The organism is Butyrivibrio sp. INlla16, from assembly GCF_900104155.1.
Classification (GTDB): domain Bacteria; phylum Bacillota; class Clostridia; order Lachnospirales; family Lachnospiraceae; genus Butyrivibrio.
Genome location: NZ_FMYB01000042.1, coordinates 1 through 40,379, shown reverse-complemented (window position 1 = coordinate 40,379; position 40,379 = coordinate 1). Strand labels below are relative to the sequence as shown.

Sequence of the window (40,379 nt, the reverse complement as noted above, 5' to 3'; positions counted from 1 at the left end):
AAATCACGGTAATCCCATGGCTCTACTTTTATGATGACGGGAAGCTTATCAACTTTGAACTTTTGATATTTGGGAGAATGGGAATCGTCGAAAGCCCACTGTTTTAGCGGTATATATCTGCATATGAAGTTTACCAGCCAGCAATTCTGCTGATAGAGTTGGTGGATGATTTCAAGTAAATAAAGTATAATGTTCACGAGCATTGTCTCCTGGTTTTTTGTGAGTTTGGTCGCTGACATTATACCAAAAAGGGAGGTCAATGCTCATTTTATTTTGAACTCCCGATAAATCAAGGCTTTAGAACAAAAAAGAGGTAGTAAATTTGACACTACCAAATTTTATGAGGAGGTTTTAACCATGGAAAATCTTACAGACGGATTGAAAAAATTACTGCTTGCAGGTGTTGGAGCGGTTGCTCTTACGACCGAGAAAGCCGGAGAGCTTTTAAACGAGATGGTTGAAAAGGGTGAGATTACCGTTGAACAGGGCAAGGCTCTCAATCAGGAGTTGAAGCGCACGGTAAAGGACAGCACCAAGAAGGATGAGAAGAAGGATCTTTCCAAGGTTGTTGATGGTCTTTCGGCAGACGAGCTCGCTAAGTTAAAGGAGCTTATTGCAGCAGCAGAAAATAAAGAGTGACTTAGATGGCTGATTTGACAGATCTGGTCAGTAAAATGAGGCAGGTTGCCGACGCCCAGGCTGATAAGGCGGAGGCTGAAAAGAACGGCAGCGCTTCAAAGGAGACCTATAAAGAAAGAAGTGCCGAGGACAGTGCAAGATTCAAGGAAATCAAGGCTGTCCTCGCAAGAAATAAAATCACAAGGGGAATATCACCCGAGAAGCTCCGTGTAATCTTAGAGGAGCTTGGTCCCACATACATCAAGCTTGGTCAGATAATGTCGATGCATTCCGACATTCTGCCGAAGCGTTATTGTGATGAACTCGCAAAGCTCAATTTTGACGTTCCGCCCATGCCATTTAATGAGGTGATCGAGGTCATAGAGGACTCCTATGGAAGTCCCTGCACGGACATCTACGAGTGGATTGATGAAAAGACCCTCGGCTCGGCTTCGATTGCGCAGGTGCACAGGGCCAGGCTTAAGAATGTATCATCAGAGGACGGTATCGGTGATGTCATCATAAAGGTCCAGAGAAAGGGCGTTTATGAGATCATGAGCCGCGACATCAGCCTTTTACACAGGCTTGTAAAGCTCATGCCGCCGGTTGGAGATCTTAAAAATATTGTGGACCTTGATATGGTTCTCGATGAGATGTGGGCCGTAGCCAAAGAGGAGATGGACTTTTTCACGGAAGCCTGCAATATGGCCGAGTTTGCCCGTAACAACAAGGATGTCAGATATGTCGGATGTCCCAAGATGTTCCCGGAGTACTCGACGGACAAGGTTCTTGTCATGGAGTATATTGATGGCTGCTCAATCGATGATGTTGAGTACCTTACCGCACATGGGTATGATCTCGATGAGATTGGTGAAAAATTCGTCAACAACTTTATCAAACAGGTTATGAATGACGGCTTCTTTCACGCGGATCCTCATCCCGGTAATGTCAAAGTCAGAGATGGCAAGATCATCTGGATTGACATGGGAATGATGGGCAGACTATCAGAAAGAGACAGACGGCTGATGGTTCGCGGCGTACGCGGCATTGCTCTCCATGATATACAGGCTGTGGAAAATGCGGTTCTCGATCTTGGACAGGTGAGCGGAACTCCCGACAGGGATAAGCTTTATATTGATTTGAAAGGCTTTATTGAGCAGTACGGCTCAGTGTCTTTCGGAAGCCTGGATATTGCGGCAGCGCTCCAGTGTCTCATGGATATTATGAAGGAAAACGGAATCGCCCTTCCTCATGGAATGACGCTTCTATGCAGAGGACTTGCGCACATGCAGGGCGTTCTTGCAACCATAAGTCCAGAGATAAATATGTTACAGATTGCGACTGCCAGAATTACCGATGAGTTTATTGAGAACCTTGATATCAAAGAAGAACTCATGAAATATGGCAGAGCACTTTATCGTGCAGCGGATAAAGGGATTGAACTTCCTTCGCTGACAGCACAGGCGATGAAGGAATACCTCGCCGGACAGAGCAAAGTGAATATCACGATAAGCTCATCCAAGGAAGTGGATGAACTCATCTATTCATCTATCAGAAATGTGGTCATAGGTCTTGGCGTTGCAGCGCTTCTGATCTCATCCAGTATCATGTGCCTTACAGAGATGAAACCTCAGGTTTTCGGAATCCCTGTTCTCGGCGCGCTTGGATTTGTCTTTGCAATGGTGGTCAGCGGCTTTTTGGTAATAAGAAATATCGCGCTTAAAATTGCCTACAGAAGGCGGCGCAGAAGAAAGAATAAACATTTATGATTGCTTTACAGATAAAAAACACAAGACAGTTTATGTCTGCATTACTTGCATCTGAGGTTTTTGATGAGTTTTTGCTTGAGAGTGCCGAGCTGCAGATTGCGAATACATACACAATTGACGGACATGTGAATAGGGAGTTTTTCGGGGATGACAGCGAAAAGCCTGAATATGAGCTTTCCAAATGGAGCGAGCTTAAACCTGTCTGCTATGAACTGATAAAGGGGAAAAACACCCCGGTTTCCTTCAAATTCATCATGTGCGTCGCACCACCCAGGAAGGATGAACTTTTGCCTGATGACCTGCGGCAGATTGTGTCGTCTTTAGTTTTTATCTTGAAATTCAAGGAGGGGCATATCACCATCACTACAGGAGCAGCCCTCTCGGGCTTCACTCTGGACAAATCCTACAAAAAGATTTGGGACGACTATATGAAGCGCTTTCTTGACAGCGTCGGCATCAGTTATGAAGAACTTTAAGATGCCTTCCCCCTGAGGAAAGAGGATGAATAATATATGCCTTCCCCTTGAGGGGGAAGGTGGCGCGAAGCGCCGGATGAGGGGAAATACCAGGAGGAACAGACATGATCAAACGACCAGACTATATCAAACCCGGTGACACAATAGGAATTACGGCGCCTTCTTTTGGCCCATCGAGCGAGCCATATCACTCGATGTATTTTTTCGCAAAGAAAAATCTGGAAAACAAAGGCTATAAGATAGTAGAGGGCGATACACTTTTCAAAAACGACGGCATAGGGATAAACACCGATCCGAAGGTGGCAGCAGCTGAGCTTGTGGATTTTTATAAAAGAGATGATATTGATGCAATCATTTCCGCAGGCGGTGGAGAGCTCATGAATGAGACCATAACAAACGTGGATTTTGAGGCTCTTGCAGGAGCTAAACCCAAGTGGTACATCGGATATTCCGACAATACCAATTTTATTTTTCCGCTTGTTACGATCTCGGGTGTGCAGGGAATCTACGGACCTTGCATTTCCGGTTTTTCCAAGAAATGGGAGCTCCCCGAAGAGGATGCTATGGCACTTCTTGAGGGGACAAAGACGGAGTTTTCGGGGTATGAGAAATTTGTAGATCCGGCAAAGGAAGAGAATCCGCTTCCCCGTGATCTGGATCCTTCGGAATATTCGAAAATTGATTTTGATATACCCTATGAATATAATTCGGAAAAAGTGCTCACAAGCTTTTTGTGTAAAAACGGAAAGGCAGAAAAGGCAGGTACCGATACCGAGATAAAAATGAGTGGAATATTGCTTGGAGGCTGCGTTGACGTTCTTGCCAATATGGTGGGTACAAGGTTTGATAAGGTAAAGGAGTTTAACCGGGACCACAAGAATGTAATCTGGGTGCTTGAAGCCTGCGACCTTACTCCGATGAGTTATCGAAGGGCGATATGGAACATGAGAGAAGCGGGATGGTTCGACAGCGCAGCAGGGTTTGTGATCGGAAGACCGCTTACAGCATTCGGACAGGAGATGATGGGAGCAGATCAGTACAATGCAGTGACGGATGTGGTTTCGTGTTTCAATGTTCCTATTATCATGGATGCCGATATAGGCCATATAGATCCGATGCTTCCGGTTGTAATGGGAGCGGAAGTTCTGGTTTACGCTAATGGGAATGACTTGAGATTTAAATATGAATAAAAAATCGTTTCGTAAAGAACGGATTGTTTGCTTACGATAGGATTGAAAGGGCTGACTTATATGAACAGAAAAGAATCCGAAAACTTTTTTGACTTCATTCGTTATTTTGCCGCATTTTGTGTGATGTACCTCCACTATACCGGGCATGTGGGCTATTATTATACGTCGCAGGCCGCAGATCAGGTGGCTACTTTGCGCGGAATATCAACTTTCTTCCAACCGACTGTTGTTTTGCTTACCATAGCCGGATTTCTTGCTTCAGCTACTTTTGAAAGATATGGAGAAAGGGTCGGTGCATTTTTAAAAAAGAGGATTGCCAGAATATACATTGATATGTGGCTCAGCATGGCTGTATATGTTGCGGTGTTATATTTTGTTGTAGGAAAACGCTGCGACAGCTCGATGATAAAGTGGGCTATTATCCAAGGCCTCGGATTTGCCAATACGCCTGATTGCCTGAAAAACTTTGCAACCGGCAGCATGAATGGCACTATGTGGTTCTTTACCGTAATTATCCAGCTCTATATAGTACTGCCTTTTGTAAAAAAGGCTCTGAAGCGATATGGGAAAAACCTGACAGTTTGGCTTGTTGTTGTGGCGGTTTTGGGAGTACTTAATATAGCATCCGGTTTTTTGGCACCGCAGCTTTCCGAGACCTGGCAAAAACTGCTCGAGCGCACCTTTATTCCGTATGCATTCTGGTTCTTCGTAGGAGTTATGTTTCACACCTGCGAATTATATAAGAAAGATCATATCGGAAAAGCGGCAATTGCTCTTTTGGCAGTGCAGATCGGGCTAAACTGCCTGCCTGCAAGTGGAATCGGATACTACACCGATTTCCTTCGCGGCACAGTTACATGCCTTTTGACTATAGCTGCGGCATATTCGCTACCTGCAAAAAGAGCCAGAATAGATGTCACCTATGGGATGTACTTGTATCACTGGCTTTTTATAAATCTGATAATTCACTTTAAGTATTATGAGAGATTCGGATTTGTCATGAACGTTCTGACATTTACGGCAGGAACATTGGTTTGTGCCAATGTATTCAGGCTATATGCAAGACTAAAAGATAAAATCAGATGAAAAACATGGACCTTCAGTGAGATTACTTTCACTGAAGGCTCTTTTGTTTATTGCACCGCCGCTTTTTATGCATTAAAATATCATTCATGGACTCACTAAAATTTTTATTATCTTATATAGGAATCATAAATATCATCAGTTTTATCTCGATGGGGAATGATAAAAGGAAGGCCAAGAGAAATTCCTTCAGGACACCCGAATCCGTACTGTTTATCTTGGCGCTTATGGGCGGAAGTATCGGAAGCATTCTTGGTATGTATATTTTCAGACACAAGACCAAGCACTGGTACTTTGTGGTAGGAATGCCGCTTATTCTCATCGCTCAGATTGGAATTGTGGTGGCGATAAAAATGTCTCCGCTTGAGATACTTTTCAGATAAGTTTTTTGAGGTTTTGTAATGCATATAGCAGTTTTTGATGACAATATAGCTGACAGAAAGCAGATGGAGCGCCTCTTGCGCCGCCAGTCAGATCGCTATCAGAAGGAAGGAAAAGAGCATTTTTACATCGATCTGTATGGTAATATTCCCGCACTTTTAAGGTTCCCGCAGGTATACGATATCATTTTCATAGATATGGCCAATCCCGATGAAGATGATGAGCGGTTCAAGACAGGCATGGATGTTGCCAAGCTTCTGTTTGAGATAGGTGGGATGAAGAATGTGGTTATGTGTTCTTCCTGCCATGATTACAAAGCTCTTGCAAAGGAAGCAGGCATCTATGATGAGCTTCTTTTTATTGATAAGCAGATCCGCGTAAAGGATCTTGAGGAGATTCTGACAGAGTGTGAAAAAAGACTCGGCGATCCGATTCCAACTCTTGAGATGCGCGGCGAGAGACAGACAATCTATGCCAGAGAAAATGACATAATCTGCGCTGAGATGATAGGAGAGAACCAGCTTACTGTTTATCTGACAGACAACAGAAGCATCAACCTTATCACCGATATTTACAACCTTTTTGAGCAGTGTGCGATATTCACAGCCATCTGTCCTATTTCACAGGATGCGATGATAAACGTAAATCACATAAAGGACGAAGGCTTTGGCTGGGTTATCATGGATACCGATAAAAAACTCAAAGTTGCCTTTGCCTACAGAGGCAACATAAAAGAAATCAGAAGACGCCTCGCGGCTAAACAGAAAACTGAAAAAGAATAATGTTGGATTATGAAGGAATCCCCCATATATATGTATAGAGACTCGTTCGATTATGCGTTTTTCGCAACGAGAACGAGAATCTATACATATATATGGGGGATGGTGTTTATTATTCAATATTATTTATTTTTCTCAACTTCCTGCATCTTCATGGCGCGAACCTTGCATGAGAGACCGAAGAGATTGATGAAGCCCTCGGCGTCGTGGTGATCGTAGAGGTCACCTGTTTTGAAGGAAGCGATTGACTCATTGTAGAGTGAGTAGGGTGATGAAGTGCCGGCCTTGATGATGTTACCCTTGTAGAGACGGAAGGTAACTTCGCCTGTTACGTACTTCTGGGTTGACTCGATGAAAGCCTGTTCTGCCTCACGAAGAGGAGTGAACCATTTTCCTTCATATACTAGATCTGCGAACTTATTGCCCATATCCTTCTTCATGGTGTAGGTGTCGCGGTCAAGAATCAGCTCCTCAAGCTGCTGATGAGCCTCGTACAGGATTGTTCCGCCGGGTGTCTCATATACGCCGCGGGATTTCATACCTACAACACGGTTCTCAACAATATCTACGATGCCGATTCCGTTTTCACCGCCAAGCTTATTGAGAGTGCGGATGATATCTGAAACCTTCATCTCTTTTCCGTTAACTGACTTGGGAACACCGCCTTCAAATGTCATGGTTACGGTTGTGGGCTCATCGGGAGCATCCTCGGGTGTGCAGCCGAGAACCAGAAGGTGCTTATAATTGGGAGCCTGTCCGGGATCCTCGAGCTCAAGTCCCTCGTGTGAGATGTGCCAGAGGTTACGGTCACGGCTGTAGCTGCTGTCAGCTGAGAAGGGAAGATTTATGCCGTGCTGTTTGCAGTATTCAATCTCTGATTCACGGGAATCCATGTTCCACTTATCACTTCTCCATGCAGCGATAATCTTGATGTCGGGTGCAAGAGCCTTGATTCCGAGCTCGAAACGGATCTGGTCGTTACCCTTACCTGTAGCGCCGTGGCAAATAGCAACTGCGCCTTCTTTTCTTGCGATTTCAACAAGCTTCTTAGCAATAAGAGGACGAGCCATGGATGTTCCGAGAAGGTACTTATTCTCATATACAGCGTGAGCCTGAACACAGGGAACAACGTATTCATCGCAGAACTCATCGATAACATCCAATATGTATAACTTGGAAGCTCCGCAGCTCTTAGCTCTCTCATCAAGTCCGTCAAGTTCTTCTTCCTGTCCGCAATCTATGCAGACACAGATTACTTCATAATCATAATTTTCCTTAAGCCACGGGATGATCGCTGTTGTATCAAGTCCTCCCGAGTATGCAAGTATAACCTTATCCTTAGCCATGTTTTCCTCCTTAATAAATGCGTGATGTATAAAAATCTGAACGATTTATAAGGAATATACACCACCTTGTGATTAAATGCAAGTGTTTTATGCATAAAAATTTATAAAATGCAGGTTTAAGTGCATAAATATAAATAATGCTTGCATAAAACAGTTTTGTTGATTATACTAAAGTGCAAAGCATATAATAAATGATACGGGGGGAAACGAGATCTTTTAAGAAAATCCTGTATGCATAATAATATGCATAAGATTCAGAAACGCTGAATGAATAATACATTATAAGGAAGGCGCAGAAATGATTAAGGTAGGAATTATCGGAGCTACAGGTTATGCAGGAGCGGAGATCGCAAGACTGATTTACAGCCATCCGCAGGCGGAGATCGTGTGGTACGGCTCCAGAAGTTATATAGATGAGAGATTCAGTTCCGTTTACGGAAACTTCTTTAATATAGTAGATGAGAAATGCCTCGACGATAACATGGACGAGCTTGCAGAGAAAGTGGATGTTATTTTTACGGCAACTCCCCAGGGCCTTTGCGCAGGACTTGTTAATGATGAAATTTTGAGCAAGGTTAAGATAATCGATCTGTCGGCTGACTTCAGAATTAAGGATGTTTCCGTATATGAAAAGTGGTACGGCATCGAGCACAAGTCGCCCCAGTATATAGAGGAAGCGGTTTACGGACTCTGTGAGATCAACAGGGATAAGATAAAGGGAGCGAGACTGATCGCTAATCCCGGATGCTACACAACCTGCTCGATTTTAACAGCTTATCCTCTTATTAAAGAGAAGCTCATTGATCCTAAGACACTCATAGTCGATGCGCTTAGCGGTACTTCCGGAGCAGGCAGAGGGGCGAAAACACCGAACCTTTTCTGTGAGGTTAATGAGAGCGTAAAGCCCTACGGCGTGACCAATCACAGACACACACCCGAGATTGAGGAGCAGCTTGGATATGCGGCAGGTGAGGAATTTACAATCAACTTCACACCTCATCTGATTCCCATGAACCGAGGCATCCTTGCGACAGAGTACGCATCACTTATGAAAAAAGCGGACGGATCGCTTCCCACTGCAGGTGACATAAGGGCTGCTTATGAGAAATATTATAAGGATGAGAAGTTTATCAGACTTTTACCTGATGGTGTATATCCGGAGACAAAATGGGTTGAGACAAGCAATTTCGTTGATATAGGCTTCAAGATAGATGAGCGCACAGGTCGAGTCATCATGATGGGAGCAATAGATAACCTGGTAAAAGGTGCTGCCGGTCAGGCTGTTCAGAACATGAACATTATGTTTGGCTTTGAGGAAAGCATGGGACTTGATTTCGTTCCGGCATTCCCGTGATGAGAGAACCTGGCGAGGACCTTATATATTAAGTGTTTTTGGAGGAAACGTCATGGTACGGGTAATGACTATAGATGATTATGAAGAAGTTTACGCTCTTTGGAATTCGATAGAGGGTTTCGGAATAAGAACTCTTGATGATTCACTGGAAGGAATAACAAGATTTATCAATCGAAATCCAAATACATGTGCGGTGGACATTGAAGACGACAAGATAGTCGGAGCCATTCTTTGCGGACATGATGGGAGACGAGCATGTTTCTATCATGTTTGTGTTAATAAAAATTACAGGCGTCATGGAATCGGCAAAAAGATGGTTGAGTTCTGTATTGAGAGATTAAAGGAAGAGAAGATCAACAAAGTCTGCCTTAATGCGTTTGTTACCAACAAGGTCGGGAATGCTTTCTGGCAGCGAATGAACTGGACGCTTCGCTCGGACATGAACTATTACGACTTTACATTAAATGAAAATAACCTCACTGAATTTGTTGGAATTTAAGACCTAATGCCTTCCCCTGGGGGTGAGAAATATTAAAGCCTTCCCCCTAAGGGGGAAGGTGTCAGCGAAGCTGACGGATGAGGGTAGATAAGGAGAAAAACATGAAAATAATAACAGGTGGTGTTACAGCTGCTAAAGGTTTCAAGGCAGCAGGCGCAGAAGCAAATATAAAATATAAAGATCGCAAGGACATGATGCTTATTTACAGCGAGTCACCTTGCACGGCAGCAGGCGTTTTCACAAGCAACGTGGTAAAAGCGGCTCCTGTTCTTTGGGACAAGGAAATATGCAGTGGTATTCATCCCGTACATGCAATAGTAGGTAATTCGGGAATTGCCAATGCCTGTACCGGTGAGGAGGGTAAAAAAGTTTGTGCAGATACAGCTGCCGAGGTGGAACTGCTCCTGAACCTTCCGGAGAATTCTGTTCTGGTTGCATCCACAGGTGTAATCGGTATGCAGATGAACATGGACGCAATAAAGCGCGGCATTGCGCAGATGGTTCCGCAGCTTTCGGATTCAGAAGAAGCCGGGACAGATGCAGCGAAGGCAATAATGACAACAGATACTTATCCCAAACAGATGGCTGTTACATTTGAAGTGGGTGGTAAGCAGTGCACCATGGGAGCCCTGGCAAAAGGATCCGGGATGATTCATCCTAACATGTGCACAATGCTTTCATTTATAACAACAGATGTTTCGATATCACATGAACTTCTTCAGAAGGCCTTGAAGACAGTGGTTGTGGATACCTTTAACATGATTTCCGTTGACGGAGACATGTCCACGAATGACTCTCTCATGGTTCTTGCAAACGGAGAAGCAGGAAATCTGGAGATCACGGAAGAAAATCAGGATTACGAAGCCTTTAAGGAAGCTCTTTTTACTATCTGTAAGGAGATGGCGAGAAAGCTTGCGGGTGACGGAGAAGGTGCAACCGCACTTTTCACAGCACATGTTATGAATGCGGATACAAAAGAAAATGCCAGGACACTGGCAAAGTCTGTTATCTGCTCATCTCTTACAAAGGCTATGATATACGGACACGATGCTAATTTCGGACGCATTTTATGTGCACTTGGCTACTCGGGTGTACTGTTTGATCCGGATAAAATCGAGCTTTCGGTTGAGAGCTGCGATGGCAGCCTATTGTTATTTAAAAACGGAGAGCCGCAGGCTTTTGATGAGGAATATGCATCTAAAGTACTTTCGACAAAAGAGGTTATCGCGAAGGTGGATATGCATTCGGGAAGTGAGGAGGCCTGTGCCTGGGGCTGCGATCTCACCTATGACTATGTAAAAATCAATGCTGATTACAGAAGCTGACACCCGGTATTTAAAGAAAAAGGAGAGGAACCATGGATACAGATATGCAGGAAGTAATGAAAAAAGCTGAGGTGCTGATCGAGGCACTTCCTTATATTCAGAAGTTTAACCGTAAGATCATCGTCGTAAAGTATGGCGGAAGTGCTATGGAGAGTGAAGAATTCCAGAAGAATGTCATCAAGGATGTGACACTTTTAAAGCTCGTCGGCTTCAAGCCCATAATCGTCCACGGCGGCGGAAAAGCAATCAGCAAGTGGGTAGGCAAAGTCGGAAAGGAAGCGGAGTTTGTAAACGGCCTTCGTGTTACAGATGAAGAGACCATGGAAATCGCGGAGATGGTTCTTAATAAGGTAAACAAGTGCCTTGTAAGAATGGTCCAAGAGCTGGGGGTTAAGGCTATCGGAATAAGCGGCAAGGATTCCGGACTTTTAAAGGCTAAGAAGAAGCTTTCCGGCGGTCAGGATATCGGCTTTGTCGGAGATGTCGAGAAGGTGGATCCCAAAATCCTTTACGATCTCATGGACAACGACTACCTGCCTATCATTGCACCTGTAGGAATGAATGAGAACTTTGAGACATTCAATATAAATGCTGATGATGCGGCCTGTGCCATAGCAAAAGCCGTAAATGCCGACAAGCTTGCCTTCCTTACGGATATTGAGGGAGTTTACAGGGACATCAATGATCCGTCCTCATTTATTTCAAGACTTACATGTTCTGAGGCTGATGCACTCATCGCAAGCGGCAATATAGGCGGAGGAATGCTCCCGAAGCTTGAAAATTGTTCAAATGCAGTAAAAGAGGGAGTTCACAGAGTGCATATTCTTGACGGAAGAATACCGCATTGTCTGCTGCTTGAGTTCTTTACCAATAAGGGTGTCGGAACCATGTTCATGCCCGACGGAGAGGAGATTTGAAAATGGCAACCATGAAAGAATATATTGATGAAGCCGAGCGCGATCTGCTTCACACCTACAATAGATATCAGGTGGTACTTGATAAAGGCGAAGGTGTTCATCTCTATGATATAGAGGGAAAAGAGTATCTGGACTTTGTATCGGGTATAGGCGTTTTTGCTTTGGGATATGGTAATAAAGAGTACAACGATGCTCTTAAGAATCAGATCGATAAGGTTATTCATACCTCAAATTATTATTACAACGTTCCTGCTATAGAAGCGGCCAAAAAGCTTAAAGAAGTTTCCGGTATGGACCGCGTATTTTTTACAAACAGCGGTGCGGAGGCTGTTGAGGGTGCGCTCAAGGCAGCAAGAAAATACGGATTTTTAAAAGACGGAAGGACTGATCATGAAATAATCGCGATGAACCATTCCTTCCACGGAAGAACATTCGGGGCACTTTCTGTTACCGGAAATGCCCACTATAGGGACGCTTTTCAGCCCATGATAGGCAACATCCGTTTTGCGACTTACAATGATTTTGAGAGTGTTAAAAAGCAGGTTACAGATAAAACAGTTGCCATAATAATGGAAACCGTTCAGGGTGAGGGAGGAATTTACCCTGCAACTGAGGACTTCTTAAAGAATGTAAGAGCACTTTGCGATGAAAAGGATATCCTTCTTATTCTTGACGAGATACAGTGCGGCATGGGAAGAACAGGCTATATGTATGCATGGCAGAAGTTCGGTGTTAAGCCCGACATCATGACAACAGCCAAGGCTCTCGGATGCGGAGTGCCGGTAGGTGCTTTTATGATGACTGAAAAAGTTGGACAGAATTCACTCGTAGCAGGTGATCATGGTACTACTTACGGTGGTAATCCCCTTGCCTGTGCGGCAATCGACAAAGTCCTTGATTTATTCGAGACTAACCATATAATAGATAACGTGAGACAGGTTTCGGAATATCTCGAAGAGTGTTTGGACGATTTGAAAAATCGCTATGATTTCATCGTAGATCGCAGAGGCAGCGGACTTTTACAGGGACTTGAATTTGATCGCCCCGTAGGAGAGATTATTGGTAAAGCGCTCGATAAAGGACTTATTCTTATAAATGCGGGAACAAATGTTATCAGATTCATTCCTCCGCTTGTAATAACAAAGAAGGATGTTGATGATATGCTGAATATTTTGGAAGCTTGTCTTTTAAGTAATCACTAATATTTTTATGTGAGGTTATCTATGAAGATAAGATTCAGGCTGCTTGGAGCGGTTCTGGTTATAGCACTGCTCGGAGCAGCTTTTTATTATTCCAGATCAGGAATAAATCTCCATGAGGAGCGTTCGATTTTCGGCGCAAATGACAAAACAACCATAAGACTTTGGTACACGGATGATTCCATGACGGATTATCTTACCGGAAAGGCTGTTGAATACAATAAGAAGAGCAAGACCACCAGAGCTGAGATACAGCTGGTTTCCGGTCTTGAGTATCTTGAGGAGATAAGTAAGGCATCTGTTCAGGGTGACAATTATCCCGATGTTTTCATCATGACACACGACAGCCTTGAGAAGGCTTATCTTGCAGGTCTTGCTGAGGAAATAAAAAAGCCGGAGCTTCTTGAAGATGAGACTCTTGGCTTTAGTGATGCTGCGAAGAATTCGATCACCTATAAGGGAAAATACATAGCATATCCCTACTACTTTGAGACAAGCTCACTTTTATATAACAGAACTTATCTGGAAGACGAGGTACGCGCGCGCAGACAGGCTGAGCTTGATGCTGCGGAGGGCGAACTTGCGCAGGCAGCTGCGGATGCCGGAGAGATAGAGGGCGAGGATATCACACAGGCCGAGGATGCACCTGTGCCTGAAATCAGTGAAGATGCAGAAAATGCAGATGGCGCAGAGTATGTGGAAGAATCCACGATTTCCGCTGAAGAGGTAGAGGCGGGTGTTAATGAGATGCTTCCTTCCACAATCGAAGACATCCTTCTTTTCGCAGATAATTATAATGCCCCTGATACTGTTGAATCGGTATTCAGATGGGATGTTACCGATATTTTCTACAATTATTTCTTTGTGGGTAACTATCTGAATCTTGGTGGACAATCAGGAGACGATACCAGTCAGATCAATGTCTACAATGAAGATACTATCAACTGTATGAGCTTTTATCAGCAGCTCAATCAGTTCTTTGCCATAGATGAGAGTGTGGTTACTTATGAGAATGTTTTGCAGGACTTTATTGACGGCAAAACAGTATTTACCGTTGCGACAACCGATGCTGTAGCTAAAATAGAAGAGGCTAAGGCTGCCGGCAACTGCAGCTTTGAGTATGGTGTGACCACAATGCCGGCTCTTAATGATACTTATGGAACAAGAACCATGTCCGTTACTGAGTGTCTGGTGGTTAACGGATACTCGGAGCATCAGGAAAAAGCGAATGATTTTGCGGCTTTCCTTTGCAGTGAGAACACAGATACTTGCTATACAATGAGTGGCAAGCTTATCGCGCACGAGGGAATCCCTTACGGAAATGATTCGCTGGATTCTTTTGTCAGCGTTTATGCCAAATCGGTTCCTATGCCCAAGCTTATGGCTACCAGTAATTTCTGGGTACAGCTTGAGATTGCCTTTTCCAATATATGGGAAGGTGCAAATGTTAACGATACCTTAAAAACATTGTCTGAAAATGTTAAGCTTCAGATAGGCGGAACAGAGGTTACTGAGGAGCGGCTTCCGGATGCTTCTATCGTTATTACCGAGGGGCAGGAAGAATAAATGTTTACAAATTAAACAAAAGAATACTCTTTATGGCTGTCTTTTTTGTAATTGTTACGAAAATATTACAGCCATCTTGTTTTTAAAAATTTTTTCCGTTATTATGTTTATTGGACTTAACCAAGTCTATGCGTGGTGGGGCCTCCACATTGTGGAGGAAACATGCATAAAAATATTACGAAAAGCTTTATAATTTCAATTTTGACCGGGATGCTTATATTATCCGGATGCAGCAGGAAAAATGCTGAACTGGTGCTCACAGAGCCGGATAGAACCTATGAGACTGTTTCAGTACAGGATGATAGGGCGGTGTCTGATGCTTCAGGGAGCGAATCTGCCGAAACTCAAAATTCTTCATCAGCAGATTCAGTTAGCTCTGCGGAGGCGGATACAGCCTCAGATACGACAGTAAAAGAGGAAAAAAGCAATCTTCCCGAGACAATCATGGTTCATGTGTGCGGAGCAGTTCTCTGCGAGGGAGTGTATGAACTTCCGGGTGGCAGCAGAGTTGTAGATGCTGTTAAGGCAGCAGGTGGCTTTTCAGAGGAAGCGGACAGCGATTATATAAATCAGGCGTTGGTGCTTTCCGATGGTGTTAAAGTCAAAATTCCGACTCTGGAAGAAACTGCGATTTCTGCGCAAAACGGGAATGTTCAAACAGATATTTCCGTTGAACCGGGGAGTGATGCAGCGGGTGTGACCGGGATGAATGAGGACAGTTCTTCTTCCTCTGAATCCGAGGGCGGCAAGGTCAATATCAATACAGCTGATGAGACCCAGCTGTGCACAATTCCGGGCATAGGACCGGGCAGGGCAAAAAATATTCTTGCCTATCGTGAAGAAAACGGTAAATTCGGAACAATCGATGATATCAAAAAAGTTTCAGGTATCAAAGATAAGTTCTTTGCAAAAATAAAAGATTATATAACAGTTTAAAGAATTTAATGGAGTGGAAGAAATGGCGAAGAAGGTACTGGTTGTTGATGATGAAAAGACAATTGTAAAAGGAATACGTTACAGTCTTGAGCAGGATGGTATGAAGGTTGATAGCGCTTTTGATGGTGAGGAAGCCTTGCAGCTTGCACATGCCAATACCTATGACATTATTCTACTCGATGTTATGCTTCCGAGAATGGATGGTTTTGAGGTTTGTCAGCAGATAAGAGATTTTTCATCCGTGCCGATTGTTATGCTTACAGCTAAGGGCGATGATATGGACAAGATCCTTGGACTTGAGTACGGAGCTGATGATTATATTACAAAGCCCTTCAATATTCTTGAGGTTAAGGCCAGAATAAAGGCAATCATGAGAAGAACCACTAAACCTGAGACACAGGCTAAAGTGCTTACATTTGGAGATCTTACGATCAATGAAGAGTATAGAAGAGTATATGTTGGCGACAGAGAGATAAATCTTACCAGCAGGGAATTTGATGTTCTTGAGTTCCTGGTATCTACTCCGGGCAAGGTTTACAACAGAAGTGAACTTCTGCACGCTATATGGGGAGAGGATTTCCCCGGAGATGAGAGAACGGTTGACGTTCATGTTAGGAGACTCAGGGAAAAGCTTGAGGTTAATCCCAGCGAGCCAAGGTATGTAAGAACAAAGTGGGGATCAGGCTATTACTTCCAGGCATAAATGAGATTTAGGCAAAAATTTTGGAGCCAAGATGATATACAACCCATTTAAAAGTCTTAGATTTAGAATATTTTTGATTGTTTTTCTCACGGGGCTTGTTTCATGCCTCGTGATTCATTCTGCAATTCTTGAAAGCTACGAGGATCGTGCTGTCAATGTCAGAGAATCGGAAGTGTCTACGCAACTGATGATTCTGGCTAATCACCTGATAAATTACAATTATTTTTCGGATACGACTTCTGATGTCATAAACGCAGAGCTTGACCTTATTGCGAACCTTTATGACGGAAGAGTTATTGTCATTGACAGTGATCTGAAAATTCGCAAGGATACATACGGCATAAGTGAGGGAAAAACCATAATCTCCGACGAGGTAGTCAAGTGTCTGAAGAATGGTAGCTCAGGATCAACTGCCGTTTATGACAAGAATAACGGCTATATTGAGATGACGGCGCCGATCATGGAGACGCTGACCTATGAGACAGGAGATGTGGCCCGGAAGGAAGAAAAACAGGATGTTGTCAGAGGCGTTCTGCTGATAAGTGTTTCGACCGATTATATCAGTGCTACCATGGATATCCTGACAAGAAGAGCAATGACGATAGAGGTTATTGCCATAATTGTAATCCTTGTTATGGCCTTGTATATGTCAGGAAGACTTCTTAAGCCTTTTGACAGAATTACATCTGCTATCAATGACGTTAAGGCAGGATTTACAAACGAACCTATAGCAGGATCTGATTATTATGAGACAGAACACATTATTAATGCGTTTAATCAGCTTCTCCTCCGAATGAATGCACTTGACGCCTCAAGACAGGAATTTGTTTCTAACGTTTCTCATGAGCTTAAGACGCCCATTACATCCATGAAAGTGCTGGCAGATTCTCTAATTATGCAGGAGGATGTTCCGAATGAGGTCTACAGGGATTTTATGGAGGATATAGCAGCTGAAGTAGACAGAGAGAATCAGATAATAAATGACCTTCTTGAGCTTGTCAGAATGGATAAGAAGGCTACAGCACTGAATATCACTTCAGTTGACGTGGTTCAGATGATGGAGATAATCCTTAAGCGAATCAGGCCTATTGCTCAGAAGCGTAACATAGAATTGACACTGGAAACTACAAGAGAGATAACAGCTGAAATTGATGAGGTTAAGCTGTCACTGGCACTTATGAACCTTGTCGAAAATGCGGTTAAATATAATAAAGACGACGGATTCGTCAAGGTTAAACTGGATGCAGACCATCAGTATTTTACCTGTGAAGTGAGCGATTCGGGAATAGGTATTCCTGAGGACAGTCTCGACAGGATTTATGAGAGATTCTACAGAGTCGATAAATCAAGATCCAGAGAGATCGGTGGCACAGGACTCGGTCTCGCAATTACTCACAGTGCGATACTGATGCACAGAGGAACTATAGAGGTTAAGAGCGAAGAAAATGTGGGAACTACCTTTACGGTTAGAATCCCTCTGATTTACATGCAGTCACTGGAATAACAGGAGATATGAATACTACATTAAAAAGATTAGTAAACTTAATATTGTGTCTTATGCTTGTTGTTCTGTGCATGACCAGCTGCGCGAATCAGGCTAAGGAAGATGATCCGAACAGGGTACAGGTATACTACCTCAAATCTGATGAGAACGGTATGGTATGCGAAGACTATCATGTTCTCTCTGATATGACAAACACAAAGGCAGTAATAGAAGAGCTTCTCGCAAAGATGAGAACAATGCCGGAAAAGCTCGAATATGAGGCACCTATTTACGGCCCGGTTAATCTTCTGTCGTATAAAATAAATGGTGATGTACTTACGCTTAATTTTTCAAGTACCTACACCACTACCGAGAAGACTACGGAGATTTTGGACAGAGCGGCAATGGTTCGTACACTGACACAGGTTCCCGGCATTCAATATGTGACTTTTACTGTTGAAAATACACCGCTTTTGGATAGTAATGGGAATATCATAGGCAACATGTCTGCAGATAACTTTGTTTATAACGCAGGTAATGAGATAAATACCTATGAGAAGGTTGAACTCATTCTCTATTTCGCTACGGATGATGGGGAGGAACTCATACCGGTTTACAGAAGTGTCGTGTATAACAGTAATATTCTTATGCAGAGACTTGCTATAGAACAGCTGTTGAAAGGACCAAATACAGATTTGGCACTTCCGACGCTCAATCCTCAGACAAAGATAAATTCCGTTTCTGTAAGAGACGGCGTATGCTATGTTGATTTTGATGAAGGAATCCTTACGCAGGTGGGCAATATCAGCCCTAAGGCGGCGTTATACTCTCTTGTTAACACTATTTGTGAAACCGCAGATGTTAACAAGGTTCAGATATCTGTGAATGGGCAGACTTCTGCCACTTTCATGGAAAATGTATCTCTCGATACAATATTCGAGAGAAACCTTGATATAGTCAGGGAATAATCTGCTTTTTGCGGTTTATATTTGTTGGGAATATATAAATGAAGCGACCGCTATGCGCTGTTGGGGGATTATTCGCGGCGGCTGTCTTTTTTCTGCTACTTGTAATACAGATGCAGGAAGGCTCAGAACTGCCTGATCGGGCAGTTGTTACAATTACCGGAACCATATGTGGTAAAGAAGAAAAAATCAGTTCCTATACAGGAGAAAAACAGATTGTTTTGTACCTGAAAAAGGAAGACGGAAGGAAGATTATGCTCTATCTGGATGATGCAGGGTATAAGCTTCCTATGGGATGTATCCTCAAGGTCTCAGGGAAAGTGAGAAACTTTCCGGAGAGTAGGAATCCCGGAGAGTTTGACAGTCAAAGCTATTACAGAATTTTGAAAATTGAATACAGTCTTACGGATGTGAAAATTCTTGGAATCGGTGGAAGAGAAAATGTGCCGGAGGAATTGCTGTACAGAGTTAAGCTGAGTTTCGAAGGAATTCTGGACAGAACAATGAATTCGGAAGATTCCGGAGTAATGAAAGCCATCCTTCTGGGAGATAAGAATTGGCTATCAGATGATATTAAAGATGCATTCAAGAAAAACGGCATTATCCATATTATTGCGGTGTCCGGCGTGCACATATCAATTATTGGAATGTCTCTTTACAAGCTACTTAGGAGAGCAAGCATGAAAATTCCGGCAGCAGCTGCTATTTCGGTTATAGTAATGCTTATGTACGGAGTTATGTGCGGAATGAGTGCATCAGCATTCAGAGCAATTGTTATGTTTGCTGTCCATCTGGGAGCGGATATTATAGGCAGAACCTACGATATGTTGTCGGCTATGTCTCTTTCCGGAATAATGCTTCTTGTCTCATGTCCGTTATATTTGAAACACAGTGGTTTTTTAATGTCCTTTGGCGCTGTTATAGCGATAGGCTATGTGCTTCCTGTTATGCCTGACACTATCAGAACAGGTAAGCTTAAGTTTATGGCAGCAAGCCTTTCAATAATGCTTGTTACCTTGCCGGTGAATATGTGCTTTTATTACACATATCCGGTTTATTCCATAGTCCTCAATCTGTTTGTGCTTCCACTTATGTCTGCGCTAATCCTTTTTGGAATAGCGGCTATTATTTTGGGCTATGTATTTCTTCCCGCAGGGATAGTGAGCGGAATAGGATGTCACCTGATATTGAAATGGTTTCTGCTTTGTTGTAATACCGGAAGTTCAATACCCGGCAATACATGGTATGCGGGACATCCTGAGATTTGGCAGGTTTTGATCTACATAATCCTTTTGGCAGCATTTGTTATTATTAAGCTCAAAACCCATAAACCGGTTCCGAGTACAGCTTCTGCCCAAAGACGATTAGATGAAATCAGGGAGCGGAAGTTTGACATAATAAGGCATGTTCTATTGTTTGCAGGTTTATGCGTTTTATGCCTGAGAATAAGGCCGGAACTGCGGATAACTGCTTTAGATGTCGGTCAGGGTGATGGAATAGTTATAGAGACTAAAACCGCCAATTATCTTATAGATGGCGGTAGTACATCCAAGAAGCAGGTTGCGAAATATCAACTGATACCTTTTTTGTCATATCAGGGAATCGGCAGGCTTGATGCAGTGATCATGACACATGAGGATGAAGATCATGTGAGCGGAATCCTCGAACTTTTTGATGAGGTGGAAAAATACAAGGGAGCCATAAAAATCGATAATTTGATTCTCCCTAAGGTTGGTGACAGCTCAAAGGGTGAAAAATATAGAACTCTTGAAGAAAAAGCAAGAGAGCTGGGGATAAATGTTTCATACATCGGCAGAGAAGATAAGATCAGAAACAGAGATGTTGAGATAGAATGTCTTGGCCCCGTTAAAAATATGATAACAGATGAACCTAATGCATATTCAACCGTTCTGTATATAAAAAAAGGCAGTTTTAAAGGGCTTTTTACCGGTGATGTGGATGGCGTGGGCCAGGATAACCTACGTGCCTATGTGGGAGCTCACAGAGATGAATTTGCGGACATAACACTGCTTAAAGTGGCTCATCATGGCAGCAGATATACTACGGATGAGGCTTTTCTTGATATAGTTCATCCCAAAGTAGCATTTATAAGCTGTGCACAGAATTCACAATATCATCATCCGCATAAAGAATTACTTGAAAGACTTGACAATATAGGTGCAAAGACCTATATAACCGCGCAAAATGGGGCAATTACAGCATTAGTGAATGATAAAAATGTGAAAATAAAAACATACTTGGATTAATCTTATAATCGTGAGAATTATGATTTGGGCATAAAACGGCATTATTGTCAAGTACGAGTTATGAACAAAACTGTTCATTTTCCGTAAACTATAGACTAATTCATTCCTTTATAATGTATGTTAGAGAAGGAAGAGATGAGGTGAGTAATGAAGAAATTTGTTGCGAGCGCCATGTTAGTATTTTTGGTGCTGCTGGGAGCTTTTAGTTTCTCAGGAATAGTTCATGCTTCATCAGCTGAGAATTCAGCTGTTATGTATGAGACAACAGAAAATTCTGAAAATGCAGACTCAGACGATAGCGAGGGGGAGGAAGAGGCTGAGGTTCTCGGTGAGAAGCGAGATCAGTCTGATAAGTTTGTCCTCGGTATCGAAATTGCTATATCTCTGACCTTCGCAATTGGACTCATCGCTGCCAGTCATGGCGCAGATGTCAAGTGAGTCGGGTATGAAATTATATATATATATACTTGAAGACCGCAGGCTGGGGAGCCTGCGGTCTTATTCGTGTATAGCATTTTATATGTTATTAAATGGATTTGTATCCCTTGTTTACCAGGATATTCTCAACAGCGTAAATATCATCTGTATGCATAACCATGATGGGAAGACCTGATTCACGATTGAAGGACAGATAGATATAGTTAACATTGATATTGCTCTCGTAAAGTGACTTCAAAATGTTGTCCAGAGCTCCAACAGCATCTGGACACTCTATTCCAAGAACATGAGTGGTCTTGCAAATATAACCTTCATCACCGAGAACCTTGATACATTTTTCCGGATCTGAAACGACCATTCTGATTATTCCGTATTCGGCAGAGTCATTCGTAACCGATCCGAGAATATTTATGTCATTTTTCCTGAGAATTCCTGTGATATTCTGAAAACACCCCTTTTTGTTTTCAGCGTAAATAGATACCTGCTTTAACATTATGACTCCTCCCATAAAAGATTAAGCCGAAACCTCGCTTATTATGTTATAATATACAACATATTGTGATTGTGGGGCAAGGAAATAATATGGCTGCAAAGAAGACGACAGATTATCCTGTCAAGCAAAAGCAGATAAATGAGGATATTCAGACAGGTAAATTCAGGCCATGCTATCTCGTATACGGCGAAGAGGCCTATTTGCGCAACCAGAACAGGGATAAACTTCGTGAGGCCCTTCTTGGCGGTGGAGATAAGATGAATCTCCAGCACTATGAGGGCGCAGGGATTAATCCCGCTGAGGTAATTGACATGGCCGAGACGCTGCCATTTTTTGCAGAGAGACGTGTCATAGTCATTGAGGACAGCGGATTTTTTAAAAACGGATGCCCCGAACTTGCTGATTATTTAAAGAACCCTGCCGAAACAACTGTTTTTTTATTCGTGGAATCGGCAGTTGACAAGCGAAAGGACATGTATAAGGCAGTAAGTAAGGCCGGCCTTGACATAGACTGCGAGACACCGGATGAACAGATGCTATATAGATGGATTACCGGGAAAATGAAGGCTGAAGGTAAAACGATTAGCGCCAGGGCTATAGCGTATTTTATCAGCCGTGTCGGAACCGATATGTCCAATATGGTCCACGAGATGGAGAAACTCATCAGTTACACTCTCGGAAGAAATGAGGTGACTGAAAAGGATATAGATGCTGTTTGCGCCAACTGGCTTACAAGCAGGATTTTTGAGATGACAGATGCTATTGTTATGAAAAATCAGGCGAAGGCGATGAACATCTACTATGAACTGCTTGCGTTAAAAACCGCACCGGAACAGATTCTTGCGCTCATTATGAGACAGTTCAACCAGCTCCTTCAGGTTAAGGAGATGACCGAGTATTCTGCCAATAAGGGCGATATAGCCAAGAAGCTGGGAATACATCCGTTTGTTGCGGAAAAGCTTATGGGATGGTCCAGAAGCTACCAAATGAAGGATTTAAAGGATTCGCTTGATATGTGCCTTTCCAGCGACGAGGCTGTAAAATCAGGCAAGCTTGACAGAATCATAAGTGTTGAAATGATTATAGTTAAAGCGTCATCAAGATGAATGTAAGGAGGAAAATCATTTTGCATAGACCTAAACCACAGGAATTTTACAGACATTTTAAAGGAGGAAGATATCAGGTTATCACCATTGCAAGGGATGCGGATACAGGTGAAGAACAGGTAGTGTATCAGGCACTTTACGGTGATTACACTGTTTACTGCAGACCTCTTAGTGAATTTGTCTCGGAGGTTGACAGAGATAAATATCCTAATGCGGATCAGAAGATGAGATTCGAACTTTTTGCGCCCTATGAGAACAAGGCGGATGAGGAAATATCAGCTGCTCCCGTAAAAACGAAAGAAGTAACACCTGTTACTCCTGTAGAAACAAAAGAAGTAACATCTGCTTTTGAAAAAGAGGAAAAAGATAATGTTATAAGGCCTCAGACGGATGTGATAAAAAAACGGGCAATAGATATGCTTAAAAATGCCGATACTCCGATGAAAAAGGAGGAGAAGGAAGACAATACGTCTGATAAGGTGATTAAGCCGGACCCTGATAATGAGATTAACAGCAATTATATGAATCGCACTATTGAGGAGGAAGCCGAGGACTTTGGAATGAATCCTCTCGTGGTAAGATTCCTTGATGCAAGGAATTCCGCTGAGAGAATTGAGGTTCTCAATCTTATAAGACCGGTTGTTACCAATGATATGATTGATGTGATGGCAATGTCCATAGATACAGAGATTCCCGGGGATGATCCGGATGTAAGATGCGCAGAGCTTAGAGAGTGCCTTGTGACAAAGCAGCGATTTGAGGTTACCAGACTTCGCTGACAGGCTAGAATGCCGTTACGAAAAGATAAAAATGTAAATCCATATGATTTTTAAGGAGATATGAAAAGAGATGAAGTTATTAAGTATTGCAGTTCCATGTTACAATTCGCAGGATTATATGAGAAAGTGTATCGATTCACTTCTTGTTGGAGGTGAAGAGGTAGAGATTCTTATTGTGGATGACGGATCAAAAGACGATACGGCAGCAATAGCTGATGAGTATGCTAAGAAGTATCCCACAATCTGCAAGGCAATCCACAAGAAGAATGGTGGACACGGATCAGCAGTAAATACTGGACTTGAAAATGCTACAGGTCTTTATTTCAAGGTTGTTGACAGTGACGACTGGGTAAAAGAGATAGCTTACAGAAAAATACTTACAACTCTTGAGGAATTTGTTGTAAGTGGCGAGAGACTTGATCTTCTTATCAGCAATTTCGTTTACAACAAAGAAGGTGAGCAGCGCCATAAGGTGATGCGTTATAACAGAATGTTCCCTATCGAGGAGCTTTTCACCTGGGATGATGTTAAGAAGATATCCATAGGACATTATCTTCTTATGCATTCCGTAATATTCAGAACAAAACTCCTAAGAGACTGCGGTCTTAAGCTTCCGGAGCATACCTTCTACGTTGATAATATCTACGTATTTAATCCGCTTCCGTTTGTTAAGACAATGTACTATCTCGATGTTAATTTCTATTATTACTACATCGGAAGATCAGATCAGTCTGTAAACCAGGAGATCATGATCTCAAGACTTGATCAGCAGGTAAGAGTTAACAAGCTGATGGTCGATTATTATGTTGAAAATATCGGAATGATAAAGTCAAATAAGAAAAGACATCACTATATGTTTAATTATCTTGAGGTTATCACTGCTATTTCAACAATACTTATGGTTGTGTCCGGGACAAAGGAAAATCTTGAAAAGCGCAAGGAGCTCATGAAATACATTAGAAACAGAAGTTTTCTCTTGTATGCTAAGCTTCGCTATCGTATCGAGGGAATTTTTGTATATCTTCCCGGAAAGGGCGGAAGAAAGGTTACAATGGCAGGCTATAAGATTGCCAGGAAATTGTATAATTTCAATTAAAACTGTCGCAGTACAAATTCAAATAAAAAAGCATGGCTGTTTTTACAAAGCCATGCTTTTATTGTTGTTATAATTTACTGCAGCGCTCTTCTGGTCTTTTGCCTTTCATCGAAACGGTGATATGCGTTCACGATAAGTTCACTCTTATATACTACCAGGTTGGAACATACTGCAAAGATGATTCCTCCAAGAACATCTATTACCGAATGCTGCTTAATGAACATTGTTGAAAGAATGATCAGTATGCAGAAGACGAGAGAACTGTTCTTGAGCCACTTCTCAAAACGCTTGGAATTGGAAATAGCAAGGTGTGTGCCGATTGCGTTGTACACATGAATGCTGGGCCAGAGATTGGTAGGCGTATCTGTTTTGTACAGATTCTGAATCATGTGTGTAAAAATATTATCCCTCGGCATTACCGCAGGTCTCATATACTGTATATTGGGCCAGATAGATGAAATGATCAAAAACAGCGTCATTCCGGTGAAGAAGAATGCTGCATTCTTGAAAAAGTCTTCCATATCGTACATTAGCAGGAACAGGAAGAAGAAGAATGAGCAATAAACAAACCAGCCCAAATACGGGATGATGAAAATCTCCAGGAACGGGATCTTGTCATCTAAAGCTGCGTGAATTTCTGTATAATGTAACTCCTTGGTACCTTCCAGATGGAAAAACCATGTGAAGTAAACAAATGCGTAAATTATTACCGGTATGAGGCATCTGATGGTATCTTCCAGTCGTTCTTTGGTCCAAGGCTTGTCAAACCACTTTGATGTTCTCTTTTTCATAAATAAATACACCTTTTAATGATAGAAACAAACTAATACTACCGATTTCTACTATATCGCAGTGCAAATCTTTTATCAAACACAAAACTGTACAAAAATTATAAAAAAAGTATAAAATACTATACGTTTTTCACGATAAAAGGCTCAGTTTTTGTTGTAAACAGGTGAGCGTAATAGCATCGGATTTTAATAAAACCTCTCCGTCGGTATGAACCCATAAAGGAAGAGCGGTACGGATTTTTATTTCCTTTGCTCTTATATGGTGGATTCCTTTCTGACCATAGTGTTTTCCGAAAAAGGCCAGGGGCAGTGCTTTAAAGATCCGAAATGTGCTCATGTCGCCGCCTGCAATGAGATCAAAATAGCCATCCTGCAGATCCGCATCCGGGGCGAACTTAAAGCCGCCGCCTTCATAGTGGTGGATCATGGCTGCTGCAAAAATGAGATGGTCTATGTGAATGTGTTGATTATCATCCGTCTCAATATCACAGGAGGGCTGATCGGCGTGAAGTATTTGCCTGATTGCAATCGAACCGTAGGTGAGTTTACCAAGGCCCAGCCTGTTCAGGAAATTCTTAGTATTTGAAGAAAGTGCTTCTTCACAAACCGCGGCGTCAAAACCTATTCCTGCACTGACATCAAAACGTCTGTCGGAAGCGATTCTCTCATCGTGAAGTCTGGAGAAGGTCTTTGTCATATGATCATAATGAACATTGCCTATATCCAGCTTTCTTACTACTTCTTCCTTCAAAATTCGATCTATCAGGTCTTCTGGATTTTTCGGAAAATCCAGATCGCGGACAAAATCATTTCCGGATCCAAGCGGAACAACGCCGAGGCGCGCTCTGTCAAAATCCTGAATGCCGGATATTACTTCATTCAGGGTGCCGTCTCCACCCATTACAACAATATTTATAGGCTCTGAAGAATCTTCACCGATCTTCTTTTCAGTAAGCTTCTTCACAACGCTCATGGCGTGCCCGGGGCCCTTGGTAAAGACAACCTTATAGGGTTTCCCCAGAGTCTTGCACTTTTCCTCAAAAATGTTGTAGATATTTTTGCCATTACCAGATCTTGCTGAAGGGTTAACTATACAATAAAACATTATTTCACACGCTCCCGAAATAAAACTCTTATTCATTTTATCAAATGATTTCTGTTTTGACACCTATATCATTATATGCTATGATACTTCACAATTGCTTTAACACATTAAAACGTCAAATTATCGAAGTGGAGGAAATGCCGGTATGTATTCATTGGATGAAGTAAAAAATGTCGATCCTGAGATCGCTGACCTCATCGTAGAGGAGATGGAGCGTCAGAACGATCATATTGAGCTGATCGCATCTGAAAACTGGGTAAGTAAGGCTGTTATGGCAGCTATGGGTAGTCCCCTTACCAACAAGTATGCGGAGGGCCTTCCGGGAAAACGTTACTACGGCGGATGCTATGTAGTAGATAAGGTAGAGAACATTGCAAGAGACAGAGCAAAAGAGCTTTTCCATTGTGACTATGCAAATGTTCAGCCTCATTCCGGAGCGCAGGCTAATCTCGCAGTTCAGTTTGCACTCTTAAAGCCCGGTGACACAATTCTCGGTATGAACCTCAGTCAGGGCGGACATCTTTCACACGGAAGCCCGGCTAATATCTCCGGTACATATTACAATGTAGTGGCTTATGGTGTTGATGAGAATGGCTTCATCGATTATGAAGAGGTCAAGAGGCTTGCCAAGGAGCATCAGCCTAAGCTTATCATCGCAGGTGCATCTGCATACTGCAGAACAATCGATTTTGCGAAGTTCCGTGAGGCAGCTGATCTTTGCGGTGCTGTTCTTATGGCTGATATCGCTCATATTGCAGGACTTGTTGCAGCAGGCGTTCATCCGAGCCCATTCCCGTATGCTGATGTTGTTACAACCACAACTCACAAGACCTTAAGAGGACCCAGAGGAGGACTTATTCTCTGGAATCAGGAAGCTCAGGATAAGTATAAGTTCAACAAGGCTGTATTCCCCGGAATCCAGGGTGGCCCGCTTGAGCACGTTGTAGCTGCTAAGGCAGTATGCTTCAAGGAAGCTCTTACTCCCGAGTTCAAGGAATATCAGCAGCAGATTGTGAAAAATGCAAAGGCACTCAGTGAAGGCCTTATGAGCAGAGGTGTTAAGATCGTTTCGGGCGGTACAGACAACCACCTCATGCTTATCGATCTTACCAATTTTGATCTCACAGGTAAGGATGTTGAGGCATGGCTTGATGATGCACACATCACTGCAAACAAGAATACAATACCCAATGAAAAGCAGTCTCCCTTTGTTACAAGCGGTATCAGACTCGGAACTCCTGCAGTTACTACCCGCGGAATGAACGAGGAGGATATGGATAAAATTGCGGAAGCAATTTCAATCGTAATCAAAGGAAAAGGCGAGAAAAATGATGAGGCAAGAGCAATCATCAAAGAATTGACTGCAAAATATCCGCTTATATAAAAAATTTAGCAAAATATTAGAGCTGACCTTAAATTTTTATATTTAGGGCCAGCTTTTTTCTTTTGATTTTATACTTTATTTCGAGAAGAGAATTCGGTATTTTGAATTGTGCAAATATTACGGCTATTACAAACAATTTATCAGATAATCGATATTTTTATACGGAATAATCTAATATCAAAAATATTTTTTTAAAAATGTATTGACAATTATATCCGGCATGTGTATACTACGATTAAAGATAAGAGAAAGAGAAAACTTCTTTCAGAGAATTCAGCAGGGTGCTGAAAGAAATGGAGGTACGGTCCAAAGGGAACTTAAGTTTTTACTCTAATTCTTAGTTATTAAATTTTTCGGAAAGGAAGGTACAGACCGCCGAACTATTTAACACCACAAACAATAGTGAATTTCCATCACAACGAGTCTTAGTACATGACATGGTGGCGTTTAGCATGATCGTCGTATCATCCGTCACAGCATACGAGTGCAAAGGTTAATGGAACGGGCAGAGTTGAGAAAGTGGAGGAAAGTCCATTGGACAACGAAACACAATTTGAACATGAGTAAGGGCGAATGCATAGATAGAAATGCATCCGCCCTTATTCGTTTTGCTGCGCAAAACGAATAAGGGAATTATGCACACGAGCGCATATTGAATTTGTTGCCTTCGGCAACTGCGCTCGGCGCAGGTATTTTGCAAGCAAAATTCCATCTCTAGCGTTTATGGTGGTCTTCTACATAATTCTACAATATTTTGTGTCCAACATCTTCCAAAGTGGTAGAAATTGTGGTTTTAGTATGATATACTAAATCTAAGTTTTTTAGGGGATTTTCCATGGGGAGGATATATGGAAGACAAAATGAATATAAGTAACGGTTCTGAAAGAGATGTTCGCAGAGAGCTTAGGAGACAACGCAGGATCAAGGCACAGGTTACAGCCTATGTTATAACCGGTGTTTTGGGTGTTTCTGTTGTTTCAGCCGCCTTTCTTGGCGTTAATAGCATCGTGAAGGCCGTTAAGGACTATAATGCTTCAGTGGAGGAGGCAGTGGCTGAAGCTAAGCAGGTGGGAGCAGAGCAGGCAGCAGTGGCTTCTCCTGAGGAGAATATTACTGAATCAGAGGTTCAGAGTACTGACGCTATGCTTGATAATATTGTGGATACCTGCATTTCCGAGATGCCGCTTGAGGACAGAGTGGCAGGCCTATTTATGGTATCACCCGAGCAGCTTACAGGCTCGGATGCTGTAGTCAAGGCCGGTACAGCTACGCAGGATGCACTTTCTCAGTATGCAGTCGGTGGACTTTTCTATGTAACCAAGAACATCAAGGATGAGGCTCAGATCAAGGATATGCTCAGCTCTACAGCATCAATGAGCAAGTACCCGCTTTTCATATCAACCACAGAGGTTGGCGGAGAGAAGAGCCTTGTGGCAAACGGACTTGGGCTTGATCCGGTGGCGTCTCCCACAGAGCTTGGGGCTTCCGGTAACGCCGATGAGGCTTATAATACTGCTTCAAGAGTTGCAGACTATCTCAATGCCTACGGTTTTAATCTGAATGTTGGCGTAAATGCCAATCTGACTGATTCAGGCACATCATTCGGTACTGATCCGCAGAACGTTTCAGCGATGGTTGCAAAAACCGTTGAGGGACTTCAGTCCTTTGGGGTATCCGCAGGACTTCAGTATTTCCCGGAGACTATAAACAGCGGGAATTCCATAGAAGGACTTCAGGATGCACTTAGCCCCTTCAGGGCAGGAATTGACGCCGGTGCAAGCATGATAATGGTATGTACTGCACCTTCAATGGGAATCACCGGTGATGAAACACCTTCATGTCTCAGCTCTGTTGTTGTACAGGATCTTCTTAGAGGGCAGCTTGGATTTGACGGAATAATAATTACCGATTCACTTTCAGATCTTGCAGACAGATATTCCTCTGCAGATGCAGCTGTAGCAGCTATCCAGGCAGGTGCGGATATGATCTTCCTTCCTGCGGATTTTGTTGATGCTTATCAGGGAGTACTTGCAGCAGTACAGAACGGTACGATAAGTGAGGAGAGAATAAATGAATCTCTTCGCAGAGTATACAGAGTGAAATATGCTAACCGTGTTGAGGAGATTACCTCAGGTCAGTAATTTTATTATAAAATATGGACAATCAAATGCCGCCGCATCAGCCATAAGGCCGATAGCGGCGGCTATTCTTAAGTACGCCTTTCGGCGAACGTTCACCATTCATCAGATAAAGGAATCCAAAATAGAGGATAGATCCGAATTCATGGTTCCTGTCTTTGAGTAGGTTGAAGAGCTTGAAGCTGCTCTTGAAGCGGAGGTCTCAAGACTTGTTGCAGCCTGAGATACTTTATAACCAAAGCCTGCTTTCTGGGTAAATATATTCTGTGTGGCTTCTGCTCCTGCAGCTTTAAGTTTATCTTTGTCGAGCGAGAGCTTGCCATCATCTTTGATGCTGATTCCTATTGAGGAGAGCTCACTCTTATAGGAATTGGTTATCTTTCCGAGATAGCTTGCTCTTGTATCTGTTGTTACATCAGAAATATCTCCGGTGGAATCAATAAGCTTATTATAGCTGCTTACAAAATTTGAAACGGCACTTGATATTTTTGACATGTCATAGTCGTAAACTTTTGATTCAGTACCATCCTCATCCTTGACAGTCTGCCACGTCTTTTCGAAAACAGAGTTGTCGCCGGTCTTGGACAGAGTATCAAGTTTTGATGCAACATCCTTAGCATTGGATGAAATAGCTGAGTATTGTTTTTTTTCTGCGGCTTTGGACTTTTCGGTCTCGGTGGTCTGTCGTGTGGATTCTTTTTCGGTTTTATCTGTAGAATCTGCTTTTTCGCTGTCTATTTTCTTGTAATATGCTGAAACCAGCTTTCCATAACTTCCGTTTTTGATGGAGGAGTAATCGGAAAGCATACTTGACAGTCCGGACATGAAGTTGGTCGATGAAGAACTACCGGACATACTGCTAAATAGGGTGGAATAATCCATGTTAACGTTTATTCCCATATACATCACTCCTTTGATCTTCGGGGCTATAGACACCCGGAAAAACAGCATCCATGCTGTTTGTATACTACTCCTACTTTATTTTTACACCCATACCCCTGATTTTTCAAATGAAAAGACCATTAACACTATAAAGAATGTGTAAAAATAAGCGGTTTTGCGAATGTTCTGAAGTGTTATTTACAAACATGATTGGGCTAGTGTAAAATATAGTGGATTTCAGATAGATTGAGAGGATTTGAACGATTTATGTCATCTATTATACAAAATGATCAGGTGTTTAATAATGAAGTTTCTTTTTGCAGAGTTTACAGCAAAGAGAGCAAGAGAATATTAGAAGAGCGTTTCCTGGCGAACCGTATTTCTTACTACATTGACTGGCAGGACAAGAGCTTCCTGCAGCGTCTGTTCGGATCTGATAAGGATAAAATTATGTGTACAATCCGTATCAACAGAGCAGATGTTGAGCGTGCTATGGAGCTTGTTTCCGGTCTTGAGGATGTCAAGATCAGAGATTTTGGCGATAGAAGAGGCAGAAACAGTAAGAACAAACCCAAGAAGAAATAATGTCAGACCTCCGGAATAGCCGGAGGTTTTTCAGACTAAAAAAGAGATATTTGTGCCTTCTCCCTAAGGGAGAAGGTGTCAGCGAAGCTGACGCATGAGGGTATAAATAATGAATAAAGATAATACACCAAGAAAGAACGAAACAACTAAACGTCGCTTTACGCCCAAAGGAGCCGGTGCTGCTAAGAAGCCTTCTGTCAAAAAGGCACCCAGCAAGTGTCCTGTTTCCAAAAAGTGCGGCGGCTGTCAGATGATCGACGTGCCCTACAAAGAGCAGATCAAAAGAAAGCACAAAAGAGTTGAAGAACTTATCGGAAAATATGGAAAAGTTGAGCCCTTCATGGAGATGGAACATCCGGAGCATTACAGATGTAAAGTTCATGCGGTTTTCACTCATGACAGAAAGGGTAATCCTGTATCCGGAATATATAAAGAAGGGACTCATGATGTAGTCCCTGTTGACGCATGCTATCTTGAGAATGAAAAAGCAGATGCTATTATTGCAACCATCCGAGGAATGCTCAAGTCCTTCAAGATTAAAACTTATGATGAGGACAACGGATTTGGCCTGTTCAGACATGTTCTTATAAGAGTTGGACACAATACCGGAGAGATAATGGTAGTTCTTGTGTTGACATCGCCGATTCTTCCTTCGAAGAACAATTTCGTGAAGGCATTGCTGAAAGAACATCCGGAAATAACAACAATTGTTATTAACGTCAATGATAAGCATACAAGCATGATTCTCGGCGATAAAGAGAAGGCAATCTACGGACCCGGCTTTATCTACGATACCGTATGCGGCATGAAATTCAAGATTTCACCCAAGTCCTTCTATCAGGTTAACCCTGTTCAGACAGAGAAGCTTTATTCCAAAGCGGTTGAACTTGCGGGACTTACCGGAAAAGAGACAGTCCTTGACTGCTACTGCGGCGTTGGAACTATTGGTATTATTGCAAGCCCGAAGGCCGGTGAAGTTATCAGTGTGGAAATCAACAAGGATGCTGTTCGTGATGCAAGATTAAATGCAAAAATGAATGAAATTAAGAATATCACGGTATATGAAAATGACGCCAGCAAGTTCATGGTGCAGATGGCAGAGGCGGGAGATCACGCAGATATTGTCTTCATGGATCCGCCGCGTTCAGGTTCAACCGATATTTTCCTCGGCTCTATGTTCAAGCTGAATCCCGACCGTGTTGTATATATTTCCTGCAGCCCCGATTCTCTTGCAAATGACCTGGAGATTATAACCAAGAATGGTTACAAAGCGGAGCGAATCATACCGGTTGATATGTTCCCGTTTACCAGGAGTATCGAGACAGTGGTGTTGCTACAACGGATGCCTTCAAAGAATCCTATATCGAAATCCTGAAATTCAGTATGGATGCGGACTGCAAGCGATTTGACAGACGCGTTGGCGGACCTGAAGGTTCCAGAGTAAGAAGTAACATAAAGAAGATATCTGTTTCGGTTGTAATCAGAGGAGAGATCCTCGCAGAGGAAAATAGCTGATTTTCAGAGATCAGATAATATTATCTTGAATTTATAGAACAAATCTTGTTTTAGAAAAAATATGTGGAAAGAATCTACTTCGGTTCTAAACGTGGAGTAGGATGCAACGTTAAAACCTGTTTTATAGAATTGGATATGGAGTAGGATGCAACATCAGGATAAGAATTAAGCTATGATATGGTATGAGTTGCAACTACATATCCTGTATACAAAAGTAATTGAATAACAGCGCAGAAGCGCAAGTTTAGGGATACTCGTTATATTAGCGGGTATCCCTTTTTGCGTTATAGGGGCAAAACACAAGGAGGGCAATGCATGATTGAAGTCAAAACAAGCGGACCGGAATGGGAACTGAAGTGGTTTAACAGGTTCCTGGAGAGAGCAATGCAGGCTGATGTGGTAGTTGAACCGCATATTTATCAGAACAAGCGGGACAATTTGAAGCACTGCAATCAAAAGATCAAGAAACACCCCTTTGTAAAAGGCAAAGGAAAATCTGATTCAAAGCACTAACAAAACAAATAAAAATAGGAGCTAATGCTCCCCGGCGTTTAGAGCGCAGAAAGGAAATTATCATGGCAACAATATACACAGTATGTAATCAGAAAGGCGGAGTATCTAAGACAACTACAACGATCAATTTTGCAGCAGGAGCTGCCATGGAAGGGAAGAGAGTTCTGGTAGTTGATATGGATTCTCAGGGAAATGCTACTTCAGGACTGGGCTTTTCTAAGAAGCGAGCACAGACAGTTATGAATCTTCTTCAGAATGAGGCATCAGAAGTGGAATATGAGGTTTCTGACGTAATCTGCAAGTACAGAACAGACATAATATCGTTGGATCTGATACCGGCAAATAAGATTCTTGTATCAGCAAATGCACTTCTGGCATCTCTTGGAGAGAATAAAGAACTTGTTCTGAAGAACGTTCTGGATTGCGTGGACAATGATTATGACATCATTGTGATTGATACGCCACCGGCACTTGATATGCTGACAATCAATGCATTAGGGGCTGCTGATTTCATAATAATTCCTGTTCAGCCTACTAAATACGGTACTGACGGACTTGCTGATCTCACTAAGCTGGTGCTGAATGCACAGAAGACGTATAACCCCGGGCTTAAGTTTGGGGGGATTGTTTATACGATTGATACAGCCACCCAGATTGAAACAAGAAACATCAAGGATGATGTAGAGCAGAAATACGGCAATGATATACATATTTTTGAGCATTCGATTCCAAGACTTGCAGATATTGCAAATGCTCCCTCCTACGGAGTAAGTATATTTGACCTTGCACCTTCTTCTAAGGCGGCCTGGGCATATACCAAACTGGTAAGGGAGGTGCTTGCATAATGAGTAAATACGGGAGGAATTTAAAAAGGGTTGAAACAGAGTCATTTTCAGACATTCAGGAGGAAGGTCTTAGTAGTTACCTTCAGACCAATATTATAACGGAACAGGATCTTCAGGCTGTACAGAATATAAAGCTTTCCGAACTAGATTCTTTTCATGATCATCCGTTTAAAGTGCTTGATAATGATGAAATGTACGCTCTCATGGACAGCATATCTATAAATGGAATCTTGATTCCTATTGTTGTAAGAAAAAAGAGTGATGGACGCTATGAAATTATTTCCGGACATAGAAGAGCTCATGCAGCCAGCAATCTGAAAATTGATGTAATACCTGCCATAGTAAAAGATCTTTCTGATACAGACGCAGTGCTTGCGATGGTTGATTCCAATCTGCAAAGAGAACATATCCTTCCTTCAGAGAAAGCATTCTCATATAAGATGCGTCTTGACGCTGTAAAGGAACAAAAGAAATCAGCTACTACACCACTGGTGCAGAAACTATCAGTGGAGCAGGTGGGAGAAGAAGATGATGCAAGCAGGGAGACTGTTCGCAGATATATCAGACTGACTAATCTGACAGAAGACATGCTGAATCTGGTGGATTCGGAATTGATAAAAATTCGACCTGCTGTTGAATTGTCATATCTGACTGAAACGCAGCAGGAACTTCTCTTTGGCAAGCTTGATGTAAATCATCCTGGCTTATCAATGCTTAAAGCAGAGAGAATCAGGAAATTTGCGCAGGAAGGAAAACTTACTGCGGCAGTAATTGACAGTATTATGGATGATAGTCACGAAGGAATAATGAGAATTACGATACCTGCAGATAAGGTGAGGAGATTCTTCCCTGTAAGCTATACGAAAGAACAGATAGAAGCTGAGATTATCCAGCTCCTTGAAGAAAAATGGGAGGTGAGATAATGCTCAGATCATCAGGTAACTATAATGTGGACATGCTTGGAGAAATGCATTTCGAGGGTAATATAATTCCTCATAACTGGTATCATAGAATCCTTAAACCTGATACTGAAAAGAAGAAACCATATCTTCTGGCAATTATAATTCTGGCAGATTTTCTTTATTGGTATAGACCTACAGAGGTTAGAGATCAACATACAGGTCAGCTGATTGGCTATAGGAAAAAATTCAGAGGTAGAGCTTTATACAGAACTGCCAATGAAATAGCAGAACAGTTTGGTGAAACCAAGAGAACTGTTCTTGCAGCACTGGCCTATCTTGAAAGTATTGGCGCTATAAACAGGACTTTGGTTGTTACTTCAGGTGGAAAATACCCATATATAGAGTTGAATGCCAATACGATTTATGATCTTACGTTTCTTAATGCAGATGGTACAAAAGTTCACGATAATCTTCATGAGGACGATGAAAATGAAGATGAACTGTACGAAGTCTATCTTCAGGAACTGGATCGGTATCAGGGTGGAACGAAAAATGTACCACCCTGCGAAAAAACGATACAGAATTCTGAGGGGAAGGGATCAAATCATTCGATTGCAAAGCCAGATAAAATAAGGCTTTCTGAAGATAAAGGAAATAATGAACCTGGTGCTCATAAAAAAATAATACAGAGGGGGTGTGACGAATCTGTACCACCATGTGACGGAAGCGCATCCTTGTATGAAGGGTGTGACGAATTCGAACCGACATACATAAAAGGTCACAGGGGTGATACAGAAACCAACATAGGGTGTTACGAAAAATGTGGGTCAAATATAGAGAATAATACTGAGACTATCTCTGGAGAATCATTCTCTCTTTCAGGCAAAGGCTATAAAGAATCATCATGTGACAACTATTGCGAAGGAAGGATAGAAGAAGATGAAGATATAAAGATTTTGCGAACCTATGAGCAGATAGTAAGAGAGAATATCAGCTATGAATCCCTTGTTCAGGATAGACCTGATGATAAAGACAGGATTGATGATATGGTTCATGCTATGGCTGAGATTGCTGCAGTTCCAAGGAAAATGGTTTCGATTAAAGGCAGGAACGTTCCATATGGGGTTGTAAAAAGCATCATCCTCAAGCTGTCCAGAAAGCATATAGAATATACGCTGGCCAGAATGGACAAAAGAAATCGTGAATGTGAAAAGCCGATTTCATCACCTGATACTTATCTCATTTCAGCTCTGTACAGTAATTACAGCACTGTAGATATGCAGAATATGGCAGACAATATCCATAATCGGTATGCAGAGGAAAGAGCTGAAATATCAAGACAGAATGGGGCTGATGAAAAAAGACAACATAATTCGGTTAAAAAGAAAAACAGTTTCTGTGAATTTCAGCAAAATGATTATGATTATGACGAACTTGAGAAGATGCTTGTTTGCAACTAAACATACGGAGGGAATGTAATATGATCAGAAAAGTATTAACAGGAACAGTAGCACCGATAATAATCACAGCAGTATGGCTGGGGATTGCATATGCCATCAGTAGCAGTATCTTCCTTGAAGCAGAATTTATCATCAAGTTTTGGATACTGGGAGGTATACCATTCGGCTGGAAATATAGTGTGCATCTTATTCCGCTAAGAGGCGGATTTGCAATGATTGTTGGAGTTGTAATACTGGATATCCTCATGGCTGGAATTATTGGAAGCGTCATGATAGCCTTTACGATCATCAAGGCTGTGATCAATCTGATATCTGCACTGTTTCTTCAACCTGGAGCTGTAACTGTATGACTGTTTGAGAATTGAATATGGTCACTATAAACGGGCGATTGGTCTTGAATCATCAGATCAGTCGTCTTTTTTTATAACTACACCAGTGGTGTAGTTGGAGGAAAAGATGATGATAAATCTTACACTGGGGGATTATGAAGAACTAAGGTTTGAACTTATTGATCAAGCTAAAAAGGATTATATCAAGGCTTTGAAGAGATTTAACAAAAATGTGGAGGATGGGTATGCCTTATTGGATATTATGGCGTTGGAAAGATTTTTTCACTCCAGATGGTTTTCTGAACTAACGGAAATAGAACCGGATATTATTATCGATTTCAACAGAAAAAAGTATTTGAGGGAGGAGGTGAGAAATATTGGGCGCAGCTTCAATGACAGATGAACAGGTCAAAAAGAACGAAGAGACCGCAAAGCATGTCGGTTATCATGCAGGTCGTGCTGTTGTAAAGGGAGGTGTGAAAGCAACAGGCTTTATCCTAAAGATCACAGTAGTTCCCGCAGGTAAGACACTTGGAAAAGCGTTTGCAGAAGCAGTTAAGAGTCTTATGAAAAAGAATGATTTTCTCTGCGGGAAGATCGAGCAGCGAGACCTTAAGAAGTTTGAGAAGGCAAGCGGTAACCTGACAGACGTTGAGCTGGCAGGGGATGATGCTAACCTGAAGAACTGGAATAAGGTATGCCGAAAGTATGGTATCAAGTACTGTGTGAAAACTGATAATACGGTTCAACCTAAGAAATATCATGTTTTCATAAAGGCTACTGATCAGGATCTTATGAAACATGCTTTCAAGGATTTTGTTTCTTTGAATGAAAAGACAAAAGCAAAGGAAGCAGCTAAACAGGCTAAAAAACAGGAAATGCCGAAGCGGTCATTCAACAAGCTCCTGAAGATATTCAAGGAGATGGCTGACAAGCTTAATAAGAACCGTGACAAGGACAAACACAGATCTCAGGGAAGAGAACGGTAGAGAGGAGGAGATAACAGTTGGATAAGAAAAAGCAGAAACAAAAGAGAGGGGCTAACCGCCAGAGGGACAAGCCTACAGGAAACAAGCTCAGGATTGATAAGAAGACACTGCTATTATACGGACCATATGCAGCTATCGGATATGTTTTTATGAAGATCGCCTGTGTTTATAATACCGGAGTTGATCAGGGAGTGGACGGGTTCGATTATTTCATGGTACATATGACAGATATCTTCAGATGGCCGATACTGAGCCTTCGCCTGATGGATTATGTGGTTGGCGTTGCCGGAGCAGCAGTATTTTACGGCATAGTGACGTATAAAAAGAGTCAGAAGAAAGAGTTCAGAAAAGGCAGGGAGTATGGTTCTGCCAGATGGGGAAATGCAAAGGATATAGAGCCGTTTCGTGATAGAGAAGGCTTCTATAAAAACATCCCGATTACAGCGACAGAGTGCCTTCGCATGACACCTGCAGAGAGCCCCAAGTATGAGCGTAATAAAAATATCCTCGTAATAGGTGGCTCTGGCTCAGGTAAGACAAGGTTCTTTGTTAAGCCTTCAATCATGCAGATGCACAGCTCATATGTAATAACAGATCCGAAAGGAACGCTGGTCCGGGAAGTCGGCACCATGCTTCAAAAGCACGGCTATAACATACGCATCCTGAACACTGTGAATTTCAAGAAGAGCAACAGATATAATCCGTTTGCCTACATCAAAAGCGAGAAGGATATCCTGAAGCTTGTAAATACCATCATGGTAAATACTAAGGGAGAAGGCGAACAATCAGGTGAAGATTTCTGGCAGAAAGCCGAAAGACTGCTGTACTGCGCATATATCGGAGCTATCTATTACTTCTGTATTGAATCAGAGCAGAACTTTACAACTCTGCTCAACATGATCGACCAGTCCGAGACAAAAGAGGATGACGAAGGCTTCAAGAACGCCATTGATCTTATGTTTGACGAACTGGGAGAGAAGTACCCGGATAACTTCGCAGTAGTGCAATATCGAAAATATAAGCTTGCTGCCGGCAAGACAGCCAAATCTATTCTTATAAGCTGCGGTGCAAGGCTTGCTCCATTTGACGTTGCGGAGCTTCGTGATCTTACAAAGGCGGATGAGCTTGATCTTGAAAGCATCGGTACAGAGAAGACAGCACTGTTTGTCATCATTTCAGATACAGATGATACTTTCAATTTCATCGTATCCATCATGTACAGCCAGTTGTTCAACGTGCTGTGCGAAACAGCGGATGATGTTTATAATGGCAAACTTCCAGTACCGGTGCGGGTTCTATGTGACGAGTTCGCCAACATAGGCCAGATACCTAAATTTGAAAAACTGATTGCTACCATCAGAAGCAGACAGATCTCTGCTTCTATTATTTTGCAGTCAAAGTCGCAGCTCAAAGCCTTGTATAAGGATAACGCCCAGACTATCGAGGGTAACTGTGACACAATGCTTTTCCTTGGAGGCAATGAGGAATCGACCTTGAAAGACCTCAATACCCTGCTGGGAAAAGAAACAATTGATCTATGTAATACCTCTGATACGAAAGGAAATAACCCGACCTACGGAAACAACTACCAGAAGACAGGCCGTGACCTGATGACTCAGGATGAACTGGCGGTCATGGATAATGGCAAGTGTATCTGCAGAATCCGTGGCGTAAGACCTTTTTTATCAGACAAGTATGATATCACCAAACATCCGAGGTACAAGGAGCTTTCGGATTATGACGAGAGCAATGCTTTCGATGTCCAGGACTATCTCAATCTTGACCTGGTACTGACACCGGAAACCGTTGTGAACGCAGAAACGGAAGTCATTCTTGAACCGGATGCCAAAGAATCTGACTCTGCATCGGGAGATGCAGCAGATTCAAAAGCCGGAACGGTGACCGGCACGTAACCATCAATCGTAAGGAGAGGATATGACAGCAACATGGGCGAATGTACAACGCATAAAAAAGGAGCCAGTACAGGGATTCATTCTTTGGACGGAAGATCACTGCACCGGCTGCAGGAGTAATTTTGCTGAAAATTATCCTTTCCCCATTCTATCACAAAAGAGTTCTTCTGCGGGAGAGAAAAAAGAATCCTGCAAAGAAACGTAACAACAAACAACAACTTTAAACAAAGGAAGGGGGATGATTGTGCGGGAGAATGTAA

40 protein-coding genes and 1 pseudogene are annotated in these 40,379 nt (G+C 42.3%); 35 read left to right on the top strand and 6 right to left on the bottom strand.

Annotation, left to right across the window (positions count from 1 at the left end; translation table 11 throughout):
• Window positions 1–197, bottom strand: a pseudogene (locus tag BLR42_RS23340) (transposase); the annotation flags it as partial.
• Window positions 198–357: 160 nt separating this feature from the next.
• Here BLR42_RS23340 and BLR42_RS16650 point away from each other — a divergent pair.
• From BLR42_RS16650 to BLR42_RS16620, 7 genes are all read left to right on the top strand, one after another.
• The gene (locus BLR42_RS16650; RefSeq protein ID WP_026498057.1) at window positions 358–639 is read left to right on the top strand and encodes a phasin family protein; all 282 of its coding nucleotides are present in this window, start codon (window positions 358–360) and stop codon (window positions 637–639) included.
• A gap of 5 nt (window positions 640–644) precedes the next feature.
• Window positions 645–2,387: an ABC1 kinase family protein gene (locus BLR42_RS16645; RefSeq protein ID WP_242879390.1), complete on the top strand. Its 1,743-nt coding sequence runs from the start codon at window positions 645–647 to the stop codon at window positions 2,385–2,387.
• Window positions 2,384–2,863, top strand: coding sequence for a DUF5721 family protein (locus BLR42_RS16640; RefSeq protein ID WP_091871472.1), 480 nt, complete (start codon window positions 2,384–2,386; stop codon window positions 2,861–2,863). Before BLR42_RS16645 ends, BLR42_RS16640 begins: the two co-directional genes overlap by 4 nt.
• Before the next feature lie 104 nt (window positions 2,864–2,967).
• Window positions 2,968–4,053, top strand: coding sequence for a S66 family peptidase (locus tag BLR42_RS16635; RefSeq protein ID WP_091871467.1), 1,086 nt, complete (start codon window positions 2,968–2,970; stop codon window positions 4,051–4,053).
• 60 nt (window positions 4,054–4,113) lie between these two features.
• Window positions 4,114–5,139 (top strand): acyltransferase family protein, encoded by a 1,026-nt coding sequence (locus BLR42_RS16630; RefSeq protein ID WP_091871464.1) that lies wholly within the window; start codon window positions 4,114–4,116, stop codon window positions 5,137–5,139.
• Between the two features lie 86 nt (window positions 5,140–5,225).
• Complete coding sequence (locus tag BLR42_RS16625) at window positions 5,226–5,519, top strand: DUF1294 domain-containing protein (RefSeq protein WP_022762874.1); 294 nt, start codon at window positions 5,226–5,228, stop codon at window positions 5,517–5,519.
• Between the two features lie 18 nt (window positions 5,520–5,537).
• Window positions 5,538–6,299 (top strand): hypothetical protein, encoded by a 762-nt coding sequence (locus tag BLR42_RS16620; protein ID WP_091871462.1) that lies wholly within the window; start codon window positions 5,538–5,540, stop codon window positions 6,297–6,299.
• A gap of 119 nt (window positions 6,300–6,418) precedes the next feature.
• On the opposite strand, the gene BLR42_RS16615 is transcribed toward BLR42_RS16620, so the two are convergent.
• Window positions 6,419–7,642, bottom strand: coding sequence for an argininosuccinate synthase (locus BLR42_RS16615; RefSeq protein ID WP_022762872.1), 1,224 nt, complete (start codon window positions 7,640–7,642; stop codon window positions 6,419–6,421).
• Window positions 7,643–7,940: 298 nt separating this feature from the next.
• Here BLR42_RS16615 and argC point away from each other — a divergent pair, with 298 nt between their 5' ends.
• The 12 genes from argC (at window position 7,941) to BLR42_RS16555 (ending at window position 21,294) form a co-directional block, all read left to right on the top strand.
• Entirely contained in the window at window positions 7,941–8,996 is a 1,056-nt protein-coding gene (gene argC / locus BLR42_RS16610) for an N-acetyl-gamma-glutamyl-phosphate reductase (RefSeq protein ID WP_091871459.1), read from the top strand.
• A gap of 52 nt (window positions 8,997–9,048) precedes the next feature.
• Window positions 9,049–9,495 carry a GNAT family N-acetyltransferase gene (locus BLR42_RS16605; RefSeq protein WP_091821321.1) on the top strand — a complete coding sequence of 149 codons (447 nt, stop codon included), beginning with the start codon at window positions 9,049–9,051 and terminating at the stop codon, window positions 9,493–9,495.
• A gap of 101 nt (window positions 9,496–9,596) precedes the next feature.
• Window positions 9,597–10,820 (top strand): bifunctional ornithine acetyltransferase/N-acetylglutamate synthase, encoded by a 1,224-nt coding sequence (gene argJ, locus BLR42_RS16600; protein ID WP_091871483.1) that lies wholly within the window; start codon window positions 9,597–9,599, stop codon window positions 10,818–10,820.
• Window positions 10,821–10,852: 32 nt separating this feature from the next.
• Window positions 10,853–11,737: an acetylglutamate kinase gene (gene argB / locus BLR42_RS16595; protein WP_026498064.1), complete on the top strand. Its 885-nt coding sequence runs from the start codon at window positions 10,853–10,855 to the stop codon at window positions 11,735–11,737.
• 11 nt (window positions 11,738–11,748) lie between these two features.
• A complete protein-coding gene (locus BLR42_RS16590) occupies window positions 11,749–12,939 on the top strand; it encodes an aspartate aminotransferase family protein (RefSeq protein WP_091871480.1) in 1,191 nt (396 codons plus the stop codon).
• Window positions 12,940–12,960: 21 nt separating this feature from the next.
• Entirely contained in the window at window positions 12,961–14,502 is a 1,542-nt protein-coding gene (locus BLR42_RS16585) for a sugar ABC transporter substrate-binding protein (RefSeq protein WP_091871457.1), read from the top strand.
• 162 nt (window positions 14,503–14,664) lie between these two features.
• Entirely contained in the window at window positions 14,665–15,438 is a 774-nt protein-coding gene (locus BLR42_RS16580) for a helix-hairpin-helix domain-containing protein (protein ID WP_091871455.1), read from the top strand.
• Window positions 15,439–15,460: 22 nt separating this feature from the next.
• Complete coding sequence (locus BLR42_RS16575) at window positions 15,461–16,141, top strand: response regulator transcription factor (protein WP_022762864.1); 681 nt, start codon at window positions 15,461–15,463, stop codon at window positions 16,139–16,141.
• 31 nt (window positions 16,142–16,172) lie between these two features.
• Window positions 16,173–17,645 carry a sensor histidine kinase gene (locus BLR42_RS16570; protein WP_091871452.1) on the top strand — a complete coding sequence of 491 codons (1,473 nt, stop codon included), beginning with the start codon at window positions 16,173–16,175 and terminating at the stop codon, window positions 17,643–17,645.
• Between the two features lie 8 nt (window positions 17,646–17,653).
• Complete coding sequence (locus BLR42_RS16565) at window positions 17,654–18,592, top strand: GerMN domain-containing protein (protein WP_091871449.1); 939 nt, start codon at window positions 17,654–17,656, stop codon at window positions 18,590–18,592.
• A gap of 38 nt (window positions 18,593–18,630) precedes the next feature.
• Window positions 18,631–20,856, top strand: a complete 2,226-nt coding sequence (locus tag BLR42_RS16560; RefSeq protein ID WP_091871446.1) for a DNA internalization-related competence protein ComEC/Rec2 — start codon at window positions 18,631–18,633, stop codon at window positions 20,854–20,856.
• A 147-nt stretch (window positions 20,857–21,003) separates the two neighbouring features.
• Window positions 21,004–21,294 carry a hypothetical protein gene (locus tag BLR42_RS16555; RefSeq protein ID WP_091871444.1) on the top strand — a complete coding sequence of 97 codons (291 nt, stop codon included), beginning with the start codon at window positions 21,004–21,006 and terminating at the stop codon, window positions 21,292–21,294.
• A gap of 88 nt (window positions 21,295–21,382) precedes the next feature.
• Here BLR42_RS16555 and BLR42_RS16550 read toward each other — a convergent pair whose 3' ends face one another.
• Complete coding sequence (locus BLR42_RS16550; protein WP_022762859.1) at window positions 21,383–21,787, bottom strand: acetolactate synthase; 405 nt, start codon at window positions 21,785–21,787, stop codon at window positions 21,383–21,385.
• An 89-nt stretch (window positions 21,788–21,876) separates the two neighbouring features.
• Between BLR42_RS16550 and holA the strand changes: the two genes are divergently transcribed.
• From holA to BLR42_RS16535, 3 genes are all read left to right on the top strand, one after another.
• Window positions 21,877–22,893 carry a DNA polymerase III subunit delta gene (gene holA, locus BLR42_RS16545; RefSeq protein WP_091871441.1) on the top strand — a complete coding sequence of 339 codons (1,017 nt, stop codon included), beginning with the start codon at window positions 21,877–21,879 and terminating at the stop codon, window positions 22,891–22,893.
• Window positions 22,894–22,913: 20 nt separating this feature from the next.
• On the top strand, window positions 22,914–23,672 hold the full coding sequence (locus tag BLR42_RS16540) for a DUF1653 domain-containing protein (protein WP_242879389.1): 759 nt from the start codon (window positions 22,914–22,916) through the stop codon (window positions 23,670–23,672).
• Window positions 23,673–23,742: 70 nt separating this feature from the next.
• Window positions 23,743–24,768, top strand: a complete 1,026-nt coding sequence (locus BLR42_RS16535) for a glycosyltransferase family 2 protein (RefSeq protein WP_022762856.1) — start codon at window positions 23,743–23,745, stop codon at window positions 24,766–24,768.
• A 74-nt stretch (window positions 24,769–24,842) separates the two neighbouring features.
• Here BLR42_RS16535 and BLR42_RS16530 read toward each other — a convergent pair whose 3' ends face one another.
• Window positions 24,843–25,559, bottom strand: a complete 717-nt coding sequence (locus BLR42_RS16530) for a phosphatase PAP2 family protein (RefSeq protein ID WP_044958795.1) — start codon at window positions 25,557–25,559, stop codon at window positions 24,843–24,845.
• A 130-nt stretch (window positions 25,560–25,689) separates the two neighbouring features.
• The gene (locus tag BLR42_RS16525; RefSeq protein ID WP_091871438.1) at window positions 25,690–26,664 is read right to left on the bottom strand and encodes a diacylglycerol/lipid kinase family protein; all 975 of its coding nucleotides are present in this window, start codon (window positions 26,662–26,664) and stop codon (window positions 25,690–25,692) included.
• Between the two features lie 145 nt (window positions 26,665–26,809).
• On the opposite strand from BLR42_RS16525, the gene glyA reads away from it, so the two are divergent.
• A complete protein-coding gene (gene glyA, locus BLR42_RS16520) occupies window positions 26,810–28,048 on the top strand; it encodes a serine hydroxymethyltransferase (RefSeq protein WP_091871435.1) in 1,239 nt (412 codons plus the stop codon).
• Between the two features lie 848 nt (window positions 28,049–28,896).
• Entirely contained in the window at window positions 28,897–30,189 is a 1,293-nt protein-coding gene (locus BLR42_RS16515; RefSeq protein WP_049946116.1) for a glycoside hydrolase family 3 N-terminal domain-containing protein, read from the top strand.
• Between the two features lie 102 nt (window positions 30,190–30,291).
• Here the strand turns inward: BLR42_RS16515 and fliD are convergent, their stop codons facing one another.
• The gene (gene fliD, locus BLR42_RS16510) at window positions 30,292–31,086 is read right to left on the bottom strand and encodes a flagellar filament capping protein FliD (protein ID WP_091871433.1); all 795 of its coding nucleotides are present in this window, start codon (window positions 31,084–31,086) and stop codon (window positions 30,292–30,294) included.
• Between the two features lie 249 nt (window positions 31,087–31,335).
• Between fliD and BLR42_RS16505 the strand changes: the two genes are divergently transcribed.
• The 11 genes from BLR42_RS16505 to BLR42_RS16460 all read left to right on the top strand — a co-directional run bounded on the left by BLR42_RS16505 (window position 31,336) and on the right by BLR42_RS16460 (window position 40,119).
• Window positions 31,336–31,653, top strand: a complete 318-nt coding sequence (locus tag BLR42_RS16505) for a hypothetical protein (RefSeq protein WP_091871430.1) — start codon at window positions 31,336–31,338, stop codon at window positions 31,651–31,653.
• Between the two features lie 109 nt (window positions 31,654–31,762).
• Window positions 31,763–33,028 (top strand): 23S rRNA (uracil(1939)-C(5))-methyltransferase RlmD, encoded by a 1,266-nt coding sequence (rlmD, locus tag BLR42_RS16500; RefSeq protein ID WP_091871428.1) that lies wholly within the window; start codon window positions 31,763–31,765, stop codon window positions 33,026–33,028.
• Window positions 33,029–33,036: 8 nt separating this feature from the next.
• A complete protein-coding gene (locus BLR42_RS23810; protein ID WP_278289364.1) occupies window positions 33,037–33,168 on the top strand; it encodes a hypothetical protein in 132 nt (43 codons plus the stop codon).
• Between the two features lie 315 nt (window positions 33,169–33,483).
• A complete protein-coding gene (locus BLR42_RS16495) occupies window positions 33,484–33,681 on the top strand; it encodes a hypothetical protein (RefSeq protein ID WP_091871425.1) in 198 nt (65 codons plus the stop codon).
• Window positions 33,682–33,743: 62 nt separating this feature from the next.
• Window positions 33,744–34,526, top strand: a complete 783-nt coding sequence (locus tag BLR42_RS16490) for a ParA family protein (RefSeq protein ID WP_091871423.1) — start codon at window positions 33,744–33,746, stop codon at window positions 34,524–34,526.
• The gene (locus BLR42_RS16485; RefSeq protein WP_091871420.1) at window positions 34,526–35,449 is read left to right on the top strand and encodes a ParB/RepB/Spo0J family partition protein; all 924 of its coding nucleotides are present in this window, start codon (window positions 34,526–34,528) and stop codon (window positions 35,447–35,449) included. The genes BLR42_RS16490 and BLR42_RS16485 overlap by 1 nt, the downstream gene beginning before the upstream one ends.
• Window positions 35,449–36,888, top strand: a complete 1,440-nt coding sequence (locus BLR42_RS16480) for a DUF6017 domain-containing protein (protein WP_091871416.1) — start codon at window positions 35,449–35,451, stop codon at window positions 36,886–36,888. The genes BLR42_RS16485 and BLR42_RS16480 overlap by 1 nt, the downstream gene beginning before the upstream one ends.
• A gap of 20 nt (window positions 36,889–36,908) precedes the next feature.
• On the top strand, window positions 36,909–37,238 hold the full coding sequence (locus tag BLR42_RS16475; RefSeq protein ID WP_091871415.1) for a hypothetical protein: 330 nt from the start codon (window positions 36,909–36,911) through the stop codon (window positions 37,236–37,238).
• Window positions 37,239–37,344: 106 nt separating this feature from the next.
• Window positions 37,345–37,620, top strand: a complete 276-nt coding sequence (locus tag BLR42_RS16470) for a hypothetical protein (RefSeq protein ID WP_091871412.1) — start codon at window positions 37,345–37,347, stop codon at window positions 37,618–37,620.
• A complete protein-coding gene (locus BLR42_RS16465) occupies window positions 37,595–38,206 on the top strand; it encodes a PcfB family protein (RefSeq protein ID WP_139165189.1) in 612 nt (203 codons plus the stop codon). The genes BLR42_RS16470 and BLR42_RS16465 overlap by 26 nt, the downstream gene beginning before the upstream one ends.
• Before the next feature lie 92 nt (window positions 38,207–38,298).
• Window positions 38,299–40,119 carry a VirD4-like conjugal transfer protein, CD1115 family gene (locus tag BLR42_RS16460; protein ID WP_242879391.1) on the top strand — a complete coding sequence of 607 codons (1,821 nt, stop codon included), beginning with the start codon at window positions 38,299–38,301 and terminating at the stop codon, window positions 40,117–40,119.
• Window positions 40,120–40,379: the final 260 nt, after the last annotated feature.

Bases quoted from the DNA above. Each gene is read 5' to 3' on its own strand.
- BLR42_RS16650 (WP_026498057.1), top strand. From the start codon at position 358: ATGGAAAATCTTACAGACGGATTGAAAAAATTACTGCTTGCAGGTGTT.
- BLR42_RS16645 (WP_242879390.1), top strand. From the start codon at position 645: ATGGCTGATTTGACAGATCTGGTCAGTAAAATGAGGCAGGTTGCCGAC.
- BLR42_RS16640 (WP_091871472.1), top strand. From the start codon at position 2,384: ATGATTGCTTTACAGATAAAAAACACAAGACAGTTTATGTCTGCATTA.
- BLR42_RS16635 (WP_091871467.1), top strand. From the start codon at position 2,968: ATGATCAAACGACCAGACTATATCAAACCCGGTGACACAATAGGAATT.
- BLR42_RS16630 (WP_091871464.1), top strand. From the start codon at position 4,114: ATGAACAGAAAAGAATCCGAAAACTTTTTTGACTTCATTCGTTATTTT.
- BLR42_RS16625 (WP_022762874.1), top strand. From the start codon at position 5,226: ATGGACTCACTAAAATTTTTATTATCTTATATAGGAATCATAAATATC.
- BLR42_RS16620 (WP_091871462.1), top strand. From the start codon at position 5,538: ATGCATATAGCAGTTTTTGATGACAATATAGCTGACAGAAAGCAGATG.
- BLR42_RS16615 (WP_022762872.1), bottom strand. From the start codon at position 7,642: ATGGCTAAGGATAAGGTTATACTTGCATACTCGGGAGGACTTGATACA.
- argC (WP_091871459.1), top strand. From the start codon at position 7,941: ATGATTAAGGTAGGAATTATCGGAGCTACAGGTTATGCAGGAGCGGAG.
- BLR42_RS16605 (WP_091821321.1), top strand. From the start codon at position 9,049: ATGGTACGGGTAATGACTATAGATGATTATGAAGAAGTTTACGCTCTT.
- argJ (WP_091871483.1), top strand. From the start codon at position 9,597: ATGAAAATAATAACAGGTGGTGTTACAGCTGCTAAAGGTTTCAAGGCA.
- argB (WP_026498064.1), top strand. From the start codon at position 10,853: ATGGATACAGATATGCAGGAAGTAATGAAAAAAGCTGAGGTGCTGATC.
- BLR42_RS16590 (WP_091871480.1), top strand. From the start codon at position 11,749: ATGAAAGAATATATTGATGAAGCCGAGCGCGATCTGCTTCACACCTAC.
- BLR42_RS16585 (WP_091871457.1), top strand. From the start codon at position 12,961: ATGAAGATAAGATTCAGGCTGCTTGGAGCGGTTCTGGTTATAGCACTG.
- BLR42_RS16580 (WP_091871455.1), top strand. From the start codon at position 14,665: ATGCATAAAAATATTACGAAAAGCTTTATAATTTCAATTTTGACCGGG.
- BLR42_RS16575 (WP_022762864.1), top strand. From the start codon at position 15,461: ATGGCGAAGAAGGTACTGGTTGTTGATGATGAAAAGACAATTGTAAAA.
- BLR42_RS16570 (WP_091871452.1), top strand. From the start codon at position 16,173: ATGATATACAACCCATTTAAAAGTCTTAGATTTAGAATATTTTTGATT.
- BLR42_RS16565 (WP_091871449.1), top strand. From the start codon at position 17,654: ATGAATACTACATTAAAAAGATTAGTAAACTTAATATTGTGTCTTATG.
- BLR42_RS16560 (WP_091871446.1), top strand. From the start codon at position 18,631: ATGAAGCGACCGCTATGCGCTGTTGGGGGATTATTCGCGGCGGCTGTC.
- BLR42_RS16555 (WP_091871444.1), top strand. From the start codon at position 21,004: ATGAAGAAATTTGTTGCGAGCGCCATGTTAGTATTTTTGGTGCTGCTG.
- BLR42_RS16550 (WP_022762859.1), bottom strand. From the start codon at position 21,787: ATGTTAAAGCAGGTATCTATTTACGCTGAAAACAAAAAGGGGTGTTTT.
- holA (WP_091871441.1), top strand. From the start codon at position 21,877: ATGGCTGCAAAGAAGACGACAGATTATCCTGTCAAGCAAAAGCAGATA.
- BLR42_RS16535 (WP_022762856.1), top strand. From the start codon at position 23,743: ATGAAGTTATTAAGTATTGCAGTTCCATGTTACAATTCGCAGGATTAT.
- BLR42_RS16530 (WP_044958795.1), bottom strand. From the start codon at position 25,559: ATGAAAAAGAGAACATCAAAGTGGTTTGACAAGCCTTGGACCAAAGAA.
- BLR42_RS16525 (WP_091871438.1), bottom strand. From the start codon at position 26,664: ATGTTTTATTGTATAGTTAACCCTTCAGCAAGATCTGGTAATGGCAAA.
- glyA (WP_091871435.1), top strand. From the start codon at position 26,810: ATGTATTCATTGGATGAAGTAAAAAATGTCGATCCTGAGATCGCTGAC.
- BLR42_RS16515 (WP_049946116.1), top strand. From the start codon at position 28,897: ATGGAAGACAAAATGAATATAAGTAACGGTTCTGAAAGAGATGTTCGC.
- fliD (WP_091871433.1), bottom strand. From the start codon at position 31,086: ATGGGAATAAACGTTAACATGGATTATTCCACCCTATTTAGCAGTATG.
- BLR42_RS16505 (WP_091871430.1), top strand. From the start codon at position 31,336: ATGTCATCTATTATACAAAATGATCAGGTGTTTAATAATGAAGTTTCT.
- rlmD (WP_091871428.1), top strand. From the start codon at position 31,763: ATGAATAAAGATAATACACCAAGAAAGAACGAAACAACTAAACGTCGC.
- BLR42_RS23810 (WP_278289364.1), top strand. From the start codon at position 33,037: ATGGATGCGGACTGCAAGCGATTTGACAGACGCGTTGGCGGACCTGAA.
- BLR42_RS16495 (WP_091871425.1), top strand. From the start codon at position 33,484: ATGATTGAAGTCAAAACAAGCGGACCGGAATGGGAACTGAAGTGGTTT.
- BLR42_RS16490 (WP_091871423.1), top strand. From the start codon at position 33,744: ATGGCAACAATATACACAGTATGTAATCAGAAAGGCGGAGTATCTAAG.
- BLR42_RS16485 (WP_091871420.1), top strand. From the start codon at position 34,526: ATGAGTAAATACGGGAGGAATTTAAAAAGGGTTGAAACAGAGTCATTT.
- BLR42_RS16480 (WP_091871416.1), top strand. From the start codon at position 35,449: ATGCTCAGATCATCAGGTAACTATAATGTGGACATGCTTGGAGAAATG.
- BLR42_RS16475 (WP_091871415.1), top strand. From the start codon at position 36,909: ATGATCAGAAAAGTATTAACAGGAACAGTAGCACCGATAATAATCACA.
- BLR42_RS16470 (WP_091871412.1), top strand. From the start codon at position 37,345: ATGATGATAAATCTTACACTGGGGGATTATGAAGAACTAAGGTTTGAA.